This window comes from Bradyrhizobium liaoningense, assembly GCF_018130955.1.
GTDB classification, from domain to species: Bacteria; Pseudomonadota; Alphaproteobacteria; order Rhizobiales; family Xanthobacteraceae; genus Bradyrhizobium; species Bradyrhizobium liaoningense_C.
The window spans coordinates 1-55,355 of sequence record NZ_JAFCJM010000040.1; the positions used below are offsets into that span (position 1 = coordinate 1).

Below are 55,355 nucleotides of genomic sequence, written 5' to 3' on the forward strand. Positions count from 1 at the left end.
GCGGCGCAAAATCAAGCGCGCCGGCTGGGACAATGCCTTCCTCATGGCAGCCCTCAGCCATATGCGATAGCCCTGCCGCTTGCGGGGAGAGGGAGAAGAACCACTACTGCACCCCCAACTGCCCCGCCTCCCAGCCGAGCATCGCCTGCTTGCGGGTGATGCCCCAGTGATAGCCGGTCAGCGTGCCGCTCTTGCCGAGGGCGCGGTGACACGGCACCACGAAGGAGACGGGGTTTTTTCCGACCGCGGCGCCGACGGCGCGCGAGGCTTTTGGGCTGTTGATCTTGCAGGCGATGTCCGAATAGGACACCGCGCGTCCCATCGGAATTTTCAGCAGCGTCTCCCAGACCCGGACCTCGAAATCGGTGCCGATCATGACCACGCGCAACGGCTGGTCGGGCCGCCACAATCGTGTGTCGAAGATGCGCCTGGCGAGCGGGGCGGTGCTCTCGTGGTCCTCGACATAGGTCGCGTTCGGCCAGCGCCGCGTCATGTCGGCGAGCGCGGCCTGCTCCTCGCCGGGGTCGGCGAAGGCAAGACCGGACAAGCCGCGAGCGGTCGCGATCACGATCGCGGTGCCGAAGGGCGAGGGGTGGAAGCCGTAAGTGAGCGTCAGTCCCGCGCCGCCGTTCTTCCATTCGCCCGGCGACATCGCCTCATGGGTGACGAAGGATCATTCAGCCGTCCGGGGCCCGAGAGGCCTGAGTCGAGCGCGGCGTCGAGCACGCTCGCGGAATCCCGCAGCAGGCTCTTGGCGTGATCGAGCGTCAGCGCCTGCATGAACGCCTTCGGCGTCAGCGAGGCCCAGCGGCGGAACAGATGGTGCAGCTCATCCGGCGTGACGCCGGCCGCATCCGCCATCGCCTCGATGGTCGGCTGCGCGCGCCAATTTTCCGAGATGAACGCGATCGCCCGGCGCACGGAGTCGTAGTCGCGCAGCGCGGCGTTCTGGGAGCCCGGCTTGGCCAGGCGCTGGTCATTTATGGCGAGTGTCATCATGACCGGAAATGTAGGGGCGGGCGGCGTGCCAAACCACCCGATTTCCGACTGGGTTTCACGTGATCGGGTTGTAGGTCGGGCCGCGCCTGGCGGCGTTGAGGGCTCCGATTAAGGCTTTGGCAAAGCTGGCCTTTTCGTCGGGCCCCAGGAACTTGCCGATCGACACGCGACGGCCGCGAGAGACCAGGTAAAGCCGTTCGATGCCAAACTCCTCGTCCGCTTCCTGCTCCAGCCGGACCCAGAGCGGATTGAGCACCCATTCGGCGACCTGGCCGCGATGGCTGGTCCGGCGCACGCGCAGCTCGCTCGCGGTGATCACGATCTCTTCGCAGGCCTTCGCGGTGCGGAAATTGACCTTGAAGGCCCACCAGATCACCAGCACGTCGAGGCCGAAAAAGCCCAACACCGGCCAGGCGCCCATCAGCAGGAAGACCATGCCGGTCACGAAGCTGACGACGCTCAAAAACAGCATCACGGCGAGAAAGCCGGTGCGGTTCAGCGAGCGATGCGGCGTGAGCAGCGCGGAGAAAATCTGCGGCTCGTCCCGGCCGTCAGCGTTGTCGCGCTCAATTTCGTTGCCTGTGCTCATGTCCGGTCAGTATATCCCGATCATGGCAAAAATCACCCGCAAGGCGGCCGCCAAGAAACCGGCCGTGCCGAAGAAAACGGCAAAGGCGATGCCCACCGGAAAATCGCCGAGGGCGGCAAAGCCCAAATCCACAAAACCCAAATCCATAAAACCCTGGACGACCGCGGAGATCCACGAGGTCTTCAGCCGTTTCCGCAAGGCCAATCCCGAGCCCAAGGGTGAGCTCGAGCACCTCAATCCCTTCACGCTGCTGGTGGCCGTGGTGCTGTCGGCCCAGGCGACCGACGCCGGGGTCAACAAGGCGACGCGGGCGTTGTTCGAGGTCGCCGATACGCCGCAAAAAATGCTCGATCTCGGCGAGGAGAAGCTTCGCGACTACATCAAGACCATCGGCCTCTATCGCACCAAGGCGAAGAACGTCATCGCGCTGTCGGCCAAGCTGCTCACGGATTTCGGCGGCGAAGTGCCGCGCACGCGCGCGGAAATCGAGTCATTGCCGGGTGCAGGCCGCAAGACCGCCAACGTCGTGCTCAACATGGCCTTCGGCGAGCACACGATGGCGGTGGACACGCATGTGTTCCGGGTCGGCAACCGCACCGGGATCGCGCCCGGTGAGACGCCGCTGGAGGTCGAGCTTGGCCTGGAGAAGGCGATCCCGACCGAGTTCATGCTGCACGCGCACCACTGGCTGATCCTGCACGGTCGCTACACCTGCCTCGCCCGCAAGCCGCGCTGCGAGGTCTGCCTGATCGCCGATCTCTGCCGCTGGCCGGAGAAGACGGTGGTGTGAACAGTCACGCCACCGGCACGCTCGTCCTGCGCTTCGGCTCGATCAGCTCCGGCCGCGGTCCGGAGAGCCGCTTGTGCATGTGGACCATGAAGGCCATGCCAAAAATCGGCGTCGCCAGGTTGACGATCGGGATCGAGACGAAGGCCGCGATGATCAGGCCCGCGGTGAAGACGGTCGCGGCATTGTCGCGCCGCATCGCCTTGGCCTCCTCCGGCGAGCGGAAGCGCATGGCAGCGAGCTCGAAATATTCACGGCCGAGCAGCCAGGCGGTGGCGATGAAGAAGATCAGGAAGCCGGCGCCGGCGAACAGCACGAAGGGCAGCGCGATCAAATAGACCAGGATCGTGAGCAGCGCCGTCTTGATGCCCTCATGAATCGCGATCGAGAATGGCAGCGCGACGCCGGGCTCTTCCGCCGGATAATGCTCGCGCTCGACATGGTCGGCGACATCATCGACGAACAGGCTCGCCACCAGCGAGGTGATCGCGGGCATCAGCAGGACGCCGCCGAACACGACGCCGAGCCCGGCCGCGATCGAGACCACCCAGGCCAGCGCGTCGAGCGCGGTGTGCCAGCCGGGGCCGAGCAGCCCCTCGAGCCAGACTTCGCCATAGGTCGCAAACCAGGAGAGCAGCCGCTGCAATCCGAAAGCCAGCACGGTGATCAGCACGAGCGCGACGCCGATCGAGCGCCACAGGATCGAGCGCATCGGTGGAGACAGGATCTGCGACAGCGCCTTGACGGCGGCATCCAGCATGGCGGGAACCTCTCACGAAAACATTGCCCGTGAGGTAGACATGCCTGACGCGTTCGGCAAGAGAGATTGACCTGCTGTTTCCCGCGACGTCCTACCGCGCTCTAGCCTTCCGCCACGATGCTGGCCCAGCAGGTGATGGCGCTGCAGACCGAGCTCCAGCGGCCAAAGGCCTTGTAGATCTGGGCGGCGACCTGGGCCTGCTGCCGGATCGTTCCCTCGGCCTTGATTTGCGGATCGGACACGTTGCGGATCGCGAGCCAGCGCGGGGCTTTTGCGCCCATGTCCTTGGCCACGAGGCCGAGGATCGCGTCGCCCATCTCGGAGACGTCGCCGAGCCCCTTCAGCTTGTAGTGATTGTCCGAGGTGTCGAAACCGAAGAAATCGGTGGTGACGACCGAGGAGTCGAGCCCGCTCGGTTTCACCACCACGATCTTTGGCGCGCGCGTATTCTCCTTCGGCAACTGCCCGGAATTGGCCTTGAACAGTGTCTTGGCCTGCGCGAAGCGCGTCGTCTTGGCCGACTTGCTCTCGTAATGCGCTTGCGCAAACGGCTGCTTCTTGAACTTCGCGGTACAGTCGAACCGGACGACGGGGCTGACGATGACGTCGCCGACCTCGAACTGCTTGCCGATGCCGCCGGCCGTGCCCGTCGTGATCACAAGCGTCGGCTGCACCTCCTCGATGATCTGGCGCCAGACGTCGATGTTCGGCAGCTGCGGCCCGTCCTGCGACATGTGCGAATCGGACTTGAAGACCACGACCTTCTTCTTGCCGATCGTGGTGGTCCAGTAGGTGCCGAGCCGCTTCAGCTCCTTGGCCGGGCAACCATTGCGCATCTTCTGGGAGATGGTCGCGTAGTTGTGGGTGTAGGGCACGTAATCATTGTGCGAGTCCTTGCCGGGCGTCAGCACGCGGCTGAGCGCATGGCCCTCATCGACCGTCCACGTCACCACCAGCACGTCGCCGCGCGGCAGTGGGCTGTTGCTCTTGCCTTTCGGCTTCGAGCCGGTCTGCGGCGCCAGCCCCTTGGGCCAGGGGATGTCGGTGAAGCGCGACAATCCCGTCGCCGTGCTGAAGGCCATGAACTCGCGGCCAACAGACGATTCGGAATCGAAGTCGATGATCTCGCGCTGAAAATCCTCCGGCGCGACCTTTGCGGTTCGCTTCACCGCTGATATCGCCACGCTCCTGACGGCAAAGGTCTCGCTTGGCGGCGGGTTATCGATCGGATCGAAGCCAATGTTGCGCTGAACCCATTTGCGATCGACGAGCATGATGAGATCTCCGGGAAAGGCTTTTGGACAATACCGCCTGATCGGCCTCGCAGCCGACGATTGCAATTTAAGATCGAACTCCAAAGTGCCTGATGGTCCAAACCATCGAACAGCGCGACAACGATGCCGGTATGATTACGCTCTACCCGGTAAAATAGAGCCTCGAATGAAAAGAATTGAACAAGAAAAGAAACCGGTACAATGTTGGGAAACTACACCTATAGTTGAATTGCGGCAATCGACCTTGCGATCACAAAGCGAGGAAGTCGGACGCGCGATGTTTTCTTCCCTTCTCCCCTTGTGGGAGAAGGTGGCGCGAAGCGCCGGATGAGGGGTCTCTGTCGGCGTGTTCAATAAGAGAGGTTCGTTCGCGGAGAGAGACCCCTCACCCGCCTCGCTTCGCGAGGCACCCTCTCCCACAAGGGGAGAGGGAAGCTACCCATGCTTATGTCCATGCTTCCGCGCCTTCCCCGGTTTGCCTTCCGCAGTCGGGATCATCACCACGCGGCCATAGCGGACGCCGCGCTCGGCGATGATGTGGTCGGCAAAGTGCTTGACCTCGTCGGCCGAGCCCTTGAGCGCGGTCATCTCCATGCAATTATTGTCGTCGAGATGGACGTGCAGCGTCGCCAGCGCGAGGTCGTGATGGCCGTGGAATTCCTGCACCAGGCGTTTTGAGAGGTCGCGCGCGGCGTGGTCGTAGACATAGACGAGGCCGGCGACGCAGGGGCCGGTCTGCGCGGTGTCTTCGCTGCTCTGCTGCAACCCGGCGCGGGCGAGGTCGCGGATGATCTCGGAGCGGTTCTGGTAGCCGCGGGCTTCCGCCGCGGCGTCGATCTCGCTAAGCAAATCATCCTCGATCGTGATCGTAATCCGCTGCATGCGATGCTCCCGGCAATTCCGCCATCGAGCATCGTTTTACACGGATTTTCGGATCGTCACAGCCGCGTCGCGCGCAGCCGCAGCGCGTTGCCGACCACGCTGACCGAGGACAGCGCCATCGCCGCCGCCGCGATGATCGGCGACAGCAAAACGCCGAACGTGGGATAGAGGATGCCGGCGGCGATCGGGATGCCGGCTGCGTTGTAGATGAAGGCAAAGAACAGGTTTTGCCGGATGTTGCGCATGGTCGCCTGCGACAGCCGCCGCGCCCGGACGATGCCGGTGAGATCGCCCTTCAGCAGGGTCACGCCGGCGCTCTCCATCGCGACGTCGGTGCCGGTGCCCATGGCGATGCCGACTTCGGCCGCGGCCAGCGCCGGGGCGTCGTTGACGCCGTCACCCGCCATCGCGACGCTGCGGCCGGCCTTTTGCAGCCTGGACACCACAGCGCTCTTCTGATCCGGCAGTACCTCAGCCTCGACATCGGCAATGCCGAGTTTTCGCGCGACCGCGGCCGCAGTCGTGCGGTTGTCGCCGGTCAGCATGATCACCTTGACGCCCTCGGCGGCGAGATCCTTCAGCGCCTCCGGGGTCGATGCCTTGACGGGATCGGCAATCGCGAACAATCCGGCCGACCTGCCGTCGATTGCCATGTTGATCACGGTGGCGCCGTCCTGACGCAGGCGTTCGGCCTCGGCATCGAGCCTGATGGTGTCGATGCCGATCGAGGCGAGATACCGCGCGTTGCCGAGCACAACGGCCTTGCCATCGACCTTGCCGGTCGCACCCTTGCCGGTCGGCGAATCGAAGCCGTCGACCTGACTGATGTTGAGCTGCTTCTCCTTTGCCGCGCGCACGATCGCGTCGGCAAGCGGATGCTCGCTGGCGCGCTCGACGCTGGCCGCCAGCCGCAAGATGTCGTCTTCCGCAAAGCCGTCGGCCGGCACGATCGCGACCAGGCGGGGCTTGCCCTCGGTCAGCGTGCCCGTCTTGTCGACGACTAGCGTGTCGATCTTCTCCATCCGCTCTAGCGCTTCGGCGTTCTTGATCAGCACGCCGCCTTGGGCGCCGCGGCCGACGCCGACCATGATCGACATCGGGGTGGCAAGTCCGAGCGCACAGGGGCAGGCGATGATGAGCACGCTCACGGCCGCAACGAGGCCGAAGGCGAGCCGCGGCTCCGGTCCGAACCAGGCCCAGGCGCCAAACGCAATCAGCGCAATGACGATCACCAGCGGCACGAACCAGCCGGATACCTGGTCGGCCATGCGTTGGATCGGCGCCCGCGAGCGCTGCGCGTCCGCAACCATCTGCACGATTTGAGAGAGCAGTGTCTCGCGTCCGACCTTCTCGGCGCGCATGATGAAGCTGCCGGACTGGTTGAGCGTGCCCGCGATGACTTTTGCGCCGGTCTCCTTGGTGACCGGCATGGATTCGCCTGTCACCAGCGATTCGTCGAGCGAGGAGCGCCCCTCCAGGATGATGCCGTCGACCGGCACCTTCTCGCCGGGGCGGACGCGCAGGCGATCGCCCACATGAAGGGAATCGATCTCGACTTCGTGCTCGTTGCCGTCGTCACTGATGCGGCGCGCGGTCTTCGGCGCGAGCTGCAGCAGCGCCTTGATCGCACCCGATGTCGCATCGCGCGCACGCAGCTCGAGCACCTGGCCGAGCAGCACGAGAACGGTGATGACGGCGGCCGCTTCGAAATAGACCGCAACCGCGCCCTCATGGCCGCGGAACGTCGCGGGAAAGACCTGCGGCGCGAGCGTGCCGATCAGACTGTAGACATAGGCAACGCCCGTGCCCATCGCGATCAGCGTGAACATGTTGAGGTTGCGCGTGACCAGCGATTGCCAGCCGCGGACGAAGAACGGCCAGCCGGCCCACAGCACGACGGGCGTGGCAAACGCGAGCTGGATCCAGTTCGACAGCGTCGCGTCGATCCAGTTGTGCGGGCCGGCCAGATGGCCGCCCATCTCCAGCACGACCGGCGGCAGCGACAGTGCGCCGCCGATCCAGAACCGCCGCGTCATGTCGGCGAGCTCGGGATTGGGACCGCTCTCGAGGCTCGCGACTTCCGGCTCCAGCGCCATGCCGCAGATCGGGCAGCTCCCCGGGCCGACCTGCCGGATCTCCGGATGCATCGGGCACGTATAGATCGTGCCGGCGGGCATCTCGGGTTCCGGCGCCTTGGTCTTGGCGAGGTATTTTGCCGGATCGGCCGCGAACTTGGTGCGGCAGCCGGCCGAGCAGAAATGATAGGTCGTGCCGTGGTGGTCGAAGCGATGTTTTGAGGTCGCAGGATCGACGCTCATGCCGCAGACGGGGTCGAGCACTTTGGTGCCGGCATCGCCGTGGTGATGGTGGGCATGATCGCCGTGACCGCCGCCGCAACCGGACGAGGCCTTGGGCGCCTCGACCTTGGCCGCGCAACCGCATCCGGAATGGCTCTGCCCGTGGTCCCCATGCTTCTGTTCGGCGTCGTTCATTCCAATGCTCCGGCCATCTCGATACAAGGCTTGCAACCCATACCCGGTAGGGGTATATAGGCCCTATGCGAAAGGACATCAAGACATCTGTCGGCAAGCGCCTCGGCCGGATCGAGGGCCAGGTCCGCGGGCTCTCCAAAATGGTCGACGAGGACCGCTACTGCATCGACATCGTGACGCAGATCTCGGCGGTGCGCGCGGCGCTCCGCCGGGTCGAGGAGGAGATCCTGAAGGATCATGTCGCGCATTGCGTCGAGCATGCGATTTCGAGCGGCAACAGGACGGATCAGCGGGAAAAGATCGCCGAGCTGATGGCGGTGATCAGCCGCGCGGAACGATAACGCACGCCGCGTTCGCCGATTTGACACGTGTCAAATGTGAGAGTTGCCGGGACGACGGCGGGAGTACCTACGCCGCAATCCCGCGCGCCCGGGCGCGGCGCCGGGGGCGATACATGGCGATCTTCTTCAGGAGCGGAAAACGCTCCGACACCGTGACGCGCTCGACTACCGTCGCTTGCTGCGGCGCGTCGCTCCGGCTCACTTCCTCAGCCGGAATTTGCGCTTCTTCGTCAATCGTTTCAGGAACGAGCGGCGGCGAACTGATCGTTTCTGGAAACACACTGAAAGTGCCCGCCACCTCCTCGAGCGGCTTTTGCTTGTCGGCCCAGTGCAGGGAGGTGTAGTCGAAGCCGTGCACGATGGTGGGTTTGACGACCTCGAAATAGGGCGAGATGTCGAAGTCGCGGGGCATGTAGAGCGATGAATCGCGGATATGCAGGATCTCGCGGCGGGCACGGCGGCTGCCGGCCTTGGTGATCTTGGGCAAGATCGGGTAGCGCACCGCATCGAAGGCCTGCGCGATCAGCGCCGAGCAGATGATTTTTGTAGGATCGCCCGAGCCGAGCGCGATCATGCGGCGCCGCCAGCGCTGCGGCACCGGCAGCGGGAACAGGAAGCGCATCAGGTCCAGGATGTTCTTGGTGTCGTAGCCGAAGCCGATGCGGTTGATGGCGTAGCGGCAGACGGTGTGACGGTCCTCGTAGGAGAGGCCGACCGGACGGCAGAGACGGGTGTGATAGGGGAAATATTTCGACAGCGGCGCGGAGGTGACGCCCTCGCCGATATTGGCCTCGATCAGGACATGCGGCTCGCCATTGGGCTCTTCCGCGCCCTCGACCGGCCCGACATAGAGCGCGGCATGGGACCAGGTGGACTGCGTGAGGTATTTGATGATGCCGGAGATGCGGTTGTTGCCCTCGACCAGCAGCACGTCGCCCGGCTGGATCACGCCGCGCAGATGTTCCGGATCGCTGGGCGTGAACGGCTCATAGCCCGGCACCTCCTTCGAGAGGTAGTGGGCAATCAGCTGGCCGACTGAATCTAGGACCGTCCCCATATCGTCGAACTCCCCCCACAGCCTTTTCCGGCTGCTTTTTTCTCTTCTCTATCATGGTCGAAACGCGTTGCAATTTGGTTCATCGCTTGATCGGATCAAACACGATTGATTCACCATGATGGTTGCCGTGCTGCATCAGATGCGGCAAGGTTCGCTAGCTGTTCCCGTTCGCTTCAAGTCCCCGGAAACCATGACATGACAATCACGCGCCGCGGTTTCCTATCGGCGTCGGCGGCATTTGCTGCGGCGCCGCTAGCAATGCCGGTTTTTGGTGCGACCGCCGCGCCCTTGCCGCGCGAGGTTGACATCGTCGTGATCGGGGCCGGAGCTGCCGGTATCGCTGCAGCGCGGCGCGTGATGGCGGCGAACCGCAAGGTCGTGGTGGTCGAGGCCGCCGCGCAGATCGGCGGACGCTGCATCACTGATACCACCACCTTCGATGTGGCATTTGATCGCGGCGCGCGCTGGATGCACAATCCCGAGACAAACCCGATGATCAAGCTGGCGCGCGGCGTCGGGCTCGACGTCTCGCCGGCCCCTAGCGGGCAGAAGATGCGTATCGGCCGGCGCAACGCGCGCGCCAGCGAAACCGAGGAATTTTTGGCCGCGCTGGTGCGTGCCAATCGCGGCATCGACGAGGCCGCCCGCGGCAAGCTCGACGTCGCCGCAGCATCCGCGCTGCCAAAAGATCTCGGGGACTGGGCCGGCACCGCCGAGTTCGTGCTCGGCGCAAGTTTTGCCGGCAAGGATTTGAAGGAATTTTCCGCCATCGACAAAGCGCGGGCGCAGGACCGCAATTCGGCGATCGCCTGCCGGCAGGGCCTGGGCACGCTGATCACAAAACTCGGCGAGCAGACGCCGGTCGTGCTGTCGACGCCGGCGAGCCGCATCAGCTGGAGCAATCGCGACGTCAGCGTCGAGACGCCAGCCGGCAAGATCGTGGCGCGCGCCGCTGTCATCACGGTCTCGACCTCTGTGCTGTTGGCAGGCGCGATCAAGTTCGCGCCCGATATTCCCAAGCGCACGCTCGATGCGGCGTCCAAGCTGGGGCTCGGCAGCTATGATCACATCGTGCTGCAACTGCCAGGCAATCCGCTCGGGCTTGCGCGCGACGATATCGTCATCGAGCAGAGCAACTCGACCCGCACGGCGCTGCTCTACGCCAATATCGGCGGTTCCTCGCTGTGCTCGATCGACGTCGGCGGCTCCTTCGGTCGCGATCTCTCCGCCCAGGGCGAGCAGGCCATGGCGGCCTTTGCCAGGGAATGGCTGACGAAATTGTTCGGCAGCGAGGCGACCGCGGGCATCAAGAAGACCAGCGCGACGCGCTGGAATGCCTCGCCCTTCGTCATGGGCGCGATGTCGGCGTCCGCACCAGGCGGACAGCTCTCGCGCAAGATTCTCACTGAGCCGATCGGTTGCCTATATCTCGCCGGTGAAGCGACCCATGAGACGCTGTGGGGCACGGTCGATGGCGCCTGGGAGAGCGGCGAGCGCGCGGCTGAAGCCGCGCTCCGTCGCATTGGTGCGCTGAAGGAGGAGCCCGCCGATGTCCCGACGCAATCGACCAAGCGCCGCCGTTCGGCGCCGCCACGGAATTGATATTCAGTCGTCGTCCTGGCGAAAGCCAGGACCCATAACCACAAAATCACATTTGGCGAAGACTCGTGGTTACCCATCTCGCGCAACAATAGCTGACCGGGGTAATGGGTCCTGGCTTTCGCCAGGACGACGGTGGAAGGGTTATCGCAACACCCCATCCAGCGCCGGCAGCCCAAAGATCACCGCCATCGCAATCAGCGCGTAGCAAATGCCGCGAAACACCGTCTCGCTGGCGCGGCCGAACAGCGAGGCGCCGAAGGCGACGCCGATCGCATAGACCGGGCCGACGACGAGTGAGAGCAGCAACGAATCGCGCGTGATCAGGCCGGTAGCGGCGTAGCTGATCATTGAGAACACATCAGAAGCGCCAAAAAACAGCAGGATGTTGGCGCGCGCCACCGTCGCGGCGATGGGACGACCGAGCCAGTAGCCGACGATCGGCGGGCCGCCGGTCTGCGCCAGCCCGCTGCAAAAGCCGGAGAGGCCGCCGATGCCGACTGAGAGCCATGCATGGTCCTTGCCGCGGTAGCGCCAACCTGACAGGAGCAAGGCAAGCAATGCCGCGACGAAGCAGGAGATGATCCAGCGCGTCGTGACGGGATCGAGCACGCTGAGAAAATAGGTGCCGATGGGCACGCCAATGAGCGCGCCCATCACGATCACGGCGGTGGCCTTGCGATCCGCTTTCCGCCACGCATCCGGGAGTAGCGGCGCTGCCGCGACGAAGTCGATGACGAGGAGCAGCGCGGCAACCAGGCGCGGCGCCGCGACGCTGCTTGCGAGCGGCATGAAGATCAACGCCGCGCCGAAGCCGGAAAAGCCGCGCGCGGTTCCGGCGACGAAGGCGATGGCGCAGATCGCCATCGCTATGGTGAGGCTGACGTCCCTGGGGAGGAAGTCGGAAAGACTCATGCTCTATGTCTTTGGAGCATGATGTTGTTCGAAAACCGCTTCACACTTTTCGGCATCATGCCCGCAAAATGCCGCCGGTCTTCTTCGTCACCTCGGCCACGATCTTTGCGGCCACGGCTTCGATCTCCTGATCGGTCAGCGTCTTCTCGCGCGGCTGGATCGTGACCGCGATCGCGATCGACTTCTTGCCGTCCTCGATGCCCTTGCCTTCATAGACGTCGAACACGTCGACGCCGGTGATCAGCTTCTTGTCGACTCCTTGCGCGGTGCGCACGATGTCGCCGGACTTGACGGAGCGATCGACGATGAAGGCGAAATCGCGCGACACCGGCTGGAATGCCGACAACTCGATCGCAGGTTTTGCTCGCGTGGGCTTCTTCTTCGCCTCCGGGATGCGGTCGAGGATCACCTCGAACGCCATCACGGGACCGTCGGCGCCGAGCGCCTCGAGCGCACGCGGGTGCATCTCGCCGAAATAGCCGAGCACGTTCTGCGGGCCGATCTGGATGGTGCCGGAGCGGCCCGGATGCATCCAGTTTGCGCCGCCGGGCACGATCTGGAGTGCCTGCATCGGCGCGCCGGCAGCAGCCAGCACCGCAAGCGCATCGGCCTTGGCGTCGAGTGCATTCGCGGCCGCCGAGCCGGTCCAGTGCCGACCGAGTCCCTCAGAGGAGGCAAAGCCGTGGCGAACGCCTGATGCAGCCATGAACTGATCCTGCGGACGATCGCCCTTGAAGACTTGGCCGACCTCGAACAGCGCGACGTCGCCAAAGCCGCGGTCGGCATTGGCCTGCGCCGCCGCGATCAGTCCCGCCAGCAGGGTCGGCCGCATGTCGGAGAGGTCGGATGCGATCGGGTTCGCCACCTCGAGCTCCGGCTTCCCGCCGCCGAACAATTCGGCCGCCGGCTTTGCGATGAAGGACCAGGTCACGGCCTCGACCATGCCACGGCTCGCGAGCGCCCGCCTGGCGCGGCGGGTGCGGAGCTGCAGAGACGTCAGCACCGGCTTGCGCGCGTCCTCGCCGCGCTCGAATGGTGTCTCCGGCACCTTGTCGACGCCAAAGATGCGGACGACTTCCTCGACGATATCGGCCTTGCCGTGAACGTCGCTGCGCCATGAGGGCACTGCGACCTTCACCACCGGACCGTTGCCGGCCATCATGAAGCCGAGATGGGAGAGGATGCGCTTCATCTCCGGCAGCGGCACCTCGATGCCGGACAGCCGCTTCACCTCGGTGATTGGAAATTCGATGATGCGGTCGTCGCCAAAGGTCTTGCCGGTGACGAAAGTCTCGGACGGCGCGCCGCCGCACATCTCCATCACCAGCTTGGTCGCGAGCTCCAGGCCCGGCACCATGAAGGCCGGATCGACGCCGCGCTCGAAGCGGTAGCGGGCGTCCGAATTGATGCCGAGCTTGCGGCCGGTCTGCGCGATGTTGATCTCGTTCCACAGCGCCGATTCGATCAGCACGTCGGTGGTGTTCTCATCGCAGCCCGAGGCCTCGCCGCCCATGATGCCGGCGAGCGACTCGACCGCATCGTCGACCGCGATCACGCAGATGCTGGGATCGAGATTGTAGGTGCGGCCGTCGAGCGCGAGCAGCGTCTCGCCGTCGCGCGCGCGGCGCACCACAAGATTACCCTTCACCTTCCTGGCGTCGAACACGTGCAGCGGACGCGCGCGGTCGTAGGTCATGAAGTTGGTGATATCGACCAGCGCGTTGATCGGACGCAGCCCGATCGCGGTCAGCCGCTTCTGCAGCCATTCCGGCGACGGGCCGTTCTTGACGCCGCGCACGAGGCGCAGCGCAAAGCCCGGACACAGCGTGGCGTCCTCGACCGTCACCTTCACCGGGCAGGGGAATTCGCCCTTCACGGGCTTGATGGCTGGATCCCTGAACTTGCCCATGTCGGCGGCCGCAAGGTCGCGCGCGATGCCATGCACGCCGGTGCAGTCCTGCCGGTTCGGCGTCAGGTTGATCTCGAACATGGGATCGCCGAGACCGGCCCATTCGGCGTAAGCAGCGCCGATCGGCGCGTCCGCCGGCAGTTCCATGATGCCGTCATGGTCGTTGGAGATCTGCAGCTCCGCCGCCGAGCAGAGCATGCCGCGGCTCTCGACGCCTCTGATAGTGCCGACGCCGAGGGTGATGTCCTTGCCGGGAATGTAGGTGCCGGGGGCCGAGAACACGCTGACGAGCCCGGTGCGCGCATTCGGCGCGCCGCACACGACCTGCACCGGCGCGCCACCATCGCCGGTGTCGACCATGCAGACGCGCAGCCGGTCTGCATTCGGATGCTGCTCGGCCGAGATGACGCGCGCGATCGTGAAAGGCTTCAGCGCCTTCGCCTTGTCCTCGATATTCTCGACCTCGAGCCCGATCATGGTGAGCTTGTCGGCGAGCTTCTCGACCGACTCATCGGTGTCGAGATGGTCCTTCAGCCAGGAGAGGGTGAATTTCATGGCTGGTTCTTCTCCGCGAGCGCTGTCTTCTCCCTCCCCCGCTTGCGGGGGAGGGTCGGGGTGGGGGCTCTCTCCGCAACGGCAGTTGCTATTGTTTCGAGAACACCGATGCGATTTGTCATGACGTCGAGATTGCTGAAGCGAATCACCTTGAAGCCCTTCGCCTCGATCGCGGCCGAGCGCCGCGCACCGGCACGCTCGCCTTCATCGGAATAGTGCTGGCCGCCGTCCAGTTCGATAACGAGCTTTGCAGCATGACAGACGAAGTCTGCAATGTAGTGCTCGATCGGCACCTGCCGGCGGAAACTCGCGCCGTTCAGCCGATCGCCCCGTAGCTCTGACCAAAGAATGCGTTCAGCGTCCGTGGAGTTGCGCCTGAGTGCGCGTGCGTTTGCGCGCAGTTGGGCCGACACCTTCCAGTCCGGATGCTCTGGATCAACCATTGGCAACCCCATCGCGGAGAGACCCTCACCCCAACCCTCCCCCGCAAGCGGGGGAGGGAGTCCGAGCGTCCGTGCCGCTGGAGCTATCGTATCCCAGCGAACGCTCACGTGCTCAGCCCTCCCGCGAGTGTCGGCACTTCGAGCGGCTTGAAGCCGTAATGGGACAGCCAGCGGACGTCGCTGTCGAACAGTTGGCGCAAATCGCTCATGCCGTATTTCAGCATCGCGATGCGGTCGATGCCCATGCCCCAGGCAAAACCCTGGTACTCATCGGGATCGATGCCGCAGGCGCGCAGCACGTTCGGATGCACCATGCCGCAGCCGAGAATCTCGAGCCAATCCTCGCCCTCGCCGAAGCGGATCTCGCCCTTGTCGCGGCGGCACTGGATGTCGACTTCCAGCGACGGCTCGGTGAACGGGAAGAACGACGGGCGGAAGCGCATGTTGATGTGGTCGACCTCGAAGAACGCCTTGCAGAACTCGTGCAAAATCCATTTGAGGTGGCCGAGATGCGAGCTCTTGTCGATGACGAGGCCTTCGACCTGGTGGAACTGCGGCGTGTGGGTCGCGTCCGAATCGATGCGATAGGTGCGGCCCGGGCAGATCACGCGGATCGGCGGCTTTTGGCTCAGCATGGTGCGCACCTGCACCGGCGAGGTGTGGGTGCGCAACAGCATGCGCGAACCGTCCTCCTTCGGATGGAAGAAGAACGTGTCGTGCATCTCGCGCGCGGGATGGCCGATCGGGAAATTCAGCTTGGTGAAGTTGTAGTCGTCGGTCTCGACATCGGGACCTTCGGCGACCGAAAAACCCATGTCGGCGAAGATGGTGGTGAGCTCGTCCCAGACCTGGCTCAGCGGATGGATGCGGCCGGCTTCGGCCTGCGGATCGCGCACCGGCAAGGTGACGTCGATGGTCTCGGACGCAAGTCGCGCGTCGAGCGCCGCCGATTTCAGAATGTCGCGCCGCGCGGTGAGCGCCTGGCCGACCTTGTCCTTGGCCTGGTTGATCGCGGCGCCTTGGGTCTTGCGTTCGTCCGGCGACATCTTGCCGAGCGTTGCAAGCAGCGCCGAGATCGAGCCCTTCTTGCCGAGCGCTGAGACGCGCACGGCTTCGAGCGCCGCTTCGTCACCCGCTGCGGCGATATCCGAGAGAATCTGAGTTTCGAGGTTGGCAAGATCGGTCATAGCAATCCCTTTTGGCTAGGATGCTAAGCCGCTGCTCCTAGCTCGTCATGCCCGGGCAAAAGCGCGAAGCGCGTCTTCGCGCAAATATGCCGGGCATCTACGACTTAGAGTGTTTGCGCGAAAGAAGACGCGGATGATCTGAGGATTTCGAGCGCGAAGACGTGCTTCGCGCTTCTTCAGGTCCTAACGACTTGAAACTGCGCCGGACAGCTTACGCTGCCGCGAGAGCGGCCTTGGCCTTCTCGGCGATCGCCTGGAACGACGCGGGCTCGTTGATCGCGAGATCCGAGAGCACCTTGCGGTCCACGGTGATGCCCGACTTGGCAAGGCCGTCGATAAATCGGCTGTAGGTCAGGCCGAACGGACGGACGGCAGCGTTGAGGCGCTGGATCCAGAGCGCGCGGAAGGTGCGCTTCTTGCGCTTGCGGTCACGGAAGGCGTACTGCTGCGCCTTCTCGACGGCCGGCTTGGCGGCGCGGATGGTGTTCTTGCGGCGGCCGTAGAAACCCTTGGCGGCCTTGTAGACTTTCTTGTGCTTGGCGTGGGCGGTCACACCGCGTTTGACGCGAGACATGACAAAAATCCTTCAGAGATGACTTCGGTTTTCGGATTGCCGCGTGGAAAGCGCGGCACAGTTGGCTTTGATCGTCGACGCGATCAGGCGTTCGGCAAGAAGTACTTCTTGACGTTGTCGCCGTCGGTCTTGAACAGCACGCGGGTGCCGCGGAGCTGGCGGATCTGCTTCTTGGTCCGCTTGATCATGCCGTGACGCTTGCCGCGCTGGGCGTGCATCACTTTTCCGGTGGCAGTCACCTTGAAGCGCTTTTTAGCGCCCGATTTGGTCTTCAGCTTGGGCATTTGGCTCTCCTAATGGCCACAACAGAATACCGCCCGCGAAGGCGGCTGGCCGTCAAATATGCTCGTTAGAGCGTTGATTGTGCTCAGGTTTTAGCGAACAAGCGCGAAACCCGCACGGACACCGCCACGGCAGCCCTTAAATCAGCCGGGCGATGAAGGCTGGGCTTATGGCAGAGCCAAGGCGAAATGGCAACGATGAACCGCGGAAACGGGATCGCCGACTATCGAGCATCGCCACATTTTCGCGCGGAGCAGGTTCCGATGCCCGATTGTCAGTCGTCAGCTTTGCCTCGCCGTGTTGTCCCTCGTCTGGCGCTGTTCGCCCTGCTTGCCGCAGCAACCCTGCCATCGACCGCCGATGCAAGAGCCGGTGGCTATGATGGGGTTTGGAACGTCACCTTCGCCACCACCCGCGGCAATTGCAGCTCCGGCTACAGAGTGCCCTTCACCGTCACCGGCGGTCGGGTTTCGTCCGCCGGCGGCGGGCGAGTGTCCGGCAGGGTCAACCGGAGCGGCGCCGTCGCCGTGCATGTTTCGGTCGGCGCGTCTCACGCCAGCGGCGGCGGCCGATTGGGACGTGGCGCCGGCAGCGGTTCCTGGAACGGGATCATCTCTGGCGACCGCTGCAGCGGAACCTGGCAGGCGACCAGGACCTGACCAAAAAGTCCTGACCCAAACAAAACGGCCCGCCAGATCGCCTGACGGGCCGTTGAACTCCAACCTTGCGCTGGACCTAGCGCGGCGCCAGCACCATGACGACCTGGCGACCTTCGAACCGGGCGTCCTGCTCGACCTTGGCGAGCTCGGCGACGTCGCTCTTGATCTTGTCCAAAAGCTTGGTGCCGATCTCCTGGTGCGCCATTTCGCGGCCGCGATAACGCAGCGTGATCTTGACCTTGTCGCCCTCTTCGAAGAAGCGCTGCATCGCGCGCATCTTCACGTCGTAGTCGTGATCGTCGATCATCGGGCGGAGCTTGATCTCCTTGACCTCGACGATCTTCTGCCGCTTGCGCGCTTCAGCGGCCTTCTTCTGGGCGGAATATTTGTACTTCCCGTAGTCCATGATCTTGCAGACGGGAGGGCTGGTATTCGGCGAAATCTCGACCAGATCCATGCCGGCTTCCTGGGCCATCTTGATGGCGACCATGGTTTCGACCGTACCCTTGTTTTCACCGGTCTGGTCGATCAGCTGGATCTGCGCATTGCGAATATCATCATTGATGCGCGGCCCGTCTTTGCTGGCAGCGGGCGGAGCTTTATTAGGACGGCGAATGGTTGGTTCTCCAAAGTTGTGAACGAAGCGGGTAGTTTGAAGGAAGATGCGTTGGCCGGCAAGCAAGTCGCGCCTGCGGCAAGTGAAAAACCCTCAAATGCGAGGCATTTTGGTCACGCCCATCGACACGCCGCTCGACATAGACACCTTGCGTCAGTTCCGCAAGCGTCCCAATGGGACAATGCCGGCGTCGGCGGTGGCTGCCGGACCGGGCAGGACAGCTCAAACCGCACAGCAAGAGTAAACGTTCCATGACCAGCTCGCCCGACGACGCCCCGGCCTTCATCGAAATGGGCGCAGGCCCCTCCGCCCGCCGGATTGCGGTGCGCCGCCGCGCCGGAACAGGCCCGGGGCTGCTCTGGCTGGGCGGTTTCAAGTCGGACATGCAGGGCACCAAGGCGCTGGCGCTGGATACATGGGCGCAGGACCGCGGCCGCGCCTGCGTCCGGTTCGACTATTCCGGTCACGGCGAATCCAGCGGCGACTTTGCCGAAGGGACGATCGGACGCTGGCTGGAGGAAAGCGTCGCCGTGTTCGAGCGATTCTGCGAAGGGCCGCAAGTCCTGATCGGTTCCTCAATGGGCGGCTGGATGGCGCTGCTGCTGGCACGCGAGATCAGGAAGCGGCAGCAAGCCAAGGCGTCGCTGGCAGGTCTCGTCCTGATCGCGCCGGCGCCTGATTTCACGGAAGAGCTGATGTGGAAAAATTTTTCAGCCGAGGTGAAGCGGGCGATCGAAACCAAGGGGATGTGGCTGCGACCATCCGAATATGGCGACGGCTCGCCTTATCCCATCACCAAGAACCTGATCGAGGAGGGGCGCAATCATCTCCTGCTCGGCAGCGCCATCGATGTCGGCTGTCCCGTGCGCATTCTCCAGGGCGCGCAGGATCCCGACGTGCCCTGGCAGCACGCCTTTGCGCTGACGCATCGCCTGCCGGCCGACGACGTCGTGCTGACCATGATCCAGGACGGCGACCACCGCCTGTCGCGCCCGCAGGACATCGCGCGCATCCTTGCCGCGGTGGCGGAGATCGGGTGAACTTTCTTCCTTCCCCCCTTGTGGGGGAAGGTGGCGCGAAGCGCCGGATGAGGGGTTGTTTCCGCGAGATCCAATCAAGAGAAGTGCTCGCGGGAGACAGACCCCTCACCCGTCTCGCCGCTTCGCGTCGAGCCACCTTCCCCCACAAGGGGGGAGGGGAAGAAACGACCGGGGAGGCAAAGATGATGACCACCACCGCCATGCTGCGCGCCTTCTGCGACGCGGTCGAGAGCCGCAACGGCAAGGGGTTTGCCGAACTGTTCACCGCGGACGGCGTCTATCACGACGTGTTCTATGGCGCCTTCGCGGGCCGTGAAAAAATTGCCGAGATGATCGACGACTGGTTCTATCGCACGGCGACCGATTTTCGCTGGGTCATGCATGACCCCGTGTCCGACGGCACCACGCTCTACGCGCGCTACACCTTCAGCTATCGCTCGACCTTGCCGGAAGCGAACGGCGCGCGCGCGATGTTCGAGGGCGTCGCCATCGTGAAGCTCAGGGACGGCAAGATCGCGAGCTACCACGAGGTCGCCAACACCGCGCCGGCCTTCGTCGATCTCAACTTCGCGCCCGAGCGCATCGCAAAGATCGTCGCCAAGCAAGGCGCCGCGCTGAAGGCGCGGCCGGAGATGCAGCGGCATCTGGGGTAAAGTCTCTCCACCTCGTCATTCCGGGCTCGCGACTTCGTCGCGCCCCCGGAATGATGGAGGAGAGAGGAACGTCGCTCCTACGGCGGCGGGGGCTTTGCTATCGGCTTGCGCTGCGCCAGCGCAGCGACGGTGGCGGTGCCGATCGGGCCCTGCTCGTCATAGAGCCAGCACTCGCCGATCGCGACGCCTTCGGTCGCCTGATGATTCACGACCTCGAAGCCGATCCAGTTCGTCAACGGCAGGCGGTGCAGATAGATCGTCACGTCGCTGTTGATGTAGCCGAGTCCCTTGTCGCCGGCATTGGCGAAGGGGCTGGCGAAATCCGCGCCGACAGCGACATGCACGAACGGCGTCATCGGCACACCAGCAACCAGCTCGCGCATCTCGCTCATCCAGAGACGGCGTGGGCCGAGTGACCCCATGCGGCCGACGATCGGCCGCGTCGCCCATTTGCCGTTCATGCCGAGCCGCGGATCGGTCGGCGGCGGAATGTCCGCAGGCTTCGGCGCATCCCAGTTCGGCGGCGACCAGACATTGCCGTCCGGATTTTGCGTCCGGCGCAAAAGCTGGCAGGAGGCGCGCGCCATGCTGACGCCGCCGGAGAGAAATTCGGCTTCCACCACGCGGATGCGCAGGCCGTCGCGCACCAGCCGCGTCGTGACCTCGATCGGCTTGTCGATGGTCGGCAGGCGAAACATGTCGACGGTCAGCCGCGCCGGCACGAACTCAGGCCCCGAATGGCGCTCCTCGATGGCAAAGCCGAGCAGACCGATGATGACGCGACCGTGCAGCGATTTTGGATCCCACGGACCATTGGCGACTTCCGTCGGATGGAATGTGTCGCCGTCGCGGGTGAAGAAAGGCATGTTTTTCATGACGCGCGACCTTGAAGCAACGGGCGGGGAAATCAAGGGTGCGTGTCGTAGTCAGGAGGCGATCTGCCACTCCTCTCGCACGCTCTCGTCGTGCTCGTTGGCGATCGCAGTCGCTTGCATTGCTGCGAACTCATCTCGCGACAATAACTGCGCCAGCGCCCACACCGCCGCGCCACGCACCAGCGGACTCGCATCGCTCAACAGCCGCCGCGCTTCTTCCGCCAAGTCAGCGTCCCCCGAATTGCCAATCGCAATCAGCACATTGCGCAAGAAGCGATCGCGGCCGATGCGTTTGACCGGCGACTTCGTGAACAGCGCACGAAACGCCGCATCGTCGAGCCGCGCGAGTTCGGCAAGGCTCGGCGCCCGCAACTCGTCACGCGCGGCGAGTTTTGCTTCGCGACCTTCCCTGGCGAACTTGTTCCAGGGACATGCGGCGAGGCAATCGTCGCAACCGTAGATGCGATTGCCGATGGCTTTTCGAAACTCCTGCGGGATCGGCCCCTTGTTCTCGATGGTGAGATACGAGATGCAGCGCCGCGCATCGAGCTTGTAGGGTGCGGGAAAGGCTGATGTCGGGCAGATGTCGAGGCAGGCGCGGCAGGAGCCGCAATGATCGATCTCGGCATCGTCGCGCAGCAGTTCGAGCGTCGTGTAGATCGCGCCCAGGAACAGCCATGAACCGAACTCGCGCGAGACGAGATTGGTGTGCTTGCCCTGCCAGCCCAGATGCGCCGCGTGCGCCAAGGGCTTCTCCATCACCGCCGCGGTGTCGACGAACACCTTCACCTCGCACGGTGCGGTCGCGACCAGCCATCGCGCCAGCGTCTTCAGGCGCTTCTTGATCAGGTCGTGATAATCGTCGCCCTGGGCATAGACCGAGATTGCCGCGTGCGTGCGCTGGGCGAGGATGTCGAGCGGATCGTGATCGGGTCCGTAATTGACGCCCAGCATGATCACCGAGCGCACGTCGGGCCACAGTCCGCGCGGATCGACACGCCGTTCCGGCTGCGCCGCAAGCCAGTGCATGTCGCCATGCCCGCCCGCGGCGATGAACTCGCGAAAATATTGTCCGGCGTTTTCGATCGCGCCCGGCTCGGTGATCCCGATCGCGTCAAAGCCCAGCGCCTGCGCCTCGCGCGTCAGCGCCGTCTTAAGTTCGGAAAGGTCGCGGTTCAGAAATCCAGGTCCACGTAGGTTCGCGACGCCGGCACGCCGGCCAGCCACTCGCTCAGCAGCGGGCGGAACGACGGGCGGGATTTCACCCGCGCGTACCACGCCTTTGCCGCTGCGTCCTCGCTCCATGGCACGTCGCCCAGATAGTCGATCGCCGAAAGATGCGCCGCGGCGGCGAGATCCGCATAGGTCAGCCGGTCGCCGGCGAGGAAGTTTCGCGTCTGCTCCAGCCAGCCGATATAGGCCAGATGATAGCGCACATTGGACTTGGCGGCGCGCATCACGTCGGGTGAGGGCGGGCCGCCACCGTTCTCCTCGCTCATGAAGCGCTTGTAGATGCGCTCCGTGACCAGGGGATGGGAGGCTTCCTCGAAGAACTTTTCGTTGAACCAGGCCATCAGCCGGCGCACCTCGATGCGCTCGGCAATAGTTTCCGGCATCAGTCGCTTGGCGCCCATTTCGGCGCCATGGACCTCATCGAGATATTCGGCGATCACGCCGGCACCCGGAATCGGCGGCTGTCCCTCCACGACCAGGACCGGTGTGGTGGCAGCCGGATTGAGCGCGAGAAATGCCTCGCGGCGTTCCCAAGGCCGCTCCTCCACCAGCTTCAGGTCGAGCCCGTACTCGCCGATGATCAGGCGGATGAAGCGCGAGTGCGGGCAGAACGGATGATGAAACAGCGTGAACATGTAGTCTTTGCTATGGCGAGGATGCTTAAGAATCCATCAATGGTTGTTCGGCGCCACACTAGTCCTCCAAAACCGCGAGGCAAGGCGTGTTTTCGCAATTTCGCGATTGCGGCACGGGGGCGAATAGGCGAGAAGAGCCCCGCTTTTCCAGCCGAAATGGACCGTAAATATGTCAGATGTAATACGGGCAGTGATCCTCGGCATCATCGAGGGTGTGACCGAGTTCCTTCCGGTGTCCTCGACCGGACATCTGTTGCTCGCGGAGCGCTTCTTCGGCCTCGGCGAGGGCGCCTTCTGGGATTCCTTCACGGTCCTGATTCAGCTCGGCGCAATCCTTGCGATCGTCGGCCTCTACTTCAAGAAATTGTGGGACGTCGCGATCGGCATGTTCTCAGGCGATGCCTATGCGCGCCGTTTCGTGATCGGCGTCCTGGTCGCGTTCCTGCCTGCGGTCATCGTCGGCCTTGTCGCCGGCAAATACATCAAGAGCATGCTGTTCAATCCGTGGGTGGTGTGCTTCACGCTGATCGTCGGCGGCGCCATTTTGCTCTGGGTCGATCAGCTCGACCTCAAGCCGCGCGAGCACGACGCCACGCGCTTCCCGCTATTGACCTACCTGCTCATCGGTATCGCGCAGTGCGTGGCGATGATCCCCGGCGTGTCGCGTTCGGGCGCGAGCATCGTCGCCGCCATGCTGCTCGGCGCGGATAAGCGCGCCGCGGCGGAGTTTTCCTTCTTCCTCGCGATCCCCACCATGATCGGCGCCTTCGCCTACGATTTCTACAAGAACCGTGCGGAGATGACGACCGATCACATGGGCATTATCGCGATCGGCTTCGTGGTGTCCTTCATCACCGCGATCATCGTGGTGAAGACCTTCCTCGGATACGTCACGCGCCACGGTTTCGGGCTGTTCGCCTGGTGGCGCGTCATCGTCGGCTCGCTCGGCCTGATTGCGCTGGCGCTCGGACGGTAACGACACTTCCTCGGTTCACCTCTCCCCGCCGGGGAGAGGTCGATTTGCGCAGCAAATCGGGTGAGGGGTGCTGCGCCAACGTGAGACCGTAGCCCCTCACCCGGCGCTACGCGCCGACCTCTCCCAAGGGAGAGGTGGAAGTCCCGATGCCGCGCCAGTTCAACTGATCAAATCGCGGTCTTATCTCAACGCAATATAAGCTTTTGAACGGTAGGCAGTTTCGAGCGAGGCGCGAGGTGCGCGCTTGGCAGGGGAGCTGAACATGGCGCTGGTCAGCGGCTGGGGGCGTTTCCCGGTCGTCGATACCGATGTCCTGAGGCCGCGCTCATTCGGAGCGGTCGGCGCAACCATCGCGCGCATTTCCGGCGGCGTTGCGCGTGGCAACGGCCGTGCCTATGGCGACGCCGGGATAGGCCAGAGCCAGACCATCGACATGACGGCCTTCGACCGCGTCAGGTCGTTCGATCCCGAAACGGGCCGCATCCGGCTCGAAGCCGGCGTGCTGCTCTCCGATGTCATCGACACCTTTGGCCCGCGCGGTTTCCTGCCCTATGTCGTGCCGGGCACGCGGTTCGTCTCGATCGGCGGCGCCATCGCGGCCGACGTCCACGGCAAGAACCATCATTGCGAGGGCGGGTTTGGCCGCTATGTCGAGAGCATCCTGCTGTTGTCCGGACAGGGTGAGACGATCGAAGTCTCGCGCGAGCAGAACCCGGACGCGTTTGTCGCGACCATCGGCGGTATGGGTCTCACCGGCGTCATCCTCGAAGCAACGTTGCGGCTGCGGAAGGTCGAGACCGGCTGGATCCGCGAGCAGGTCATCCCGGCCGAAAATCTCGGCGATGCCATCAAGGCGCTCGATGCCGGCGATGCCGCGACCTATTCGGTGGCGTGGATCGATTGCGTGGCAAGCGGCAACAATCTCGGCCGCTCGCTGATCTATCTCGGCGAGCACGCGCGTGCCTCCGAAATCTCGCCTGACGCAGACAAGTTTCCTCGCGGCGCCGATCCGCGGCTCAACGTGCCCGTCGACCTGCCGTCGATGACGTTGAACCGCTACAGCGTCCGCGCCTTCAACGAGCTCTATTTCCGGATGGGCGCGCGCCGCGCAGGCCACGCCAATCTGGTGTCGATCTTCCCCTACTTCTTCCCGCTCGACAGCGTCGGCGCCTGGAACCGCATCTATGGGCGGCGCGGCTTCGTCCAGCACCAATGCGTGATCCCGCAGGACGGCGCGCGCGACGTACTCGGCGAGATCCTCGGGCGCGTTTCCAAACGCGGCGACGCGTCGTTCCTCGCCGTGCTGAAGAAGCTCGGGCAGGGCGACGGCATCATGTCATTTCCGCTGCCGGGCTACACGCTGGCGCTGGATTTCCCGATGACCGGAAGCATTTTGGGCTTTCTCGACGAAGTCGATCGCCTGGTCGTTGCCGCCGGCGGGCGGCTCTATCTCGCAAAGGACGCGCGCCAGTCGCGCGCGACGTTCGAGGCCGGCTATCCGGCCCTGCAACGGTTCAAGGACATCCGGATGTCGCTCGACCCGTCCGGAAAGATCCGATCAAGACTTTCGCAGCGTCTACTCGATGAGGTGCACTCGTGACGTCTCGCAAGATCGTCCTGGTTCTCGGCGGCAGCTCCGACATCGGCCGCGCCACCGCGCGCGCCTTTGCGAAGGCTGGATGGGACGTTGGGCTCGCCGGCCGCGACGCAGCCGCGCTGGAGCCTGACGCGGCAGACCTGCGCGCGCGCTACACCGTGAACGCAAGCACGCATCGTTTCGACGTGCTCGATACCGCGTCGTTCGATCGTTTTGTGGCCGGTCTGCCGGCGCTGCCTGATGCCGTGGTCTCGATCGTCGGCTTGCTGGGCGTGCAGGAGACCGCACAGCGCGATCTCGACCACGCCAGCACGATCATGCGCTCCAATTACGAGGGTCCGTCGCTGATCCTCGGCCTGTTCGCGGAAAAATTTCTGGCGCGCGGCTCCGGCACCATCGTCGGCGTGTCCTCGGTCGCGGGCGACCGCGGCCGCGCCTCGAACTATGTCTACGGCTCGGCGAAAGCGGGCTTTTCGGCCTTCCTGTCCGGCCTGCGCGCGCGCGCGAGCCGCAGCAGTGTGCAGGTCATCACCGTCAAGCCCGGCTTCGTGCGCACGAAGATGACCGAGGGCATGAAGCTGATCGGTCCGCTGACCGTCGAGGCGCCCGTCGTGGGCGACGCGATCCTCGACGCCGTCGAGCGCAAGAAAGACGTCATCTACGTCAGCAACAAATGGCGCCTCGTGATGTTCATCATCAAGACGCTGCCCGAGGCGATCTTCAAGAAGCTGAAGTTCTAGGTTGCCACGAGCGAAGCTGCGCCCCCTCGCCCCGCTTGCGGGGAGAGGGTTGGGGTGAGGGGGAGTCTCCACAGGGATGGTGACAGTTGGACTCGCGGAGAGTCCCCCTCACCCGGAATTCAAGCTGCGCTCGAATTCCGGCCTCTCCCCGCAAGCGGGGAGAGGCGAAGTGGCTCCTCGCCCTACGCGCCGTTGCGCTGGAATTGTCCGGCTGCGCGGAAGCGCCAGAGATATTGCGGGGCGATCGCCTCCAGCGAATCGCCTGATATGCCGAGGCCTTCCAGCGTCAGTCCGGCGGACTTTGCAGCATCCGACACGACATTGTCGCGCTCGAGCAGCGTGACCTGGTCCGGAGTCAGCTTGAAGATGCCAGGAGCGAATTGCAGGAAGGCAGCCTGGAAGCGGGCGAGACCAAACGGCAGCGGCACCAGCATCCGGTCGCGACCGGTGATCGTAAGGATGGTCTCGATGATCTCGCGCATGGTCAAAACTTCGGGCCCACCGAGCTCGTAGGTAGCGCCGGCCTTGGCCTTGCCGTCGACGGCATCCGCGATCGCGGTCGCGACATCGCCGACATAGACCGGTTGCATCCGGGTCGTCTCGCCGATCACCGGCAGCACCGGCGACATCCGCGCCAGCGCGGCAAAGCGGTTGGTGAACTGGTCCTCGGGCCCAAAGATCACCGAGGGACGGACGATCGTGGCCGACGGCACCGCCGCCAGCACCGCCTTCTCGCCGGCGGCCTTGGCGCGGGCGTAAGCCGAGGGCGACTGCTCGTCGGCGCCAACAGCGGAGACATGCACCATCCTGGCGCCGGCGGCGGCCGCCGCCTTGGCGACAGTCTCGGCACCCTTGGCCTGGACGGCGTCAAACGTCTGCCCGCCGCTCTCGGCCAAAATGCCGACCAGATTGATCACGATATGCGAATCACGCAGCGCGGCCTCGACCGAAGCCGGGTAGCGCAGATTGGCCTGAACGGTGTGGACCTGGCCGACCCGGCCGAGCGGCTGCAGGAAACCAGCCAGTTCCGGCCGCCGGACCGCGACCCGGACGCGGTAATCCCGCTTGCACAGTGCGCGGACGACGCTACGCCCCAAAAACCCCGATCCGCCGAAAACCGTGACGAGAGTTTCCAGATTCGATTGCATAGGGTCTATCCTTGAGGATTCCTTGGGAGGCGCGCCTAAGGGAGGCTTGTATCGGCCCGTTTTGCGATGCGCAATCCGCCGTCCACGGACGAATTGACAAGACCGTCACTGAACCTTAGTAACCGCCCCCGTGCCCAATAGGCATGCCCAGGTGGTGGAATTGGTAGACGCGCTGGCTTCAGGTGCCAGTGGCTTAACGGCCGTGAAGGTTCGAGTCCTTTCCTGGGCACCATACAATTCTGGATATGAAGTAAATCCAGATACATAAGCCCAATCAGAGTGTTGCGTTGGCCCCGACTGTGTAACAATGGGGTGTAACATTGCTGTTCAGGGTTGTTCGGCCGATGCGCCGGGTTGGGTCTCAATTCCAGTGGTTCGTGCAGCGCATTCCGGCGGATGTCCGGCGCAAAGCAATCGGATTCGAACTGGCAATTCCGCTCGGTGACAGCTTCGTTTTCGTGACGCCTAGCGACGGCGCTCAGGCTGTCCGGTTCTCCCTTCGCACCGCAGAGCCCAGCGAGATTAAGACGCGTCAGGCGCTCGCAGCGGCTTATCTGGAAACCGTCTGGGAGGCGCTCCGCAATGACGCTCCCGTGCATCTGACCCACCGGCAGGCGACCGCCTTGGCGGGAGAACTCTATCGCGTTTGGGCGGACAGCGAGAGCCGCGCCCGGAGTGTCGCCATGGTCCACACGCCCGGTGTTGGTTGGGCGCCGGATACTGAGAGCCACGAGGAGCAGGAAGCCCACTGGGTGGCCGTAACGGAGATGTGGGGGAGGGTCGGCGGCGACGGTGAGGCCAAGAAGTTAGAGAAGACGCTTGGGCCCATCGTGGACCGCCTCTTGCTGACCAAGGGCATCCGCCGTGTTGATAGCGAATCACGCGCTCTCTTACTGACGGCCTTTTGGATGGCACTGCGTGACGCCTTCGCGAGCCGCCAACGGAACGCTGGGGGAGACTATTCGCTCGACCCCAAGGCCGCCCGCTTTCCTGAATGGCAGGCGCCGGCAGATGTGCCGAAGGAGAAGCCAAAGCGGGGCGCCTCCAAGAATTCCCTCACCGGGTTAGTCGAGGATTGGTGGAAGGAAGCCAAGCGGGCCGGTCGCAAGCAGAGCACCTATGAGAGTTATCGAAACTCGATGGCGCGTCTCGTGACATTCCTGAAGCATGACACGGCGAACCGGGTGACGCCCGAGGACATCGTTCGCTTCAAAGACTACCGCGTTCAAAGCGGCGTAAGCCCGAAGACCGTGAAGGATAGTGACCTCGCGGGCATGAAGACGGTGTTTGGATGGGCGGTGGTCAATCGTCGGCTGCCCAGCAATCCGGCCGAAGGCATAACCATCAAGGTTGGCAAGTCGCGCAAGCTCCGATCCAAGGGGTTCTATGATTCCGAGGCTATCGGCATCCTGAAGCATGCCCGCGAGTTCGTGCCCGGCCGGGAAGCCCCGAAGCTGGCGGCGGCCAAGCGATGGGTGCCGTGGCTATGTGCCTTCACGGGCGCCCGAGTGGGCGAGATGATCCAGATTCGCAAGGAGGACCTCAGGCGCGAAGACAAGCTATGGGTACTGCATGTGACGCCGGAAGCGGGGCCGGTGAAGACGGATGAAGCGCGGGATGTCGTACTTCACAGGCAAATAATCGAGGAGGGCTTCTTGGAGTTCTATGAGAAGTCGAAGGGTGGCTATCTGTTCATTGCCCCAAAGGCGGGTGAGCTAGGGGTGCGCAACGCGGTGAAGACGGCGCGGAACAAGGTCAATGAATTCGTGCGTGAAGCGGTGAAGGATAAGAACGTTGATCCAAGCCACGGCTGGCGTCATCGCTTTAAGACTGTCGGCATTGATCAGGGCGTTGAGATGCGCGTGCTGGATGCCATTCAGGGACATGCGCCGCGCAATGTCTCGGAAGGCTACGGAGACGTAACGATCAAGGCGAAGGCAAACGCTATCGCGAAGTTTCCGGCTATCGAGATCGGATGAGCCCCCGTTAGACGACAAACCATCGGGGCTTGCGAGGTCGCTAGGGGCCCCAACAGGCGACATTCTAAACGAGGGAAGCCGCCAACCGAGGCGGCCTTACTTTCCTTCCGATTTCACGATATCCGCAAGGCTCTCAAGCTGGTGCCCTAGTGCTGTCCAGCTCCGTGAAATGTTCATAAGCAGGGCAGACCGGCGGGCTGAATTTTTCGGATCAGCTCCTAGGATTTTGTATTCCGCAGCATAGGCTCTGCATTGTTCGATTGACGGCATTTGCGCTCCTCCGCCGGGCCCCAGCGGCCAGCCTTATTGAGGTTGCTTTCTTTGCAGCCCCAGCCTAGTTCGCTTTCGAGCCAGCCGCGTTGTTCTCAGCTTCATTGGTCCCTCTGCCAGCGCCTTGTAGGCCAGTTCGCACTTTGGACATTCAAGCGTGCGCAAATTGGGACCAGCAAAGCTGGGCTCGACACCGACCAGCATCATGCGAATCTCGCACTTGGGGCAGCGAGATTGCTCGATCATCCGAGAGGAATGAGATTCCGGCATGTGATGCACTCCCTTGGATCAGGCGGGAGCACAACACTCTCAGTCACCGATAACAGCCGAGGGCAGGGCGATGATGAAGCGAACCCTATCACCGGAGTACGGTTGCCGACAGAGCGAACTAGGACACTGCCAAATTCAACTTAGGACGGTCGCGAGCAAATGCCCGTCGTGGACGTAGAAAATACGCCGCCAACTGAGGCGGCCTTACTGGCTCTCCGAAGGCGGTTCGGGCCTGCGCCAGCGCAACAGAATGGATGGATCAGACTCGGCCAAAACCTTCTTCGCCAATTTGACGACCTCCCGGGCGCGCTCTACCAGCTCGCGATCATACTCGCTGGGGCGAAAAATCTGGACTCGGGGCACCAGGCGGGATTTCTCGGGCATGGGTGTCAAGCCGTTCACCGACTGAGAAACGCAAAACACTTACTCAGGTTTCAGTATCGCGCGGCGAAAGGCAAAGCGGGCTTCCTGCTCGCGGCGGTTCCTCTCGCATTCCGCCATCATCTCTCGGCGCTGAGCAACAAGATCCCGACTGCGGGCAATCGCCCGGTCGGAAGCATCGAATAGTTCTTGAGCTTCCCGGCTAAACGGCTCGGCCATCGCGCGCTCCCTTCCACTATGCAGGCGGGAGCGCAATCGGTCTCTCAGCCACCGACGCCTACGGCAGAAGCCTTGGCCGGTGATGGGCTTCAACGTGCCCGGGGGTTCTCTTGTTCCTCAGCCCGTGAGCGGCCTTACTTCTATTCCGGTGGAAGTCCCGGCGATGTAAGCCACTCGTTCAAATGGGAGGCTGTTTCGGCTTGCCGGGCTCTCCGGATCATTTCATCCCGCGCCCCGCCCGGTGGAAGCAATTTGGCTTCAGCTCGTAGGCGTTTTGCTTCTTCGGAAAGTCGTTCTTCAAGTGATGAGGTGTGTTTGAAACGACGACGCTGCTTCATGACGCTACCTCGTGCATACGGGTCCTAAACCGCAGGGTTCGCACTAATGACGTAATATGCCGATGTCCGGCGTTCGGTTCCGATCCAAATCGCAACACCGAGGAACGGATCGGGAACAGTGAGCCTTTCCAGACCTAGCGTTACGGATTGTCCCGCTCTGGTCGGAGGTCCGAGTTGGGTCACAAGCGGCCTCGTCAGTTTGAGCAGAGATGGTCCGGTCTGTCCCCGCAAGCCGATATCGGTTTTGCTCCTAGCGCGTGTTGGCATATTCAGTTGCTGCCGCTTTGCATGCCGCCATCTTTGAGCAGGCGAGCACAGCACCATCGCGCAGGGCATTCTCATACGAATCGTCTTGGTGGTGGGCATGGAGATAAGCTCCAAGCGAGGCCGCAGCGGCCAAGATCACGACGTAACGGACCCGCTCTAAAATCAGCCGCGCCTTGGGGTCCTTCTCAATGCGAGTGACCGTTGCCAAGAAGATGGCCGGTGTGCTCACCAAGAGAACGGCGACTTGGATGCTCCCCGACTCGATATCCAGCCGGTTGAGAACCTGATGTTCGAGCCAGAGGCAAAGCGCGATGAAGCCCCAGACGGTGGCCCAGTAGCTGGCTAAGTCGAAGATAACCTTGATGGGGTCGTCCTCACGCGACTTTGGGGCGGTGCTTCCGGTGGCGGTCATTCCTGCATTCCTCGCTGGCGCTTGAACACGATGGTAGACGATAGTCATCATGTCTCAATAAGAAAATGGGACTCATAGTCCGTAGACCGAGTGTCATCATGGCGGCCTGCTCCCTTGGATGGAAGATGAGACAGGCATCATCGATGTGGTGGCGGTGGCTGTGCGAAGGGCCCGCAAGGGTCTAGGGCTGTCCCAAGAGGATCTAGCCTTAGAGGCCGGCTTGGACCGCACCTATGTCAGTCAGGTCGAGCGAGGCACCCGCAACTGCACCATCATCGTTCTGGCCCGCTTGGCGCGTGCACTGAAGACTACCCCGGACCGACTCCTCGTCCCCCATAAGAGGTCGCGGGGGTAGTACCAATCTTGCCCGGAGTCAGATCGGTCATATTGAGTACTGACCCCGGGCCCAGCATTGGTCCCTAAGATTGGCGACAGTCCGCCTCCGCTGTAGTCGCCTCGTTAACCCCTAGGAAGGCGGCTTTAGAGGGCGACTGTCGAGAAGAGCGAAGGCCTGAGCTATCCGCCGACCAAGCTCCTCGGGCGTCACCTTGAAGTCAAGCTTATCGGCATTTTGGCAGAGCAGCCGACATGCGAGGCCGATGGCGTCGTCGCGGTCCCGGTGAGGAGACTTCGTTGGTTTGCCTTCTTGCGAGAGGTCGAGGCTTGATCGGTGCGCCTCACGGTCGGGTATGTCGGCACGTCGCAGGTAGTAGTGGTTTTCCCCGCTAGGGGTCTGATAACCCGCCTGGGTGTCAGCGATCAGACGCAGCAAGGGCACCTTGTAGTCCCGCCCAGCGATGCACCACCGGAGGTGCGGGTAATCCTTCCGGCTGGGTTGATCCATGTTCTTGCGGTTTAGCCCGAACGATCCCCCAGCGAGGAGTAGCAGGCGGACGGCGACTACCGTCTCAGGGTCTACATGCCGGGGACTGCGGAGGACGCCTTCCGGACCTGTGTCTTTCACCTGAATCCCTAGCTCGGGTGTAAGCGCCAAGATGGACCCTTGCGGTATGCCAACCCAAAGTAAGGTGAGGTCGGGCTCGGGCTCCGATGGGTCCGCCCAGTGTGCTTGGGCTTGGTCAAGAAAGGTGCACAGCGCCTGATACCCCTCCTTCGATACGGGCGGATAGGCAGGCATACGGGTTCGGTCCGGCGAGGGCTTCGCCATTGTGGTTCTCCTTTGGCTGATGTTGGGTGGGTTGGTGGCCGCTAGGGGGGCCGTAGAGGGTGTTTTCGAGAAGTGCACGACAGAGGTGGTGGCGCACGGGAGGCCCTAAGGCTCTAAATCCCGAGGTCTAAATGCAGCTACTCACCGGCTACGGATATCGCTGCGGAATAGAGCTGATTTGCCCAACCCACTGAGTGGGGTAACAATGGGCGCCTAATACCTGGGGGCCTTCAATAGTGGTGGGGTCACAGGCCATTGAAACTAAAGGTCTTTTTCGGGTCGAATTTCCATTTTCAGGTAGACTAGAGATTGTGTCGTGCATCACAATCTACTAGTGCGGTGCACAGATCGGTGCGAGCGCGGCGAACGGATGCGGGGCGGTGGCGTTCTACTACCGCCATCGTGCCAAGGCGCCTTGGGCTCCCGCCTGGTCGTCGCGAATTCGATAGATCGTTTGCCGGCTGAGTCCTGTTGCGCTGACGATTTCTCCGATGCCTGCCGAAAGCCCCAGCATCTCGCAGACAGTCGAGAACTGCTCCTTGCTATAGCTCGGCTTACGACCTCGATACTTGACCGCGCCGTCCATCGAGCGGGCCAGAGCAATCCCGCTGCGCTGAGCCTCCTTCATCGCCTCCGCATTGGCCTGTGCTGTTGCAGCCATGAATGCGATCAGAGCATCTCTCACCGCTTGCTGCATTGGGTCCTTCGTGGCTCCGTCGAAAACCAGTCCGTTGATGACGGTTCGGATGACAACCCCCTGCCGCATGAACTGCCGGATGGTGTCACACACATCCGAGTAGTTACGGCCAAGTCGGTCAACCCAACGCACGACCAATGTGTCCCCGCTGCGGAGTATGTCGAAGAGGCGCCGCCCCTCTGGCCGGTCGGCCAGGATAGTGCTGACACCTGAGACGCCATGATCGGCAACCACCCGGTCTATCTTGAAGCCTGCCGCCTCGGCCTGATGGCGCTGGTGTTCGATGGTCTGCTCCGCCGTAGAAACGCGGGCATAGAAGATAACAGCCATGAGCGGGCCCCTGTTGTCCGATAGGGTAATGTCCGTTGAGTATAATGTCCGTTGAAGGAAGTCAACCCTAACGGACGAGCAAAAACCGCGTCGCCGACTGACCGGAAGGGTATACTCTAACGGACAATCTGCGCTGTGGGGCGGTTGGGTCGGGGGCTTATGGCTTCGAGCCTAGCTTTGCGCCGAGCCCGGATAGTACAAGCCGGGAAGCGGCCTATCGGCCAGCCAGTAGCCGAGTTTGGGCAAGTTCACGAAGCGTCCCTTTTGGCGCCAGAGGATGGTCCCGACATTCTTGTTGATGTCAGTGCCCACAAGCTGCACGCCTTTTTCCCTAAGCTTCTCAACGATCTGACTGCGGGTCAATGGACGCCCGGCCTCTTCGATCAGCCTCGCCGCCTGGTCAGCAATCTCATGAGGAGGCGTGGCGTTGCGCATACGTGACGTGGCGCTCGGCCATTCGGTGGGAGCGTCGAACAAAGTGGGCTCGGTCAGACGCCCGATGCGTTCCTGGATTTTCTCAAGCTGAGCAATCGTCTGATCCGTCTCGTTGAGTCGGGCCAGAAGTTGACTCCGGAGTGCTCGAAGCCTCTTGAGTGCTGCTTCAACGTCTGACATGCCTAGCCCTCAAGTCGGCGCTTTATCCCCGTAATCCAGTATGATCCTTGTTCGAGCACCTCGCAACTCTTTCGACGGAATCTTGGTTAACGGATTCTTAATTGGGCCTTAAGGGCGCTGGCGTCTGGTTGTGTGCCGGTCTGAGTTGTGCTACATCCGACTCGGAAAACGAAAAAGCCCCGAGGACGCTGGTCCCCAGGGCTTCAACTCGATTTCCAGTGCCGCCGGGAGGCCGACAACCCGAAGGTACTCGACTGGACGGCAGGCGCTTTCGACTGTGAGAAGTCAACTGATACTCGCCTTTCTCTCTGGTCGCAACACGAACGTCGGAGAAAGGAGAACGAACATGCGAAGAAAACCAACCAAGCCACATCGCCAAGTCATCTTCAGGCGCTATCGCACTCTCGCCGACGGCACCGTGTTAGATGCTCGTGACTACGGCTTCAAAGCGTGGCCGATGCACCTCAAGTAGGTGCCGCTAAGCTGCGCCGAAGCGCCAATAGCTTTTCGCCCGGGGGCAACTCCGGGCGAACCCCAAAGGGGGAGCGCCCCGCCCGTCACCGCAGCCCTTGATCCCAATCACTCCGTAACCGACCTCACCGCGTTCCCATACCTTCTATAGTTATAGTGGCCGCGACATGCCCAAAATGCAGAGGGATACAACACACATCAGTCGCAAGATGACCCAGAACATCTTCAGGGCATTCGACTATGCGAAAGCACGTGATGTGCCCCTAAATCGGTACGTAGTCCTGCACCTTCGAGAGAGCGCCGAACTGTCGGCGACCACCATCTTCGAGCGCATTCGGCACAAATACCGCGACTGGCTGGCCTATCATGCACGTAAGCTAGGCCATCCGTTACCTCCAATGTACGTCTTCAGCTTCGAGGCTCCGGGATCACCCCACGTGAACTGGGTCCTTCGCGTTCCCCCTCGTCTCGATAAAGAGTTCCTGGCGAAACTGCCGAAATGGATCGCTAAGGTGCAGGGCCCGCTCTCTCCATTCGACCTTGATGTAAGCTTAGTGAAAGCGAGCGCTGGAGACGCCTACAAGGCTCTCGCCAATTATGTCGCCAAAGGTTGCGACCCCGCTTACCTCGCCCATTTCCATTTGACGGGCCTTCACGCGACTCACGGTCCTCAAGGCACCTTTTGGGGGAAGCGTGCGGGTGTCAGTCCCTCTCTCAACAAGACTGCTCGCGATGCATCGGGCTACAACGCTCGGCGGCGGCGAGTCGAACCCATTCGATCTGACGGTGCCATCGCGCCAAAAGTGAACGCAAACTTGTAAGCGACGGTGCGCCGAGCGAAAGCTAGCCGCGCTTCATTCATTTCTTGCCTAAACACCAACCCGTACGCGGGGGGAAACGCCGTTGAGTGTCGCGTAGGTCACCTCTCGCGTATGACACCCGTATTCGAATGTCGGCCGGGGCCAACGGCTCTCGAATGCTAGCGGCGGACATCCCGGTTGGTTGACGCTCCGCTGTCCGGCTGAGCGCTTGCTGCGTAATCTAACTGTGTAACATCCTTGAAGGCCGCGCCGAAAACTCGCATAGTTTCAAGGGTAAAGGTTAAGGGGCGGCCGATCCTTTCCTGGGCACCACTTACCCCTTAAGCGATTGAAATCGCTTGATTGTCGGGAAGAGTGGTAGTTGCCCTGTCTTGAACGGGGACATCGCTCGTCGAGCAGACTCCTCCAGCCGCATCTTCCGCCTCACGCGCGGTCTCCATGCGCTCCTCTGCGACCAGGATAACGCACCGTTAGAACCTTCCGAGCGCATATGTCGGAACAACTGGAGATTACGATGTCATTCGTCTTCGCGTTGGCCTTCTGCGCGGCTACTTTGGTCGAAGCCACGGAGATGCAGTTGGGATCCCTTTCATCTCGCCCCACGGCTTAGGGGCAAGCCTCATGAGCTGGTTGTTTATCGTCGCATATTTTGCAGTCATGATTTGGTTCGCGAGAAGCGCTCGCGAACGGGCAGATGAATACGCCGCAGCAGGCCTGTTGCGCTCGCCATTGTATTGGATCACGAGCCTTCTCGCCGTCACCCTTCTGGGCCTCGCGATGTACATGGCTCACATCCATCAGCAAGGTCCGATCCCGACTTTGCTCTTGCTCCTGGCCTGGGTGCTTTTCGTGGTCGTTCTGCTCCTGCGTCGCGCTCTAAAGTGGCGTTATCCCATCTGACACGGGCAGAAGAGCTGCTTCGAGATCGACTTCGATAAATGCGTTGATAGCAATGACGCGCGTCGTTCGGAGAGGTTCGATGCATGCCGGCTACGGCGACATCCGTAGCCGTGTTCAGGAAGAGCCCATCATTCTTCGGGGAATAGCAGGGACTCGTAGTCCCTGGCGCCGTGCAGAATGTGGATGACCTCGATCGTATCCGCACCGACACGATAGAAAATCAGATACTGGCCGAAGGGACGCCGGCGAATCCCGAAACGCTCGTAGCGTGGCACAAGGGGATAGGCACGCGGCGCGTCCGGCAACGATTCGCACCTCGTCCGGAGTTCGCGGACCAGCCTGAGCGCACTGCCGGGACTCTGCGCGGCGACATATGTCGCGATCTGCTCGAGATCGGCCTCGGCCGCGGCGGTGATGGTGACGTTCACTAGCGGTCCGTCTTGGCAGCCAGTTCCGCTTCCAGCCGGTCAAACACGTCTGCGCTCGGCTTTACCCGGCCGGCCTCCGCGTCAGCCAGTCCGCGCGCGATTGATGCGTCGAGGGCTGCCAGTCTCGCTTCGCGCTCCTGGATCAGGCGCACGCCTTCGCGGAGCACCTCGCTCTTGGAGTGGTAGCGGCCCGACGCCACGAGCTTGGCCACGAAGCTTTCAAGGACCTCTCCCAAATCTGCGCTCACCGCCATGCGATCTCTCCCACGCATTCCAATAACTGTTATTGATTAGCAAGGTTCCTACGTTAATTCAATGGGTTGTCGCAGGGTTGACCCGCGGCTGGCTGTGGGTCGACCCGGTTTTCAGGGCCGGATTAAGCCGTCCTTAGCGATTGGAAATTACGGTTTTCCCGTGGATTTCCCTGCTCCCCGGCGGCCCAGCCGGCAATCTCTCGGCAGTCAGAGCGTCGTCGCAATGGAGCAGCCTCTCCGGCAGCATTTTGATCAGTCTGAGCCGGCGCCGTCCCCGGTGGTGGCCGGGCGCGTGCTGGTTATCGATCTCCAGGGCGCGCTGCTGCGCTCGGACCTCGGGCTCGAGGCGCTGTTCTCTGATCCCGGCAAGACCCTTCGGCATCTTCGCGATATCAGGTCCTGGCGCATGAGCGAGCTGTCGCAGCTCGTCGCCGATGCCGAGGTCGACTATGCCAGCCTGCCTTACGATCAGGATGTGCTGAATCAGGCGCTCGCGGCGCGGGCGCGGGGCGAGAAGATCTATCTCGTCGCCGATAGTATCGCCGATCATGCCGCAGGCATCGCATCGCATCTCGGTTTCGACGGCGTCGTCGCGCCGGCGGATCTGGTCGCGGGTGCCTTGCCTTTTGCGCCCGACTCCATCGCACGCATCAGCAGCCAAAACGGCAGAAGCCGTGCCAGCCTGAAGACCTGGGCGAATGCGCTGCGCGTCTATCAATACGCCAAGAACACGCTGGTCTTCGTGCCTGCGGTGACTGCGCATCAGATGAGCCTTTCGGCGCTCGGCTACGCCCTTTTGGCGTTCCTGGCGTTCTCGGCCTGCGCGTCCGGCGCCTATCTGATGAACGATCTCTTGGACCTCGCGGCCGATCGCCAGCATCCGACCAAGCGTCACCGCGCGCTCGCCGCCGGGACCTTGCCGATCGCCCATGCGCTGATCGCCATTCCCGCGCTGTGGCTGTTCGCGGTCGCCGCGAGCCTCTGCATCTCCGGCCTCTTCGTCGCGGTGCTCGGCGCCTATCTTGCGACCACCATCGCCTATTCGCTGGTGCTCAAGCGCAAGATGCTGGTCGACGTCGTGACGCTGGCGGGCCTATACAGCCTGCGCATCATTGCCGGCGCCGTCGCCGTCGGCGTGGTGCTGTCCGAATGGCTGCTGATGTTCTCGCTGTTCGTGTTCACCTCGCTCGCGCTGATCAAGCGTTTTAGCGAACTCAGCATGCGCCAGGGCGCCGGGCTGGCCGATCCCGCCAATCGCGACTACCGGATCTCCGACCTCAGCGTCATCGCGGCGATGGCGGCGGCGAGCGGCATGAATGCGGTGATCGTGTTCTCGCTCTATGTGTCGTCCTCGACGGTCGCAACGCTGTACAGCCGTCCGTGGATGCTGTGGCTGCTCAACCCGCTCTTGCTCTACTGGTTCGGCCGCGCGCTGATGATGGCGCATCGCCGCGAGATGCCCGACGATCCCATTCTCTACACGTTCAGGGACGGCGCCAGCCGGATCACCGTTGCGGCGATGATCTGCATCATGCTGGCGGCGATCTGATGTCGCTGGTGCATCCGAGTCCGGCTCTCGGCGAGCGCAAGGGCGCGCTCGCGCCGTCCTCCGCTGCCACCGAGACGCTGGTGATCGCAATCGTCGTCGCCGCGCTGTCAATGCTGCGCACCGGCTATATCTTCGGCATCGAGAACAATCTGTTCCATCTGCCGATCGTCGCGGGCCTGCCCGCCGAGCCGCAATACCAGGGCGACGCGTTCATGCAGTCGCTGCGCTTCTTTGCGTCGGGCATCTGGGTGCTGCTCGACAACACGCAAAGATATGTCGGCAATACCGATCTCCTGTTCCTCGTCCTCGACTATCTGTCGCGGCTGCTCACCTTCGTCGGCTTCCTCGCCTGCGCCTCGCTGCTCGGCGTCATCAGCCGGCGCGACAAGATCGTCTTCAGCCTGATCTTCTGTTCGGTCGGCTTCCTCGACGGCTACACCCATGCCGGCACCGGCGGTCTGTTCGTCAACTACTTCACCCATTCGGAGATCGCCAACGGCACGGCGCTTTTCGCGATCTATTTTGTGGCCAGGGGACGGTTCACGGCGGCAGCCTTCACGCTGGGTGTCACCTTCTTCGTCAATGCCTTCGTCGCGGTCTGGATCGCGCCGCTGCTCGTCGTCATCGCGATCAGCCTCTTGCTCAGGGGCGAGACGAGCTTTGCCGCGATCTGTTCGCGCACGCTGCTCGGTCTCGCAATCTCCGCGCCGATCGTCTACCCGGCGCTGCACGCGATCCTTGCCAATCCGGAATTCGGCAAGCCGCTCGCGTTCGATTATCCCGCATATCTGCACGAATATTTTGCCGGCCATTCCGTGATCGACGCGATCGCGCTCAAGAACATTGTCGGCGCGCTGGCCGTGGCCGTGCTCGGCGCCGTCGCGTTCCGGGGGTTCGGCGCTGACGCGCGCGAGCTGCGATGGGCTTATTTCGCCGCGCTGGCGGTCTATCTGGTCGGGTTCGCCGCGCCCTATCTGTCCGCCTCGCCCTTTGTTCTCAATCTTCAGCTCCTGCGCGCCGGCACGATCTTCTATCTGCTTGCCGGCCTTGCGGTTGCGGCACTGGCGACCAACTGGCTGCGCGATGACCGCGCGGCGTTGTTCCTGCCGGGCGCGTTCGTCGTGCTGGCGCTCGGCATCCAGGGGACGGTGCTGCTGTTTGCCGTCCCGATCATCCTGCTGCTGCAATATCGGCGGCCCGCGCAAACTGCTGTCCCGGACTCGCATCGTTCGATCGGCTACGCTGCGCTGGCAGGCAGTGCCCTGCTGCTCTGGCCGCTCTCGACCTGGGAAAATTTCAGGATCAACCGCCTCTACACCGAGGCCGTTGCCGAATGGACCGATGTCGGCAACTGGGCGCGCGGTGCGACGCCGCTGGACGCGACCTTCATCGTTCCGCCAAAGCCCGCGGAGGGCGCGGCCGTCGAGCCGATCGTCATCGCGCTGTCGCGCGGCGCGGTGTTCGAATTCGTCTCGCATCGCCGCGTCTGGGTCGATTACAAGCGTGGCGCGGCGGCGATGTGGACGCCGTCCTACTATCCCGTCTGGCACATCAGGATGACCGATCTCGCCGCACTCGACTCGCATGCGGCACGGGTCGCCTATGCCGCGCGCAACGGTATCGGCTATATCGTCTCGCTTTGCGAGACGTTGCCCGCGCAGGGCGACGTGGTGTTCCGGACCCCGCATTTGTGCGTATCCGCCGTCAAACAGCAGACCGCAGCGTTCTAGACGGCCCCCAGCCGCTTGCGCGGCCCGCAGCCAGCGGATACATCGCGGGCCGGCTCTCGCCAGTTCCCGCCCCCGGCAGTAACTTGGGCCGGGCACCTATTCGATTGAGGTTTCAAACGCCATGACCGTACGCCTGCATCGCGGCGATCTGCCGGACCTGTCCCGCTATACCGCTTCGGTTGCGATCGACACTGAGACCATGGGGCTCAATCCGCATCGCGACCGTCTCTGCGTGGTGCAGCTCTCGCCCGGCGACGGCAGCGCCGACGTGGTGCAGATCCCGAAGGGCCATACCGACGCACCGAATTTGAAGGCGCTGCTCGGCAATCCCGCCATCACAAAGATCTTCCATTTCGCGCGCTTCGACGTCGCGGTGCTCTACAACACCTTTGGCGTCATGCCGCAGCCGGTCTACTGCACAAAAATCGCCTCGCGCCTGACCAGAACCTATACCGACCGCCACGGCCTCAAGGACCTCGTGCGCGAGGTGCTCAACGTCGATCTCTCCAAGCAGCAGCAGTCGAGCGACTGGGGCTCTGACAGCCTGACCGAGCCGCAACTCGCCTACGCCGCCTCCGACGTCCTGCACCTGCATGCCTTGCGCGAGCGGCTGGATGCCATGCTGGCGCGGGAGGGGCGCACCCAGCTCGCCCAGGCCTGTTTCGACTTCCTGCCGACCCGGGCCAAGCTCGACCTCGGCGGCTGGGAGGCCGAGGACATTTTTGCGCATTCCTGAGGCGCTCCGTCACGCCGGGGGAGGGCGCCACCGCCCCGTTTCCGACACAGTCGTGACGACCTGTCGCAGGCTGCATATTCCGGCGGCGCCGGGTACAATCGTGCGTCCTGTTTTGAAAAGGCTTGCTTGTAACAAGGCTTGCGGCGACCCGGAGCGACGGTGAACTCGGCTCACAATCCCACCATGGATGCGGCCCTCGCGGCACGCTTCGCCAGCGCGGCGCGCCATAGCCGCCTGGTGCGGATTCTGCGCATCGCGGTACCAGTCACGGTGATTGTCGCCATGGCCTCGATCGTCGCCATTTCGACCTTCCTCAACCCCTTCAGCATCAAGCTGCCCGGCGGTGATGTCGGAAACCTGGTGGTGTCGGGCACCAAGATCACCATGGAAACGCCGCACCTGTCCGGTTACACGCCGGACCAGCGGCCCTATGAGCTCTGGGCCAAGACGGCGATGCAGGACATCACCGATCCCGATCATGTCGAGCTCTCGGCGCTGCGGTCAAAACTGTTGATGGAAGATGGATCGACCCTGCTGCTCGATGCCCGCACCGGAATCTTCGACAACAAGCAGCAGCAGCTCGACCTGCGCAAGGACATCTTCCTGCGCACCTCGACCGGCTATGAGGCGCGGCTGAGCCAGGCTTTTGTCGACATGGCCAAGGGTACGGTGACCTCTGATGAACATGTCGATGTCAAATTGACCAACGGCACGCTGACCGCGGATCGGCTGCGCATCACCGACGGCGGCGAGGTGATCCGGTTCGAAGGCCACGTCGTAATGTATCTGGACAAGCTGGGCGATCCTCCCGCTGCCCAGCCAGCCCCAGAGCCTGCACCGCCCGCGAAGACGCGCTCGATTCAAAACAAGTCGACCAATTCAAGATGACCCTTATGGCGAAGCACTTTTTGCGCAACGGCTCCAGGCGGAGCGTTGCACTCGGCGCCGGCGCGCTCACGACCGTTCTCGCGCTGATCGCGGCGGCCCATGCGCAGAGCACCATGCAGGGCGTGCCCAACGCGATGCAGGGCTTTTCGCAAAACCGCGATCAGCCGATCCAGATCGAGGCCGCTTCGCTCGAGATGCGCGACAAGAAGAAGGAGGCGACCTTCGCCGGCAATGTGAAGGTCGTGCAGGGCGACACCACCATGACGTCGAAGTCGCTCGTCGTGTTCTACGAGGGCGGCGGTGGCGGCCAGGCGGCACCGGCGCCCCAGCCCGCGAAGGGCGCCAAGGCCGGAGCAATGCAGTCGGCGACGCCGGGGCCGGGCGGCAGCTCCTCGATCAAGCGGCTGGAGGCGCGCGGCAATGTCGTGGTCACGCAGAAGGACCAGGTGGTCACCGGCGAGACCGCGATCTTCGACACCAAGACCAATCTGATCACGATGGTCGGCGGCGTCGTTCTGACGCAGTGCAAGAACGTGCTGCGTGGCGACCGGCTGCTGGTCGACATGACGACCGGCGTGTCCCGGGTCGAATCCGACAGCGGCAAGGTGCAGGGCCTGTTCATCCAGCAGGGCGATTGCGGCCCCGGCAAGCCGGGCGGCGGGCCTCCATTGCCGGGCTCTGGGCCAACTAAACAGAAGTAATTTCAATCACTTGATGTCTTTGTTGGGCGGGCGAGGTTGAAGCGCGCCCGACAAGACTGTATCTACCCGGACGGGCTTGGGAGCGGGATTCAGCCGCTTAAGATCAGGGTGTTTCTCTGGGCAGGAAACATCCTTTCACTCATGCTGTGTCGAATCACGTCGATGCGGCCGGTTGCGGGCGTCCGTGACGCGGGATCAGCGTGAAAAGGCTAAAGTAGGCGGGATGGTCGATTTACTCAGCATGTTCCGTCGGCGCCCCGCCAAACGCGGATTTGGCCGCCTGCGCGAGGACATCACCGCGCTCGGCGACACCGTTGGCAGCCTGTTGACCAGCCCCTTGCGGGATTCTCCGCCGGTTGCGCGCGAGCAGCCGATCCAGTCGCCCGATCAGTTCCGGGACGAGCCGCAACCGCAAAACCCTCATCCTCTTCGGGGCAGCGCCCTGACGGCAGCAAAGACCAACGGGTCAGGCGGGCCACAGCTCCTGCGGCGGCCCGGCTTCCTGGCTGTGCATAGCGTGGAAAAGAGCTTTGGCAGCCGCCAGGTGGTGCGCGGCGTCAGCATCTATGTGCGCCGTGGCGAGGCCGTCGGCCTCCTGGGCCCGAACGGCGCCGGCAAGACCACCGTGTTCTACATGATCACCGGGCTGATCAAGGCCGATCGCGGCGCGATCGAGCTCGACGGCCACGACGTCACAAAACTGCCGATGTATCAGCGCGCGCGGCTCGGCATCGGCTATCTGCCGCAGGAAGCCTCGATCTTCCGCGGGTTGACCGTGGAGCAGAACATCCGCGCCGTGCTCGAAGTGGTCGAGCCGTCGCGCAAGAAGCGCGAGCAGCAGCTCGACTCGCTGCTCGACGAATTCAACATCACGCGCCTCAGAAAATCGCCCTCGATCGCGCTGTCCGGCGGCGAGCGGCGCCGCGTCGAAATCGCGCGCGCGCTCGCGACGCGTCCGAACTACATGCTGCTCGACGAGCCCTTCGCCGGCATCGATCCGATCGCGGTCGGTGACATTCAGGACCTCGTGCGTCACCTCACCAATCGCGGCATCGGCGTGCTCATCACCGACCACAATGTGCGCGAGACGCTCGGCCTCACCGACCGTGCCTATATCGTCTATGCCGGGGAAATCTTGACCGAGGGCAGTCCGGATGAGATCGTCAACGACCCGGACGTTCGCCGCCTTTACCTTGGCGAGGAGTTCCGCCTCTAGCCCGTTTTTTGCGTTCGTCAAGACGTGTACATCGGGCTTGGACTAGGATAAGCAAAAATCGGACCAATTTTTGGGAACGGTTCTTGCTTCGATGGCTCTCACGCAGAGACTAGAGTTCCGGCAATCGCAGTCGCTGGTCATGACGCCGCAGCTGATGCAGGCGATCAAGCTGCTGCAATTGTCCAATCTCGACCTCTCGGCGTTCGTCGAGGAGGAGCTGGAGCGCAATCCCCTGCTGGAGCGGGCCAGCGACGAGCCGCCCTCTGGCGAAGCCCCGGCCGAAACAGCCCAGTTCAGCGATTCCGACGATGCCGGCGGCGGTCATGGCGACGAGGCGGCCGGCGGGTCCGGCGACGCTTTCGAGCCCGGCCAGGAAGAATGGATGAGCAAGGACCTCGGCACCCGTGCCGAGATCGAGCAGACCCTGGACACGGGCCTGGACAACGTCTTCTCAGAGGAGCCGGCCGAGGCGGCCGCCCGCAACGCGCAGGACGCGGCGCCGACCACCTATACCGAGTGGGGCGGCGGCGCCTCCGGTGAGGAAGACTACAATCTGGAAGCTTTTGTCGCGGCCGAGACAACGCTGGCCGACCACCTTGCCGAGCAGCTTTCGGTGGCCTTCACGGGCCCCGCCCAGCGCATGATCGGTCAGTACCTGATCGACCTCGTCGACGAAGCCGGCTATCTGCCGCCGGATCTCGGTCAGGCCGCCGAGCGGCTGGGCGCGTCGCAAGCGGAGGTCGAGGACGTTCTCGCGGTGCTGCAGAAATTCGATCCGCCCGGCGTCTGCGCGCGCAATTTGAGCGAATGCCTGGCGATCCAGCTTCGCGAGCTCGACCGCTACGATCCCGCGATGCAGGCGCTCGTCGAGCATCTCGATCTCCTGGCCAAGCGCGACATCGCGAGCCTGCGCAAGCTCTGCGGCGTCGACGACGAGGACATCGCCGACATGATCGGCGAGATCCGCCGCCTCAATCCCAAACCCGGCATGAAGTTCGGCTCGGCGCGCCTGCAGACCATGGTGCCCGACGTCTACGTTCGTCCCGGTCCGGACGGCGGCTGGCATGTCGAGCTCAACAGCGACACCTTGCCGCGCGTGCTGGTCAACCAGACCTATTATTCCGAACTGTCGAAGAAGATCGGCAAGGACGGCGACAAGTCGTACTTCACCGACGCGCTGCAGAACGCCACGTGGCTGGTGCGCGCGCTCGACCAGCGCGCCCGCACCATCCTCAAGGTCGCAACCGAGATCGTGCGCCAGCAGGACGGCTTCTTCACGCACGGCGTCGCGCATCTGCGTCCGCTCAATCTGAAGGCCGTGGCCGACGCCATCCAGATGCACGAATCGACGGTGTCGCGCGTCACCGCCAATAAATATATGGCGACGAATCGCGGCACCTTTGAATTGAAATATTTCTTCACCGCGTCGATCGCATCGGCCGACGGCGGCGAAGCCCATTCCGCGGAAGCGGTCCGTCACCACATCAAGCAGTTGATCGATTCGGAGGAGCCGACGGCGATCCTGTCGGACGACACGATCGTGGAACGGTTGCGCGCCTCGGGCATTGATATCGCCCGCCGCACGGTTGCGAAGTACCGCGAAGCCATGCGTATCCCATCCTCGGTGCAACGCCGCCGCGACAAGCAGAGCGCTCTTGGTAACGTCCTCTCCACCGCAATGTCGGATCGCTCCCGCAACCCCGAGCCGGCCTGATTGCGCCGGCCTTAAATCGCGCTACTCTCGATCTCGCTGTCAGTTCGACCCACCCACCAGGCGAGGTACCAAATGACTCTCCGTATCTCGGGCAAAAGCATCAGTGTCGGCGACGCCCTGCGCGGGCGCGTCAATGACCGCACCGAAGAAGTGCTGCGCAAATATTTCGACGGCAACTATTCCGGTCACATCACCCTGAGCAAGGACGGCGTCGGCTTTCGTACCGATTGTGCGCTGCATCTGGATTCGGGGATCACGCTGGAAGCCGATTCGATCGCCCAGGACGCTTATGCCAGCGCCGACCAGGCCCTGCTGATGATCGAGAAGCGCCTGCGCCGCTACAAGAGCCGGCTCAAGGATCGCTCCGCCCGCAAGGCCCACGCCGCGTCCGAGGCGCTCGCTGCGATGGATGCGACGAGCTACGTGCTGGAGGCCCCAAGCGAGGGCGAGGACGAAGTCACCGGCTACAGCCCCGTCATCATCGCAGAGGCGACCACCTCGCTGAGGCGGCTCTCGGTCAGCGAAGCCGTCATGGAACTCGATCTCAGCGGCGCCCCGTGCCTGGTGTTTCAGCACGGCTCGAGCGGCCGGGTGAACATCATCTATCGCCGGGCGGACGGCAATGTCGGCTGGGTCGATCCGCCGGGGGCCAAGTCCGGGGGGTAGGTCGTAGTTCCCTGGGCCGGCGGCCGGCTCCCAGGGAGTGCCGGAGCTATCCCGTAAGACCCCTGTCTTTAAGGATGAGCGCGGTAAAAGACGCTTGCGGGAGTTGGCACCGGGATTGCGTTGGAGTAGAAGCGCCCCACATCAGGACCGGGGCTAAGTCCGCCTCCTGCTTCACCTTATTGACGCCGGCCCAATTTGGTCCGCCAGATTGGCCAATTCGGAACCTGACGGTTTAATTCACCTCGGAAAGCCCCATGCCGATTACCGATCTGGTCGCACCCGAGGCGATTCTCCCGGCATTGAAAGTCAACAGCAAGAAGCAGGCTTTGCAGGAACTCGCTGCGAAGGCCGCCGAGCTCTCAGGACAGAACGAGCGCGCGGTTTTCGAAGTGCTGCTGCAGCGTGAGAAGCTCGGCACCACCGCGGTCGGCTACGGCGTCGCCATCCCGCACGGCAAGCTGCCCAAGCTAGAGAAGATCTTTGGCCTGTTCGCGCGGCTCGATCGTCCGATCGATTTCGAGTCGATGGACGGCCAGCCGGTCGATCTCGTCTTCCTGCTGCTGGCGCCGGAAGGCGCGGGCGCCGATCACCTCAAGGCCCTGGCGCGCATCGCCCGCCTGCTCCGCGACCAGGACATCGCCAAGAAGCTGCGCGCCTCGCGCGATGCACAGGCGATCTACTCCGTGCTGGCGCTGCCGCCGGCGACTGCGGCGTAAAGTTACAGTCCCACATATTGCGAAGTTCGTGCCTTTGAGACGCTGAAGTTTCCGCGTCGTCATGGCCGGGCTTGACCCGGCCATCCACGCCTTACATCGCGTGCGCGAAGAACGTGGATGCCCGGGACATAGGCGAGCGGAAGCGACGCCGTCCTTCGGACGGCTATGCCCGGGCATGACCGCGAGTTTGTGGATACTCAAAACGAAAACTGGCATGCCCTTACGCGAGGCACGTCCGCAAAATTCTGCCGCTCGTGCGCTTCAGCACACCGTCGGCAGCAGGCGCCGGACTTCGTCGAGCAGATCGGGGATCGCCGTCTTGTCACCCGCGAGGTGCCTGAGCAGCGCGCTCTGGAACAGGCCGTCGAACAGCGCATAGAGCGCGGCTGAAGACGACGCCGGCCGCTTGCCGCCGAGTTCGGCATAGCGGGAGGCGATGCGCCAGATCATCGCCTCCAGGCTCTTGTCAATCTCGAGCACGTCCTTGCGAAATGCCGCCTCGAACATCGCCTGCGAGCGCAAATCGTACCAAAGCCGGTGCATGCGGGCTTCGTTCCGCAGCGTTGCCGCAAGCTTGCCGAGGAAACCCTCCGTCAATTCGTCGCGGTTCTTTGCGGTCGCGACGACTTCGTCATATCGCGTCACGCACTTCGCCTTGTAGTGGCGGACGCAGCAGCAGATCAGGTCGAGCTTGTCGCTGAAATAGTAATGGAACACGCCGTGCGTGAACGCCGAGTTCTGCGCGATCTCGCGCAGGCTGGTGCGTGCGAAGCCGAGCTCGCCGAGCGTCTCGAGCGCGGCCTCGGCAAGCTCGATGCGTCGCGCGTTGAACTTCTCGTCGCGCAGCGCCTCGGCCGCGTCTGCCACACGCCGGGCCGCCCCCGTCACCTGCCGCGCCATGTCGTTCCTTCCTCAGTCCCGTTCTTTCAATGACTTATACCGCGTCATCAGCGGAATAGCTCCACCCCTCACAACCACTTCCTTTGACAACTGTCAAATTCGTTCTTGACAAGTGTCAAGATTCTGGCGGAGGTTCGCACCAAGAATTTGGACAGTCGTCAAGACGTCCGACTATGGAGGAACGCTTCGCTGGGTGCGGCTGAAAGGCCTGCGCCCATCGATCTGGCGCGCGCCGATCGGCGCGGCACGAACCAATCACCAGCAACGGAGGAGTGCGTCATGAGTGGGAAGAGCCTTGCAGGCAGGAAAGCCCTGGTCACCGGCGGTGCCCGCGGGATCGGCGCGGCCATCGCGCAGGCGCTGGCGCGGGCCGGCGCCTCGATCATGATCGCCGACATCCTGGAGGACACCGGCCGCGCCAGCGCAGCCGCCATCGCGAAGGAAGGTGTCGCGACCGGCTTCGTCCAGCTCGACGTCACCAATGACGACCAATGGGAGCGGGCGGTTGCTGCGACGGTCGAAACCCTCGGCGGCTACGACATCCTGATCAACAATGCCGGCATCGAGATCACGTCGCTGATATCAGAGGTCAAGGCCGAGGACGCGCGGCGGATGTGCGACGTCAACATCGTCGGCACGGTGCTCGGCATGAAGCACGCCTTCCGTGCCATGCGCCCGGGTGGGCCGGCGGGCAAGGGCGGCGCCGTCGTCAACATCGCTTCCGTCGCGGCGACGATCGCCTTCCCGAGCATCGCGGTCTATTCGGGCACGAAATCCGCGGTCGACCGCATGACGCGGGTCGGGGCGATGGAAGCCGGCAAGCTCGGCTTCGGCGTGCGCGTCAACTGCATCTATCCGGGCCTGATACCGACCGACATGGGCATGCAGCTCGCCAATGACATCGTCAAGGTCGGGCTCGCGCCCGACGTCAATGCCGCGGTCGGCTCGGTGGTCGAGCAAACCCCGCTCGGCCGTCTCGCCGAGGTCACCGACATCGGCGATGCCGCGGTGTTCCTCTGCTCGAACGAGGCGCGCTTCATCACCGGCATCGGACTGCCGGTCGATGGCGGCATGGGTATGTAGCAACGGGGCCGACAACAAACATTTTGGAGGATCGCAATGAGCGAGAAGAAGCCCGTCATCGTCTATGGCGCCTCCGGCTACACCGGCCGGCTGGTCTGCGAATACTTGCGCGAGTACAACATCCCCTTCATCGCCGCCGGCCGCAGCGCTGAGAAGCTCAACGCCGCGATGAAGGCGAACGTCGCCGGCATCGAGACCGCCGACTACGAGGTGGTGGAAGTGCCGCACACCGTGAGCGCCTTGACGGAGTTGTTCAACGGCGCCTCGGTGGTACTCAACACGGTAGGCCCCTTCGCAAAATTCGGCGGCGAGGTGGTGCGGGCCTGCCTGGCTGCCAAGTGCCACTACACCGACACGACAGGCGAGCAGGACTGGCTGATCACGCTCGAGCAGGAGTGGGGCGCGAAGTTCGCCAATGCCGGCCTGCTGCTGGCGCCGGGCATCGCGCAGATGTACACCACCGGCGAGATCGCCGCGCAGCTGTGCCTGGAGACGCCCGGCCTCGACACGCTTGATATCGCCGTGTTCTGGGGCGGCAGCCCGACCATCGCCTCGACGCAGACCATCCTGGTCAACGCCGCGATGGCGAAGGCCTACTATCTGGAGCAGAACAAGTATGTCGAGCATCAGCCCGATGCCGGCCTCTACAACCTCGCCATTCCCGGCCAGCACGAACTGGCGCTGGCGCTGCCCTGGGGCGGCACCTCGCACCCGGTGTGGTTCAAGCGCGATCCGCGCGTGGCCAACGTGAAGGTGCTGGGCGGCGTGTTCAACCGCGCGCTGATGCTGGGCGTGCCGCAGATCGTCGCCGCCGCGCTGGAGGCGACCAAGGACATGAAGCCTGACGACCGCTACGCCGCGTTGGCGCAGACCGCTGCCGGCGTGATGAACACCATGCCACCGCGCGAGAGCCCGCGCGTCAACAAGTCGATGGATTCGGTGCATGCCTCCGGCCCGCTGGGGCGCGCGCACTGCGTCATCAACGGCAACAGCAACTACAAGCAGACCGGCATGTTGCAGGCCTATGCCGCTGCGCACCTGCTGCAGCAGCCGCCAAAGCGCGTGGGCTTCGCCTCCGGCTGCCAGGCATTCGGCCATCACGAGCTGCTCGGGCAATTGCGCAGTTTTGGGCTGGTCAGCAAGCCGATCCTCACCGTACACGACTGACGAAAATCGCGGGTGGCGCGGTCGCGCGCCACCCGCCAGCTGCTTTGAGGGATTGATCATGCGCTTCATCGATTACCTCGACAAAGGTGCCTCGCTCGGCCCCGACGCGCCGTGCCTCACCATGGATGGACGCGACCTCAGCTATGGCGAGGTGCAGCGGCTTAGCTATCGCATCGCGCGCGGGCTCGATCGATCGGGCATCGCACCCGGCGAAAAGGTCGCGATCCTGTCCGGCAACGATCCGCTCGCTTTCGCCTGTGTGTTCGGCATCTCGCGCGCGGCTGCCGTGTGGTGCCCGATCAATCCGCGCAACGAGGCGACGGAGAACAAGTTCATCCTCGATCAGTTCGATTGCAGCCTGCTGCTGTTTCATTCGAGTTTTGCGCCGATGATCGAAGCGGTGAGGCAGGATCTGCCGAAGCTGCGCGCGCTGGTCTGCCTCGATGCCGAGCTGCCCTTCGCGCTATCGTTCGACAGTTGGCTCGCCGGCCTCGCCAACGATCCCTACCAGCGCGCGACGGTCGACGACCTCGCGATGATCCCGGGCACCGGCGGGACCACCGGCAAGCCCAAGGGCGTCATGTTGTCGGGCCGCAACATCGAGGCCATGACGGCACTGACGCTCATGGGGTACCCGTTCAAGGGCCGCCCGGTCTACCTCGCACTGGCGCCCCTGACGCACGCCGCCGGCGTGCTGTGTTTCCCGATCATGACGCTCGGCGGCCGCATCGTGATCATGCATCACCCCGACATCGGTGAATTCCTCGATCTGATCGAGCGTTTTGGCGTCACGCACACCTTCCTGCCGCCGACCGTGATCTACATGCTGCTCGATCATCCCCGACTCGATTCCGCGAAGCTCGGGTCGTTGCAATGCTTCTGGTACGGCGCGGCGCCGATCTCGGCCGCGCGGCTTGCGGAGGCGCTGCAGCGGATCGGGCCGATGGCGCAGTTGTTCGGCCAGACCGAAGCGCCGATGATGATCTCGATGATGGCGCCCGACGAGCATTACAATGCCGACGGCACCATCGCGACGCAGCGCCTATCTTCGGCCGGGCGGATCAGCCCGCTGGTGCAGGCCGGCATCATGGAAGACGATGGCAATCTGCTGCCGCTAGGTGCGCGCGGCGAGATCGTCGTGCGCGGCTCGCTGGTGATGCAGGGCTACTACAAAAATCCCGAGGCTACGGCGGAAGCCTCGGTGCATGGCTGGCACCACACCGGCGACATCGGCTACATCGACGAAGACGGCTACCTCTATATCGTCGATCGCGCCAAGGACATGATCATCACCGGCGGCTTCAACGTCTACTCGATCGAGGTCGAGAACGCGCTGCGGGCTCATGAGGCGGTGCAGGATTGCGCGGTGATCGGGCTGGCGGACGAGAAATGGGGCGAGCGGATCGTCGCCGTGGTACAGCCCCGCGCCGGCCAGAGCGTCGATGCGACAGCGCTGGCGGCCTTCGTCAAAGCGCGAATCGGCAGCGTCAAGACACCGAAGCAGATCGAAGTCTGGGACGACCTGCCGCGCTCCAAGGTCGGCAAGGTGCTGAAGCCGGACATCCGCGCGCGGCTGGCGGATCGTTCGGGCAACTAGAGCGGGATGAGAGAGGTGGAACTGGTGCGGCATCGGGAATTCACCTCTCCCCGCTGGGGAGAGGTGAACCGAGCCCGCGGCAACCGATTCGGCCAAACGCCCTCACCGTGAGGGGGCTCGTCGCTTGACGGGAGCCAAGAAAATGAAAACGGGCACGCCTTCGTGCGAAGGCATGCCCGCTAAAATTCTGTCGGTCGCGCGCGAAGCGCGCGTCGCGCGTCAGTGCACGCTCACCGCCTGCAGCTCGTTGCTCCAGGCATTCGCGATCGCGGCTTCGCGGCTGTCGGTCAGCATGATCGGCGTGCCGTCGGCGGCGTGGAGCGCGAAGAGTTTGAGGCCCGGCGCAATCTTGGGCGCTTGCGGAAACAGGTCCGGCACGTCTTCGGAGCGGATCTGCTTCACATAGGCGATATGACCTTCGCCGAGGGTCGCCAGCGTCTCCGCTGACAGGTTCTTGGCTTCGTAATCGAACGCAACAATACCGTCACTCATGGTCTCGACTCCTTCAGGAGACTAAGCGGTCGAGTCCGCTACTCGTTCCTATTATTCGTGCTCATTGATAGCGATTGTCTTAACGATCCGCTCCGGCTCCGGCCGGGCCAGATCGACCGACAACAACCCGTTCTTCAGATCCGCACCCAGCACCAGCATCCCCTCAGCCAGCACGAAGGTGCGCTGGAAGTGGCGCGCGGCAATGCCGCGATGGATGTATTGCCGGGACTTGTCGTCCTGCTGACGCCCGCGGATCACGAGCTGGTTTTCCTCAATGGTTACATCGAGTTGGTCGCGGGTGAAGCCGGCGACCGCCAGCGTGATGCGCAACCGTTCGGGCGCACCGTCCGATCCGCTACACCTCTCGATATTGTAGGGAGGGTAACCGTCGGCGCCTTTGACGACGCGATCGAGCACGCGCTCAATCTCGTCGAAGCCCAGAAGGAACGGACTGGATAACGTGGGAACACGAGACATAGTTTACAAAGTCCTCTCGAAGCGACTTTGACGTTTCAGGGCCCGGATTGGCGCCCCTTGGTCAGTAATATGGGCATATCCCCGTGCAGGTTCAAGCACCTAGCGGGGACCCATGCACACCGTCATTCCGGGGCTCGCGCCAGCGCGAACCCGGAATCTCGCGCAACAACCTCTGGATTGCGGGTTCGTCCTTCGGACGCTCCGGAATGACTGCCGAGGCCCGCGCCGGCTACTTTGCATGGGGTTGTTTTCGATGTTTTGGCCGGCCGGCCCAAAAGCCCGCCTCAGGCCTCGATTCGGGTCCTGCCGTCGGCGCTGAACAGGTGCAGCTTCTGGCGGATGGCGGCGACGCGGATCTTCTGGCCGATCGGGGGCGCCTCGGCGCCGGGGATGCGGACGATGATCTCACCGGGCGGCAGCTCGCCGGGCGTGGCGGCGATGCGCTCCTCGTCATGCCCCCGAGCGCCATAGACGAAGGTTTCGGCGCCGACGCGCTCGATCGCCTCCACGGTGAGCGGCAGCGCGACGCCGCCTGAAGGCGTCTGGTCGGTGATGACGAAATCTTCGGGACGGATGCCGAGGATGCCGGCCGAGGCGCCGCTGCCATTGGCGCCGAGCTGCGCCTTGATCTCGTCGGGACGCGTCGACATCAGATTCATCGGCGGCGCGCCGATGAAGGAGGCGACGAAGGTGGTGGCCGGCTTCTCGTAGATGTCGAGGGGATTGCCGACCTGCTCGACCTGGCCGCCATTCATCACGACAAGAATGTCGGCGAGCGTCATCGCCTCGAGCTGGTCGTGGGTGACGTAGATCGACGTCGTGTTGAGGCGGCGCTGCAATTTGCGGATCTCGACCCGCATCGCGATGCGCAGTTTTGCATCGAGGTTGGACAGCGGCTCGTCGAACAGAAACACTTTTGGCTGGCGCACGATGGCGCGGCCCATCGCGACGCGCTGGCGCTGGCCGCCGGAGAGCTGGCGCGGCTTGCGCTCCAGCATCGGCGCAAGCTCGAGGATGCGCGCGGCTTCCTCGACCCGGGTCTTGATCTCGGCTTCCGGCATGCCGCGGTTGCGCAGGCCGTAGGCCATGTTGTTGTAGACGCTCATATGCGGATAGAGCGCGTAATTCTGGAACACCATCGCGATGTCGCGATCGGCGGGCTCGATCTGGTTGACGACGCGGCCGCCGATATCGATGTCGCCGCCGGTGACGGTTTCGAGCCCCGCCACCATCCGCAGCAGCGTGGACTTGCCGCAGCCGGAAGGGCCGACCAGCACGCAAAACTGGCCGTCGCCGACATCGACGTTGACGCCCTTGATGGCCTCGAAGCCGCCGGGATAGGTTTTTCGGACGTTGCGCAGGGTGACGTTGGCCATAACTCTCTACTTCTCCGTCTCGACCAGGCCGCGCACGAACAATTTCTGCATCGCGATGACGACGAACACCGGCGGCAGCATCGCGAGCACGGCGGTCGCCATCACGACGGGCCATTCCGTCAACGCGTCGGTGGTGGTGATCATCTTGCGGATGCCGATCTGGATGGTCTGCATGTCATCGCGGGTGGTGATCAGCAGCGGCCAGAGATACTGATTCCAGCCGAGGATGAAGAGGATCACGAACAGCGCGGCCATGTTGGTGCGCGACAGCGGCAAGAGCGTATCCCAGAAGAAGCGGAACGGGCCCGCGCCGTCGATGCGCGAGGCTTCCAGCAGTTCGTCCGGCACGGTCATGAAGAACTGCCGGAACAAAAGCGTCGCGGTGGCCGACGCGATCAGCGGCAGCGACAGGCCCGCATAGCTGTCGAGCATGTGCAGGTCTGCGACGATCTTGTAGGTCGGATAGATGCGCACCTCGACCGGCAGCATCAGCGTGATGAAGATGATCCAGAAGATTGGCATTCGGAACGGAAAGCGAAAATACACGATCGCATAGGCCGAGATGATCGAGATCGCGATTTTGCCGAGCGCGATCATCAGCGCCATGATCAGCGAATTGAGCATCATGTTGCCGACCGGCTCGCGGGTCGTGCCGCTCGTGCCGACGAAGATGGTCTGGTAGTAGGTCTTGAGGAATTCGCCGCCCGGCAACAGCGACATCTGCCCGTTGGCGATGACGGCGTTGTCCTGGGTGGAAGCGACGATCGCGAGATAGACCGGGAAGGCGACGATCGCGATTCCGATCCACAGGATGACGTGGGCGACGTAACGCCGGATGCCCTCTTGCTCGACCATCAGTAGGTCACCTTGCGTTCGACGAAGCGGAACTGGATTCCGGTCAGCACGATGACCATGATCATCAGGATCACCGATTGCGCCGCGGAGCTGCCGAGATTTCCGCCGAGCAGGCCGTCGGTATAGACCTTGTAGACCAGCGTTTCCGTCGACTTGCCCGGACCGCCGCGGGTCATCGTGTCGATGATGCCGAAGGTGTCGAAGAAGGCGTAGACGATGTTGACGACCAGCAGGAAGAAGATCGTCGGCGACAGCAGCGGGAAGGTCACGGTCCAGAAGCGGCGCATCGGGCGGGCGCCGTCGATCGCGGCAGCCTCGAGCACGCTCTTGGGGATGCTCTGGAGACCCGCGAGGAAGAACAGGAAGTTGTAGGAGATCTGCTTCCAGGCCGCGGAGAGGATGATCAGGAGCGCCGCCTGGTTACCGTCGAGCAGCGGATTCCAGTCGATGCCCATGCCGCGCAGATAGCGCGAGAGCACGCCGAGCGAGGGATGCAGCATGAAGATCCAGAGCACGCCGACCACCGGCGGGGCGACCGCATAGGGCCAGATCAGCAGCGTGCGATAGACCGTGCCGCCGCGCAGCGGCTTGTCCGCCATCACAGCGAGCAGCAGCGCCAGCGACAGCGACGACAAGGCGATCGCGAACGAGAAGGCAAAGGTCCGGACGATCGCCTCGAAATAGGCGGGCTCCTTGAACAGCTCCACATAGTTCTCGAACCAGACGAAGCTGGTCGAGAGACCGAAGGCGTCCTGCAGCAGGAACGATTGGATGACCGCTTGCAGGGCTGGCCAGTAGAAGAAAATCAGGACGATCGCGAGTTGCGGTGCAACCAGCGCGTAGGGCAACAGTTTT

The 55,355-nt window shown here is 63.4% G+C and carries 55 protein-coding genes, 1 tRNA gene and 1 pseudogene (1 of these 57 running past the window's edge); 26 read left to right on the forward strand and 31 right to left on the reverse strand.

The window, feature by feature from the left end:
* Positions 1-103: 103 nt before the first annotated feature.
* Both JQ632_RS26835 and JQ632_RS26840 read right to left on the reverse strand, forming a co-directional pair.
* Positions 104-999, reverse strand: a pseudogene (locus JQ632_RS26835) (methylated-DNA--[protein]-cysteine S-methyltransferase).
* A gap of 55 nt (positions 1,000-1,054) precedes the next feature.
* Entirely contained in the window at positions 1,055-1,588 is a 534-nt protein-coding gene (locus JQ632_RS26840; RefSeq protein WP_212405650.1) for a DUF2244 domain-containing protein, read from the reverse strand.
* Positions 1,589-1,610: 22 nt separating this feature from the next.
* Between JQ632_RS26840 and nth the strand changes: the two genes are divergently transcribed.
* Positions 1,611-2,378: an endonuclease III gene (nth, locus tag JQ632_RS26845; protein ID WP_212405708.1), complete on the forward strand. Its 768-nt coding sequence runs from the start codon at positions 1,611-1,613 to the stop codon at positions 2,376-2,378.
* Between the two features lie 4 nt (positions 2,379-2,382).
* On the opposite strand, the gene JQ632_RS26850 is transcribed toward nth, so the two are convergent.
* From JQ632_RS26850 to JQ632_RS26865, 4 genes are all read right to left on the reverse strand, one after another.
* A complete protein-coding gene (locus tag JQ632_RS26850) occupies positions 2,383-3,135 on the reverse strand; it encodes a sulfate transporter family protein (protein ID WP_212405651.1) in 753 nt (250 codons plus the stop codon).
* A gap of 101 nt (positions 3,136-3,236) precedes the next feature.
* Positions 3,237-4,409 (reverse strand): hypothetical protein, encoded by a 1,173-nt coding sequence (locus JQ632_RS26855; RefSeq protein WP_212405652.1) that lies wholly within the window; start codon positions 4,407-4,409, stop codon positions 3,237-3,239.
* Between the two features lie 435 nt (positions 4,410-4,844).
* Positions 4,845-5,291, reverse strand: coding sequence for a nickel-responsive transcriptional regulator NikR (gene nikR / locus JQ632_RS26860; protein WP_212405653.1), 447 nt, complete (start codon positions 5,289-5,291; stop codon positions 4,845-4,847).
* 56 nt (positions 5,292-5,347) lie between these two features.
* A complete protein-coding gene (locus JQ632_RS26865) occupies positions 5,348-7,783 on the reverse strand; it encodes a heavy metal translocating P-type ATPase (protein WP_212405654.1) in 2,436 nt (811 codons plus the stop codon).
* A gap of 65 nt (positions 7,784-7,848) precedes the next feature.
* Here JQ632_RS26865 and JQ632_RS26870 point away from each other — a divergent pair, with 65 nt between their 5' ends.
* Positions 7,849-8,124, forward strand: coding sequence for a metal-sensitive transcriptional regulator (locus JQ632_RS26870; RefSeq protein ID WP_212405655.1), 276 nt, complete (start codon positions 7,849-7,851; stop codon positions 8,122-8,124).
* 67 nt (positions 8,125-8,191) lie between these two features.
* Here JQ632_RS26870 and JQ632_RS26875 read toward each other — a convergent pair whose 3' ends face one another.
* Positions 8,192-9,181: a YiiX/YebB-like N1pC/P60 family cysteine hydrolase gene (locus tag JQ632_RS26875; protein ID WP_212405656.1), complete on the reverse strand. Its 990-nt coding sequence runs from the start codon at positions 9,179-9,181 to the stop codon at positions 8,192-8,194.
* Between the two features lie 195 nt (positions 9,182-9,376).
* Here JQ632_RS26875 and JQ632_RS26880 point away from each other — a divergent pair, with 195 nt between their 5' ends.
* Entirely contained in the window at positions 9,377-10,783 is a 1,407-nt protein-coding gene (locus tag JQ632_RS26880) for an NAD(P)/FAD-dependent oxidoreductase (protein WP_212405657.1), read from the forward strand.
* 141 nt (positions 10,784-10,924) lie between these two features.
* Here the strand turns inward: JQ632_RS26880 and JQ632_RS26885 are convergent, their stop codons facing one another.
* The 6 genes from JQ632_RS26885 to rpmI form a co-directional block, all read right to left on the reverse strand.
* A complete protein-coding gene (locus JQ632_RS26885) occupies positions 10,925-11,695 on the reverse strand; it encodes a sulfite exporter TauE/SafE family protein (RefSeq protein ID WP_212405658.1) in 771 nt (256 codons plus the stop codon).
* Between the two features lie 55 nt (positions 11,696-11,750).
* Positions 11,751-14,159 (reverse strand): phenylalanine--tRNA ligase subunit beta, encoded by a 2,409-nt coding sequence (gene pheT, locus JQ632_RS26890; protein WP_212405659.1) that lies wholly within the window; start codon positions 14,157-14,159, stop codon positions 11,751-11,753.
* The gene (locus JQ632_RS26895; protein ID WP_212405660.1) at positions 14,156-14,602 is read right to left on the reverse strand and encodes an endonuclease domain-containing protein; all 447 of its coding nucleotides are present in this window, start codon (positions 14,600-14,602) and stop codon (positions 14,156-14,158) included. Before JQ632_RS26895 ends, pheT begins: the two co-directional genes overlap by 4 nt.
* Positions 14,603-14,706: 104 nt before the next feature.
* Positions 14,707-15,789, reverse strand: a complete 1,083-nt coding sequence (gene pheS / locus JQ632_RS26900; protein WP_212405661.1) for a phenylalanine--tRNA ligase subunit alpha — start codon at positions 15,787-15,789, stop codon at positions 14,707-14,709.
* Positions 15,790-16,000: 211 nt separating this feature from the next.
* Positions 16,001-16,363 carry a 50S ribosomal protein L20 gene (rplT, locus tag JQ632_RS26905; protein ID WP_212405662.1) on the reverse strand — a complete coding sequence of 121 codons (363 nt, stop codon included), beginning with the start codon at positions 16,361-16,363 and terminating at the stop codon, positions 16,001-16,003.
* An 83-nt stretch (positions 16,364-16,446) separates the two neighbouring features.
* On the reverse strand, positions 16,447-16,647 hold the full coding sequence (rpmI, locus tag JQ632_RS26910) for a 50S ribosomal protein L35 (RefSeq protein ID WP_008539890.1): 201 nt from the start codon (positions 16,645-16,647) through the stop codon (positions 16,447-16,449).
* A 261-nt stretch (positions 16,648-16,908) separates the two neighbouring features.
* Between rpmI and JQ632_RS26915 the strand changes: the two genes are divergently transcribed.
* A complete protein-coding gene (locus tag JQ632_RS26915; RefSeq protein WP_212405663.1) occupies positions 16,909-17,304 on the forward strand; it encodes a hypothetical protein in 396 nt (131 codons plus the stop codon).
* 76 nt (positions 17,305-17,380) lie between these two features.
* Here the strand turns inward: JQ632_RS26915 and infC are convergent, their stop codons facing one another.
* A complete protein-coding gene (gene infC, locus JQ632_RS26920) occupies positions 17,381-17,920 on the reverse strand; it encodes a translation initiation factor IF-3 (protein WP_212405709.1) in 540 nt (179 codons plus the stop codon).
* A 251-nt stretch (positions 17,921-18,171) separates the two neighbouring features.
* Between infC and JQ632_RS26925 the strand changes: the two genes are divergently transcribed.
* Both JQ632_RS26925 and JQ632_RS26930 read left to right on the forward strand, forming a co-directional pair.
* Complete coding sequence (locus JQ632_RS26925) at positions 18,172-18,960, forward strand: carboxylesterase (protein ID WP_212405664.1); 789 nt, start codon at positions 18,172-18,174, stop codon at positions 18,958-18,960.
* Between the two features lie 185 nt (positions 18,961-19,145).
* Entirely contained in the window at positions 19,146-19,613 is a 468-nt protein-coding gene (locus tag JQ632_RS26930) for a nuclear transport factor 2 family protein (protein WP_212405710.1), read from the forward strand.
* Between the two features lie 77 nt (positions 19,614-19,690).
* Here the strand turns inward: JQ632_RS26930 and JQ632_RS26935 are convergent, their stop codons facing one another.
* The 3 genes from JQ632_RS26935 to JQ632_RS26945 are packed head-to-tail and all read right to left on the reverse strand — an operon-like array spanning position 19,691 to position 22,356.
* A complete protein-coding gene (locus JQ632_RS26935; protein WP_212405665.1) occupies positions 19,691-20,488 on the reverse strand; it encodes an acyl-CoA thioesterase domain-containing protein in 798 nt (265 codons plus the stop codon).
* A 51-nt stretch (positions 20,489-20,539) separates the two neighbouring features.
* Positions 20,540-21,715, reverse strand: coding sequence for a tRNA epoxyqueuosine(34) reductase QueG (queG, locus tag JQ632_RS26940; RefSeq protein WP_212405666.1), 1,176 nt, complete (start codon positions 21,713-21,715; stop codon positions 20,540-20,542).
* The gene (locus JQ632_RS26945; protein ID WP_212405667.1) at positions 21,664-22,356 is read right to left on the reverse strand and encodes a glutathione S-transferase family protein; all 693 of its coding nucleotides are present in this window, start codon (positions 22,354-22,356) and stop codon (positions 21,664-21,666) included. Before JQ632_RS26945 ends, queG begins: the two co-directional genes overlap by 52 nt.
* A 169-nt stretch (positions 22,357-22,525) precedes the next feature.
* On the opposite strand from JQ632_RS26945, the gene JQ632_RS26950 reads away from it, so the two are divergent.
* The 3 genes from JQ632_RS26950 (at position 22,526) to JQ632_RS26960 (ending at position 25,669) form a co-directional block, all read left to right on the forward strand.
* Positions 22,526-23,332, forward strand: coding sequence for an undecaprenyl-diphosphate phosphatase (locus JQ632_RS26950; RefSeq protein WP_212405668.1), 807 nt, complete (start codon positions 22,526-22,528; stop codon positions 23,330-23,332).
* A gap of 262 nt (positions 23,333-23,594) precedes the next feature.
* Positions 23,595-24,932: an FAD-binding oxidoreductase gene (locus tag JQ632_RS26955; RefSeq protein ID WP_212405669.1), complete on the forward strand. Its 1,338-nt coding sequence runs from the start codon at positions 23,595-23,597 to the stop codon at positions 24,930-24,932.
* Positions 24,929-25,669: an SDR family oxidoreductase gene (locus JQ632_RS26960; protein ID WP_212405670.1), complete on the forward strand. Its 741-nt coding sequence runs from the start codon at positions 24,929-24,931 to the stop codon at positions 25,667-25,669. Before JQ632_RS26955 ends, JQ632_RS26960 begins: the two co-directional genes overlap by 4 nt.
* Before the next feature lie 182 nt (positions 25,670-25,851).
* Here JQ632_RS26960 and JQ632_RS26965 read toward each other — a convergent pair whose 3' ends face one another.
* Entirely contained in the window at positions 25,852-26,817 is a 966-nt protein-coding gene (locus JQ632_RS26965) for a complex I NDUFA9 subunit family protein (RefSeq protein WP_212405671.1), read from the reverse strand.
* A gap of 145 nt (positions 26,818-26,962) precedes the next feature.
* Between JQ632_RS26965 and JQ632_RS26970 the strand changes: the two genes are divergently transcribed.
* Positions 26,963-27,049, forward strand: a tRNA-Leu gene (locus JQ632_RS26970).
* An 88-nt stretch (positions 27,050-27,137) separates the two neighbouring features.
* Entirely contained in the window at positions 27,138-28,796 is a 1,659-nt protein-coding gene (locus JQ632_RS26975; RefSeq protein ID WP_249152553.1) for a tyrosine-type recombinase/integrase, read from the forward strand.
* 963 nt (positions 28,797-29,759) lie between these two features.
* Here the strand turns inward: JQ632_RS26975 and JQ632_RS26980 are convergent.
* Positions 29,760-29,936, reverse strand: coding sequence for a hypothetical protein (locus JQ632_RS26980; RefSeq protein ID WP_212405672.1), 177 nt, complete (start codon positions 29,934-29,936; stop codon positions 29,760-29,762).
* Between the two features lie 588 nt (positions 29,937-30,524).
* Positions 30,525-30,953 carry a hypothetical protein gene (locus tag JQ632_RS26985; RefSeq protein WP_212405673.1) on the reverse strand — a complete coding sequence of 143 codons (429 nt, stop codon included), beginning with the start codon at positions 30,951-30,953 and terminating at the stop codon, positions 30,525-30,527.
* Positions 30,954-31,071: 118 nt separating this feature from the next.
* Between JQ632_RS26985 and JQ632_RS26990 the strand changes: the two genes are divergently transcribed.
* The gene (locus JQ632_RS26990; protein ID WP_212405674.1) at positions 31,072-31,308 is read left to right on the forward strand and encodes a helix-turn-helix domain-containing protein; all 237 of its coding nucleotides are present in this window, start codon (positions 31,072-31,074) and stop codon (positions 31,306-31,308) included.
* Between the two features lie 111 nt (positions 31,309-31,419).
* Here the strand turns inward: JQ632_RS26990 and JQ632_RS26995 are convergent, their stop codons facing one another.
* The 3 genes from JQ632_RS26995 to JQ632_RS27005 all read right to left on the reverse strand — a co-directional run bounded on the left by JQ632_RS26995 (position 31,420) and on the right by JQ632_RS27005 (position 33,763).
* Positions 31,420-32,121, reverse strand: coding sequence for a hypothetical protein (locus tag JQ632_RS26995; protein ID WP_212405675.1), 702 nt, complete (start codon positions 32,119-32,121; stop codon positions 31,420-31,422).
* Positions 32,122-32,512: 391 nt separating this feature from the next.
* Positions 32,513-33,148 (reverse strand): recombinase family protein, encoded by a 636-nt coding sequence (locus JQ632_RS27000; RefSeq protein ID WP_212405676.1) that lies wholly within the window; start codon positions 33,146-33,148, stop codon positions 32,513-32,515.
* Between the two features lie 171 nt (positions 33,149-33,319).
* Positions 33,320-33,763 (reverse strand): hypothetical protein, encoded by a 444-nt coding sequence (locus tag JQ632_RS27005; protein WP_212405677.1) that lies wholly within the window; start codon positions 33,761-33,763, stop codon positions 33,320-33,322.
* Positions 33,764-34,443: 680 nt separating this feature from the next.
* Between JQ632_RS27005 and JQ632_RS27010 the strand changes: the two genes are divergently transcribed.
* Positions 34,444-35,055 (forward strand): hypothetical protein, encoded by a 612-nt coding sequence (locus JQ632_RS27010; RefSeq protein ID WP_249152555.1) that lies wholly within the window; start codon positions 34,444-34,446, stop codon positions 35,053-35,055.
* A gap of 621 nt (positions 35,056-35,676) precedes the next feature.
* Entirely contained in the window at positions 35,677-35,955 is a 279-nt protein-coding gene (locus JQ632_RS27015; RefSeq protein ID WP_212405679.1) for a hypothetical protein, read from the forward strand.
* A 128-nt stretch (positions 35,956-36,083) separates the two neighbouring features.
* Here the strand turns inward: JQ632_RS27015 and JQ632_RS27020 are convergent, their stop codons facing one another.
* Both JQ632_RS27020 and JQ632_RS27025 read right to left on the reverse strand, forming a co-directional pair.
* Entirely contained in the window at positions 36,084-36,383 is a 300-nt protein-coding gene (locus tag JQ632_RS27020; protein WP_212405680.1) for a type II toxin-antitoxin system RelE/ParE family toxin, read from the reverse strand.
* Positions 36,383-36,637: a type II toxin-antitoxin system ParD family antitoxin gene (locus JQ632_RS27025; protein ID WP_212405681.1), complete on the reverse strand. Its 255-nt coding sequence runs from the start codon at positions 36,635-36,637 to the stop codon at positions 36,383-36,385. Before JQ632_RS27025 ends, JQ632_RS27020 begins: the two co-directional genes overlap by 1 nt.
* 292 nt (positions 36,638-36,929) lie before the next feature.
* Between JQ632_RS27025 and JQ632_RS27030 the strand changes: the two genes are divergently transcribed.
* The 9 genes from JQ632_RS27030 to ptsN all read left to right on the forward strand — a co-directional run bounded on the left by JQ632_RS27030 (position 36,930) and on the right by ptsN (position 46,553).
* On the forward strand, positions 36,930-38,186 hold the full coding sequence (locus tag JQ632_RS27030) for a UbiA family prenyltransferase (RefSeq protein WP_312015667.1): 1,257 nt from the start codon (positions 36,930-36,932) through the stop codon (positions 38,184-38,186).
* The gene (locus JQ632_RS27035) at positions 38,186-39,916 is read left to right on the forward strand and encodes a DUF6798 domain-containing protein (RefSeq protein ID WP_212405683.1); all 1,731 of its coding nucleotides are present in this window, start codon (positions 38,186-38,188) and stop codon (positions 39,914-39,916) included. The genes JQ632_RS27030 and JQ632_RS27035 overlap by 1 nt, the downstream gene beginning before the upstream one ends.
* Positions 39,917-40,037: 121 nt before the next feature.
* Entirely contained in the window at positions 40,038-40,652 is a 615-nt protein-coding gene (locus tag JQ632_RS27040; RefSeq protein WP_212405684.1) for a ribonuclease D, read from the forward strand.
* 159 nt (positions 40,653-40,811) lie between these two features.
* Entirely contained in the window at positions 40,812-41,540 is a 729-nt protein-coding gene (gene lptC, locus JQ632_RS27045) for an LPS export ABC transporter periplasmic protein LptC (protein WP_212405685.1), read from the forward strand.
* A 5-nt stretch (positions 41,541-41,545) separates the two neighbouring features.
* Positions 41,546-42,241 carry an LptA/OstA family protein gene (locus JQ632_RS27050; protein WP_249152556.1) on the forward strand — a complete coding sequence of 232 codons (696 nt, stop codon included), beginning with the start codon at positions 41,546-41,548 and terminating at the stop codon, positions 42,239-42,241.
* Positions 42,242-42,464: 223 nt separating this feature from the next.
* Positions 42,465-43,457, forward strand: coding sequence for an LPS export ABC transporter ATP-binding protein (lptB, locus tag JQ632_RS27055; protein ID WP_212405687.1), 993 nt, complete (start codon positions 42,465-42,467; stop codon positions 43,455-43,457).
* A 91-nt stretch (positions 43,458-43,548) separates the two neighbouring features.
* A complete protein-coding gene (rpoN, locus tag JQ632_RS27060; RefSeq protein WP_212405688.1) occupies positions 43,549-45,171 on the forward strand; it encodes an RNA polymerase factor sigma-54 in 1,623 nt (540 codons plus the stop codon).
* Positions 45,172-45,243: 72 nt separating this feature from the next.
* Positions 45,244-45,837, forward strand: coding sequence for a ribosome hibernation-promoting factor, HPF/YfiA family (hpf, locus tag JQ632_RS27065; RefSeq protein ID WP_212405689.1), 594 nt, complete (start codon positions 45,244-45,246; stop codon positions 45,835-45,837).
* 254 nt (positions 45,838-46,091) lie between these two features.
* Positions 46,092-46,553 (forward strand): PTS IIA-like nitrogen regulatory protein PtsN, encoded by a 462-nt coding sequence (ptsN, locus tag JQ632_RS27070; protein ID WP_212405690.1) that lies wholly within the window; start codon positions 46,092-46,094, stop codon positions 46,551-46,553.
* A 261-nt stretch (positions 46,554-46,814) separates the two neighbouring features.
* Here ptsN and JQ632_RS27075 read toward each other — a convergent pair whose 3' ends face one another.
* Positions 46,815-47,453, reverse strand: coding sequence for a TetR/AcrR family transcriptional regulator (locus JQ632_RS27075; protein WP_212405691.1), 639 nt, complete (start codon positions 47,451-47,453; stop codon positions 46,815-46,817).
* Between the two features lie 279 nt (positions 47,454-47,732).
* On the opposite strand from JQ632_RS27075, the gene JQ632_RS27080 reads away from it, so the two are divergent.
* From JQ632_RS27080 to JQ632_RS27090, 3 genes are read left to right on the forward strand one after another with little or no spacing between them, the layout of a single operon-like run.
* Positions 47,733-48,536 carry an SDR family NAD(P)-dependent oxidoreductase gene (locus JQ632_RS27080; protein WP_212405692.1) on the forward strand — a complete coding sequence of 268 codons (804 nt, stop codon included), beginning with the start codon at positions 47,733-47,735 and terminating at the stop codon, positions 48,534-48,536.
* Positions 48,537-48,572: 36 nt separating this feature from the next.
* Positions 48,573-49,703: a DUF5938 domain-containing protein gene (locus tag JQ632_RS27085; protein ID WP_212405693.1), complete on the forward strand. Its 1,131-nt coding sequence runs from the start codon at positions 48,573-48,575 to the stop codon at positions 49,701-49,703.
* Positions 49,704-49,761: 58 nt separating this feature from the next.
* A complete protein-coding gene (locus JQ632_RS27090) occupies positions 49,762-51,300 on the forward strand; it encodes a long-chain fatty acid--CoA ligase (protein ID WP_212405694.1) in 1,539 nt (512 codons plus the stop codon).
* Between the two features lie 219 nt (positions 51,301-51,519).
* Here the strand turns inward: JQ632_RS27090 and JQ632_RS27095 are convergent, their stop codons facing one another.
* From JQ632_RS27095 to ugpA, 5 genes are all read right to left on the reverse strand, one after another.
* Complete coding sequence (locus tag JQ632_RS27095) at positions 51,520-51,792, reverse strand: DUF1150 domain-containing protein (RefSeq protein WP_212405695.1); 273 nt, start codon at positions 51,790-51,792, stop codon at positions 51,520-51,522.
* A 51-nt stretch (positions 51,793-51,843) separates the two neighbouring features.
* A complete protein-coding gene (locus JQ632_RS27100; protein WP_212405696.1) occupies positions 51,844-52,269 on the reverse strand; it encodes an Hsp20 family protein in 426 nt (141 codons plus the stop codon).
* A gap of 284 nt (positions 52,270-52,553) precedes the next feature.
* Positions 52,554-53,645 (reverse strand): sn-glycerol-3-phosphate import ATP-binding protein UgpC, encoded by a 1,092-nt coding sequence (locus JQ632_RS27105; protein WP_212405697.1) that lies wholly within the window; start codon positions 53,643-53,645, stop codon positions 52,554-52,556.
* Between the two features lie 6 nt (positions 53,646-53,651).
* On the reverse strand, positions 53,652-54,500 hold the full coding sequence (gene ugpE / locus JQ632_RS27110; protein ID WP_212405698.1) for a sn-glycerol-3-phosphate ABC transporter permease UgpE: 849 nt from the start codon (positions 54,498-54,500) through the stop codon (positions 53,652-53,654).
* A protein-coding gene (gene ugpA / locus JQ632_RS27115; protein ID WP_212405699.1) for a sn-glycerol-3-phosphate ABC transporter permease UgpA crosses the window boundary here: on the reverse strand, positions 54,500-55,355 show its 3' portion. 26 nt of this gene lie beyond the right edge of the window; only the last 856 of its 882 coding nucleotides appear in the window; its start codon lies off the right edge, out of view; the stop codon is at positions 54,500-54,502. Before ugpA ends, ugpE begins: the two co-directional genes overlap by 1 nt.

Excerpts from the sequence above, each read along its gene's own strand:
- JQ632_RS27105 (WP_212405697.1), bottom strand. The coding sequence starts at position 53,645 with ATGGCCAACGTCACCCTGCGCAACGTCCGAAAAACCTATCCCGGCGGC.
- JQ632_RS26855 (WP_212405652.1), bottom strand. The coding sequence starts at position 4,409 with ATGCTCGTCGATCGCAAATGGGTTCAGCGCAACATTGGCTTCGATCCG.
- JQ632_RS27035 (WP_212405683.1), top strand. The coding sequence starts at position 38,186 with ATGTCGCTGGTGCATCCGAGTCCGGCTCTCGGCGAGCGCAAGGGCGCG.
- JQ632_RS27005 (WP_212405677.1), bottom strand. The coding sequence starts at position 33,763 with ATGTCAGACGTTGAAGCAGCACTCAAGAGGCTTCGAGCACTCCGGAGT.
- JQ632_RS26990 (WP_212405674.1), top strand. The coding sequence starts at position 31,072 with ATGGAAGATGAGACAGGCATCATCGATGTGGTGGCGGTGGCTGTGCGA.
- JQ632_RS27100 (WP_212405696.1), bottom strand. The coding sequence starts at position 52,269 with ATGTCTCGTGTTCCCACGTTATCCAGTCCGTTCCTTCTGGGCTTCGAC.
- nikR (WP_212405653.1), bottom strand. The coding sequence starts at position 5,291 with ATGCAGCGGATTACGATCACGATCGAGGATGATTTGCTTAGCGAGATC.
- hpf (WP_212405689.1), top strand. The coding sequence starts at position 45,244 with ATGACTCTCCGTATCTCGGGCAAAAGCATCAGTGTCGGCGACGCCCTG.
- JQ632_RS26870 (WP_212405655.1), top strand. The coding sequence starts at position 7,849 with ATGCGAAAGGACATCAAGACATCTGTCGGCAAGCGCCTCGGCCGGATC.
- JQ632_RS27080 (WP_212405692.1), top strand. The coding sequence starts at position 47,733 with ATGAGTGGGAAGAGCCTTGCAGGCAGGAAAGCCCTGGTCACCGGCGGT.
- JQ632_RS26840 (WP_212405650.1), bottom strand. The coding sequence starts at position 1,588 with ATGAGCACAGGCAACGAAATTGAGCGCGACAACGCTGACGGCCGGGAC.
- JQ632_RS27000 (WP_212405676.1), bottom strand. The coding sequence starts at position 33,148 with ATGGCTGTTATCTTCTATGCCCGCGTTTCTACGGCGGAGCAGACCATC.
- JQ632_RS26965 (WP_212405671.1), bottom strand. The coding sequence starts at position 26,817 with ATGCAATCGAATCTGGAAACTCTCGTCACGGTTTTCGGCGGATCGGGG.
- JQ632_RS27025 (WP_212405681.1), bottom strand. The coding sequence starts at position 36,637 with ATGGCGGTGAGCGCAGATTTGGGAGAGGTCCTTGAAAGCTTCGTGGCC.
- JQ632_RS26885 (WP_212405658.1), bottom strand. The coding sequence starts at position 11,695 with ATGAGTCTTTCCGACTTCCTCCCCAGGGACGTCAGCCTCACCATAGCG.
- JQ632_RS26880 (WP_212405657.1), top strand. The coding sequence starts at position 9,377 with ATGACAATCACGCGCCGCGGTTTCCTATCGGCGTCGGCGGCATTTGCT.
- JQ632_RS26980 (WP_212405672.1), bottom strand. The coding sequence starts at position 29,936 with ATGGCCGAGCCGTTTAGCCGGGAAGCTCAAGAACTATTCGATGCTTCC.
- JQ632_RS27090 (WP_212405694.1), top strand. The coding sequence starts at position 49,762 with ATGCGCTTCATCGATTACCTCGACAAAGGTGCCTCGCTCGGCCCCGAC.
- ugpE (WP_212405698.1), bottom strand. The coding sequence starts at position 54,500 with ATGGTCGAGCAAGAGGGCATCCGGCGTTACGTCGCCCACGTCATCCTG.
- JQ632_RS26945 (WP_212405667.1), bottom strand. The coding sequence starts at position 22,356 with ATGTTCACGCTGTTTCATCATCCGTTCTGCCCGCACTCGCGCTTCATC.
- JQ632_RS26895 (WP_212405660.1), bottom strand. The coding sequence starts at position 14,602 with ATGGTTGATCCAGAGCATCCGGACTGGAAGGTGTCGGCCCAACTGCGC.
- JQ632_RS26875 (WP_212405656.1), bottom strand. The coding sequence starts at position 9,181 with ATGGGGACGGTCCTAGATTCAGTCGGCCAGCTGATTGCCCACTACCTC.
- JQ632_RS27095 (WP_212405695.1), bottom strand. The coding sequence starts at position 51,792 with ATGAGTGACGGTATTGTTGCGTTCGATTACGAAGCCAAGAACCTGTCA.
- JQ632_RS26865 (WP_212405654.1), bottom strand. The coding sequence starts at position 7,783 with ATGAACGACGCCGAACAGAAGCATGGGGACCACGGGCAGAGCCATTCC.
- JQ632_RS27085 (WP_212405693.1), top strand. The coding sequence starts at position 48,573 with ATGAGCGAGAAGAAGCCCGTCATCGTCTATGGCGCCTCCGGCTACACC.
- JQ632_RS26915 (WP_212405663.1), top strand. The coding sequence starts at position 16,909 with ATGCCCGATTGTCAGTCGTCAGCTTTGCCTCGCCGTGTTGTCCCTCGT.
- pheS (WP_212405661.1), bottom strand. The coding sequence starts at position 15,789 with ATGACCGATCTTGCCAACCTCGAAACTCAGATTCTCTCGGATATCGCC.
- JQ632_RS26930 (WP_212405710.1), top strand. The coding sequence starts at position 19,146 with ATGACCACCACCGCCATGCTGCGCGCCTTCTGCGACGCGGTCGAGAGC.
- lptB (WP_212405687.1), top strand. The coding sequence starts at position 42,465 with ATGGTCGATTTACTCAGCATGTTCCGTCGGCGCCCCGCCAAACGCGGA.
- rplT (WP_212405662.1), bottom strand. The coding sequence starts at position 16,363 with ATGTCTCGCGTCAAACGCGGTGTGACCGCCCACGCCAAGCACAAGAAA.
- pheT (WP_212405659.1), bottom strand. The coding sequence starts at position 14,159 with ATGAAATTCACCCTCTCCTGGCTGAAGGACCATCTCGACACCGATGAG.
- JQ632_RS26995 (WP_212405675.1), bottom strand. The coding sequence starts at position 32,121 with ATGGCGAAGCCCTCGCCGGACCGAACCCGTATGCCTGCCTATCCGCCC.
- JQ632_RS26985 (WP_212405673.1), bottom strand. The coding sequence starts at position 30,953 with ATGACCGCCACCGGAAGCACCGCCCCAAAGTCGCGTGAGGACGACCCC.
- nth (WP_212405708.1), top strand. The coding sequence starts at position 1,611 with ATGGCAAAAATCACCCGCAAGGCGGCCGCCAAGAAACCGGCCGTGCCG.
- rpoN (WP_212405688.1), top strand. The coding sequence starts at position 43,549 with ATGGCTCTCACGCAGAGACTAGAGTTCCGGCAATCGCAGTCGCTGGTC.
- JQ632_RS27050 (WP_249152556.1), top strand. The coding sequence starts at position 41,546 with ATGGCGAAGCACTTTTTGCGCAACGGCTCCAGGCGGAGCGTTGCACTC.
- JQ632_RS26850 (WP_212405651.1), bottom strand. The coding sequence starts at position 3,135 with ATGCTGGATGCCGCCGTCAAGGCGCTGTCGCAGATCCTGTCTCCACCG.
- JQ632_RS26955 (WP_212405669.1), top strand. The coding sequence starts at position 23,595 with ATGGCGCTGGTCAGCGGCTGGGGGCGTTTCCCGGTCGTCGATACCGAT.
- JQ632_RS26925 (WP_212405664.1), top strand. The coding sequence starts at position 18,172 with ATGACCAGCTCGCCCGACGACGCCCCGGCCTTCATCGAAATGGGCGCA.
- JQ632_RS26935 (WP_212405665.1), bottom strand. The coding sequence starts at position 20,488 with ATGAAAAACATGCCTTTCTTCACCCGCGACGGCGACACATTCCATCCG.
- JQ632_RS27040 (WP_212405684.1), top strand. The coding sequence starts at position 40,038 with ATGACCGTACGCCTGCATCGCGGCGATCTGCCGGACCTGTCCCGCTAT.
- JQ632_RS27075 (WP_212405691.1), bottom strand. The coding sequence starts at position 47,453 with ATGGCGCGGCAGGTGACGGGGGCGGCCCGGCGTGTGGCAGACGCGGCC.
- JQ632_RS27015 (WP_212405679.1), top strand. The coding sequence starts at position 35,677 with ATGAGCTGGTTGTTTATCGTCGCATATTTTGCAGTCATGATTTGGTTC.
- JQ632_RS26950 (WP_212405668.1), top strand. The coding sequence starts at position 22,526 with ATGTCAGATGTAATACGGGCAGTGATCCTCGGCATCATCGAGGGTGTG.
- rpmI (WP_008539890.1), bottom strand. The coding sequence starts at position 16,647 with ATGCCCAAGCTGAAGACCAAATCGGGCGCTAAAAAGCGCTTCAAGGTG.
- ptsN (WP_212405690.1), top strand. The coding sequence starts at position 46,092 with ATGCCGATTACCGATCTGGTCGCACCCGAGGCGATTCTCCCGGCATTG.
- JQ632_RS27010 (WP_249152555.1), top strand. The coding sequence starts at position 34,444 with ATGACCCAGAACATCTTCAGGGCATTCGACTATGCGAAAGCACGTGAT.